General features: G+C 63.1%; 44 protein-coding genes and 2 tRNA genes. 14 read left to right on the forward strand and 32 right to left on the reverse strand.

Going from position 1 to position 57,671, the window contains the following annotated elements:
* From G606_RS0102725 to G606_RS09655, 18 genes are all read right to left on the reverse strand, one after another.
* Positions 1-453, reverse strand: a 453-nt coding sequence (locus tag G606_RS0102725; protein WP_034523221.1) for an IS607 family transposase, incomplete at its 3' end; no start/stop codon positions are given.
* A gap of 365 nt (positions 454-818) precedes the next feature.
* On the reverse strand, positions 819-1,955 hold the full coding sequence (gene proB / locus G606_RS0102730) for a glutamate 5-kinase (protein ID WP_026644675.1): 1,137 nt from the start codon (positions 1,953-1,955) through the stop codon (positions 819-821).
* Between the two features lie 260 nt (positions 1,956-2,215).
* Entirely contained in the window at positions 2,216-3,964 is a 1,749-nt protein-coding gene (gene obgE, locus G606_RS09640) for a GTPase ObgE (protein WP_051198429.1), read from the reverse strand.
* Positions 3,965-4,322: 358 nt separating this feature from the next.
* Positions 4,323-4,472 (reverse strand): hypothetical protein, encoded by a 150-nt coding sequence (locus G606_RS11120; protein ID WP_155802735.1) that lies wholly within the window; start codon positions 4,470-4,472, stop codon positions 4,323-4,325.
* A 267-nt stretch (positions 4,473-4,739) separates the two neighbouring features.
* Entirely contained in the window at positions 4,740-6,077 is a 1,338-nt protein-coding gene (locus G606_RS0102745; RefSeq protein WP_051198431.1) for a type II toxin-antitoxin system HipA family toxin, read from the reverse strand.
* 11 nt (positions 6,078-6,088) lie between these two features.
* A complete protein-coding gene (locus tag G606_RS10660; RefSeq protein ID WP_051198433.1) occupies positions 6,089-6,745 on the reverse strand; it encodes a helix-turn-helix domain-containing protein in 657 nt (218 codons plus the stop codon).
* 418 nt (positions 6,746-7,163) lie between these two features.
* Complete coding sequence (gene rpmA / locus G606_RS0102755; protein ID WP_024541051.1) at positions 7,164-7,415, reverse strand: 50S ribosomal protein L27; 252 nt, start codon at positions 7,413-7,415, stop codon at positions 7,164-7,166.
* A gap of 59 nt (positions 7,416-7,474) precedes the next feature.
* On the reverse strand, positions 7,475-7,783 hold the full coding sequence (gene rplU / locus G606_RS0102760; protein WP_026644677.1) for a 50S ribosomal protein L21: 309 nt from the start codon (positions 7,781-7,783) through the stop codon (positions 7,475-7,477).
* Positions 7,784-8,468: 685 nt separating this feature from the next.
* On the reverse strand, positions 8,469-8,987 hold the full coding sequence (locus tag G606_RS0102765; protein WP_026644678.1) for a GNAT family N-acetyltransferase: 519 nt from the start codon (positions 8,985-8,987) through the stop codon (positions 8,469-8,471).
* Positions 8,984-9,250 carry a type II toxin-antitoxin system TacA family antitoxin gene (locus G606_RS0102770; RefSeq protein ID WP_231371393.1) on the reverse strand — a complete coding sequence of 89 codons (267 nt, stop codon included), beginning with the start codon at positions 9,248-9,250 and terminating at the stop codon, positions 8,984-8,986. The genes G606_RS0102765 and G606_RS0102770 overlap by 4 nt, the downstream gene beginning before the upstream one ends.
* A gap of 296 nt (positions 9,251-9,546) precedes the next feature.
* Positions 9,547-10,593, reverse strand: a complete 1,047-nt coding sequence (locus G606_RS0102775; RefSeq protein ID WP_026644680.1) for a Cna B-type domain-containing protein — start codon at positions 10,591-10,593, stop codon at positions 9,547-9,549.
* 76 nt (positions 10,594-10,669) lie between these two features.
* Complete coding sequence (locus tag G606_RS09650) at positions 10,670-11,557, reverse strand: class C sortase (RefSeq protein WP_051198435.1); 888 nt, start codon at positions 11,555-11,557, stop codon at positions 10,670-10,672.
* A 178-nt stretch (positions 11,558-11,735) separates the two neighbouring features.
* Positions 11,736-13,241, reverse strand: coding sequence for a SpaH/EbpB family LPXTG-anchored major pilin (locus G606_RS0102785; protein ID WP_026644681.1), 1,506 nt, complete (start codon positions 13,239-13,241; stop codon positions 11,736-11,738).
* 172 nt (positions 13,242-13,413) lie between these two features.
* Positions 13,414-17,826: a SpaA isopeptide-forming pilin-related protein gene (locus G606_RS0102790; RefSeq protein WP_026644682.1), complete on the reverse strand. Its 4,413-nt coding sequence runs from the start codon at positions 17,824-17,826 to the stop codon at positions 13,414-13,416.
* 808 nt (positions 17,827-18,634) lie between these two features.
* Complete coding sequence (locus G606_RS0102795; RefSeq protein WP_196799994.1) at positions 18,635-19,801, reverse strand: hypothetical protein; 1,167 nt, start codon at positions 19,799-19,801, stop codon at positions 18,635-18,637.
* A gap of 234 nt (positions 19,802-20,035) precedes the next feature.
* Complete coding sequence (locus G606_RS0102800; RefSeq protein WP_026644684.1) at positions 20,036-21,700, reverse strand: isopeptide-forming domain-containing fimbrial protein; 1,665 nt, start codon at positions 21,698-21,700, stop codon at positions 20,036-20,038.
* Between the two features lie 59 nt (positions 21,701-21,759).
* Positions 21,760-26,064 carry a SpaA isopeptide-forming pilin-related protein gene (locus G606_RS11470; RefSeq protein WP_026644685.1) on the reverse strand — a complete coding sequence of 1,435 codons (4,305 nt, stop codon included), beginning with the start codon at positions 26,062-26,064 and terminating at the stop codon, positions 21,760-21,762.
* Positions 26,065-26,768: 704 nt separating this feature from the next.
* Positions 26,769-29,762, reverse strand: a complete 2,994-nt coding sequence (locus G606_RS09655) for an Rne/Rng family ribonuclease (RefSeq protein ID WP_081663949.1) — start codon at positions 29,760-29,762, stop codon at positions 26,769-26,771.
* Between G606_RS09655 and G606_RS11125 the strand changes: the two genes are divergently transcribed.
* Complete coding sequence (locus G606_RS11125; protein WP_133120917.1) at positions 29,761-29,976, forward strand: hypothetical protein; 216 nt, start codon at positions 29,761-29,763, stop codon at positions 29,974-29,976. The genes G606_RS09655 and G606_RS11125 overlap by 2 nt on opposite strands.
* A gap of 502 nt (positions 29,977-30,478) precedes the next feature.
* Here G606_RS11125 and dapE read toward each other — a convergent pair.
* Positions 30,479-31,711: a succinyl-diaminopimelate desuccinylase gene (gene dapE, locus G606_RS0102815; protein WP_051198538.1), complete on the reverse strand. Its 1,233-nt coding sequence runs from the start codon at positions 31,709-31,711 to the stop codon at positions 30,479-30,481.
* Positions 31,712-32,186: 475 nt separating this feature from the next.
* Here dapE and G606_RS0102820 point away from each other — a divergent pair, with 475 nt between their 5' ends.
* A complete protein-coding gene (locus G606_RS0102820; RefSeq protein WP_026644687.1) occupies positions 32,187-33,131 on the forward strand; it encodes an AEC family transporter in 945 nt (314 codons plus the stop codon).
* A 129-nt stretch (positions 33,132-33,260) separates the two neighbouring features.
* Here G606_RS0102820 and G606_RS0102825 read toward each other — a convergent pair whose 3' ends face one another.
* The 7 genes from G606_RS0102825 to G606_RS0102855 form a co-directional block, all read right to left on the reverse strand.
* Positions 33,261-34,679, reverse strand: a complete 1,419-nt coding sequence (locus tag G606_RS0102825) for an FtsX-like permease family protein (protein WP_081664024.1) — start codon at positions 34,677-34,679, stop codon at positions 33,261-33,263.
* A gap of 311 nt (positions 34,680-34,990) precedes the next feature.
* On the reverse strand, positions 34,991-35,929 hold the full coding sequence (locus tag G606_RS09660) for an ABC transporter ATP-binding protein (RefSeq protein ID WP_081663951.1): 939 nt from the start codon (positions 35,927-35,929) through the stop codon (positions 34,991-34,993).
* 163 nt (positions 35,930-36,092) lie between these two features.
* Positions 36,093-36,794 carry a ribonuclease HII gene (locus G606_RS0102835; protein WP_026644689.1) on the reverse strand — a complete coding sequence of 234 codons (702 nt, stop codon included), beginning with the start codon at positions 36,792-36,794 and terminating at the stop codon, positions 36,093-36,095.
* 224 nt (positions 36,795-37,018) lie between these two features.
* Positions 37,019-37,759, reverse strand: coding sequence for a signal peptidase I (gene lepB, locus G606_RS09665; protein ID WP_231371394.1), 741 nt, complete (start codon positions 37,757-37,759; stop codon positions 37,019-37,021).
* Between the two features lie 278 nt (positions 37,760-38,037).
* Positions 38,038-38,403 (reverse strand): 50S ribosomal protein L19, encoded by a 366-nt coding sequence (gene rplS / locus G606_RS0102845; protein ID WP_026644690.1) that lies wholly within the window; start codon positions 38,401-38,403, stop codon positions 38,038-38,040.
* Between the two features lie 415 nt (positions 38,404-38,818).
* Entirely contained in the window at positions 38,819-40,516 is a 1,698-nt protein-coding gene (gene pgi / locus G606_RS0102850; protein ID WP_026644691.1) for a glucose-6-phosphate isomerase, read from the reverse strand.
* Between the two features lie 231 nt (positions 40,517-40,747).
* On the reverse strand, positions 40,748-41,959 hold the full coding sequence (locus G606_RS0102855) for a mannose-1-phosphate guanylyltransferase (RefSeq protein ID WP_026644692.1): 1,212 nt from the start codon (positions 41,957-41,959) through the stop codon (positions 40,748-40,750).
* Positions 41,960-42,109: 150 nt separating this feature from the next.
* Between G606_RS0102855 and G606_RS0102860 the strand changes: the two genes are divergently transcribed.
* The 3 genes from G606_RS0102860 (at position 42,110) to G606_RS0102870 (ending at position 43,413) form a co-directional block, all read left to right on the forward strand.
* Positions 42,110-42,185 (forward strand) — tRNA-Thr (locus G606_RS0102860).
* A 79-nt stretch (positions 42,186-42,264) separates the two neighbouring features.
* A tRNA-Leu gene (locus tag G606_RS0102865) sits at positions 42,265-42,344 on the forward strand.
* Between the two features lie 58 nt (positions 42,345-42,402).
* Positions 42,403-43,413: an AEC family transporter gene (locus G606_RS0102870; RefSeq protein ID WP_026644693.1), complete on the forward strand. Its 1,011-nt coding sequence runs from the start codon at positions 42,403-42,405 to the stop codon at positions 43,411-43,413.
* On the opposite strand, the gene G606_RS0102875 is transcribed toward G606_RS0102870, so the two are convergent.
* The 5 genes from G606_RS0102875 to G606_RS0102895 form a co-directional block, all read right to left on the reverse strand.
* Entirely contained in the window at positions 43,410-44,714 is a 1,305-nt protein-coding gene (locus tag G606_RS0102875; protein WP_081663954.1) for a peptidoglycan bridge formation glycyltransferase FemA/FemB family protein, read from the reverse strand. The genes G606_RS0102870 and G606_RS0102875 overlap by 4 nt on opposite strands.
* A 42-nt stretch (positions 44,715-44,756) precedes the next feature.
* Positions 44,757-46,022: an aminoacyltransferase gene (locus G606_RS0102880; RefSeq protein WP_026644695.1), complete on the reverse strand. Its 1,266-nt coding sequence runs from the start codon at positions 46,020-46,022 to the stop codon at positions 44,757-44,759.
* 162 nt (positions 46,023-46,184) lie between these two features.
* Entirely contained in the window at positions 46,185-46,892 is a 708-nt protein-coding gene (locus G606_RS0102885; RefSeq protein WP_026644696.1) for a non-canonical purine NTP pyrophosphatase, read from the reverse strand.
* Positions 46,893-46,972: 80 nt separating this feature from the next.
* Complete coding sequence (gene rph / locus G606_RS0102890) at positions 46,973-47,743, reverse strand: ribonuclease PH (protein ID WP_026644697.1); 771 nt, start codon at positions 47,741-47,743, stop codon at positions 46,973-46,975.
* Between the two features lie 94 nt (positions 47,744-47,837).
* A complete protein-coding gene (locus tag G606_RS0102895) occupies positions 47,838-48,476 on the reverse strand; it encodes a Pr6Pr family membrane protein (RefSeq protein WP_026644698.1) in 639 nt (212 codons plus the stop codon).
* 154 nt (positions 48,477-48,630) lie between these two features.
* Between G606_RS0102895 and G606_RS0102900 the strand changes: the two genes are divergently transcribed.
* Together G606_RS0102900 and G606_RS0102905 are read left to right on the forward strand one after the other, a co-directional pair.
* Positions 48,631-49,959 (forward strand): nicotinate phosphoribosyltransferase, encoded by a 1,329-nt coding sequence (locus G606_RS0102900; RefSeq protein ID WP_026644699.1) that lies wholly within the window; start codon positions 48,631-48,633, stop codon positions 49,957-49,959.
* A gap of 85 nt (positions 49,960-50,044) precedes the next feature.
* On the forward strand, positions 50,045-51,052 hold the full coding sequence (locus tag G606_RS0102905; RefSeq protein WP_026644700.1) for an aldo/keto reductase: 1,008 nt from the start codon (positions 50,045-50,047) through the stop codon (positions 51,050-51,052).
* 78 nt (positions 51,053-51,130) lie between these two features.
* On the opposite strand, the gene G606_RS09670 is transcribed toward G606_RS0102905, so the two are convergent.
* The gene (locus tag G606_RS09670; protein ID WP_081663955.1) at positions 51,131-51,487 is read right to left on the reverse strand and encodes a DUF3039 domain-containing protein; all 357 of its coding nucleotides are present in this window, start codon (positions 51,485-51,487) and stop codon (positions 51,131-51,133) included.
* Between the two features lie 192 nt (positions 51,488-51,679).
* Here G606_RS09670 and coaD point away from each other — a divergent pair, with 192 nt between their 5' ends.
* The 7 genes from coaD to ilvN all read left to right on the forward strand — a co-directional run bounded on the left by coaD (position 51,680) and on the right by ilvN (position 57,638).
* Positions 51,680-52,168 (forward strand): pantetheine-phosphate adenylyltransferase, encoded by a 489-nt coding sequence (coaD, locus tag G606_RS0102915; RefSeq protein ID WP_026644701.1) that lies wholly within the window; start codon positions 51,680-51,682, stop codon positions 52,166-52,168.
* 24 nt (positions 52,169-52,192) lie between these two features.
* Positions 52,193-52,873, forward strand: coding sequence for a cell division protein (locus G606_RS0102920; protein WP_026644702.1), 681 nt, complete (start codon positions 52,193-52,195; stop codon positions 52,871-52,873).
* A 128-nt stretch (positions 52,874-53,001) separates the two neighbouring features.
* Complete coding sequence (locus G606_RS0102925) at positions 53,002-53,634, forward strand: YceD family protein (RefSeq protein WP_026644703.1); 633 nt, start codon at positions 53,002-53,004, stop codon at positions 53,632-53,634.
* A 105-nt stretch (positions 53,635-53,739) separates the two neighbouring features.
* Positions 53,740-53,934, forward strand: coding sequence for a 50S ribosomal protein L32 (rpmF, locus tag G606_RS0102930; protein WP_026644704.1), 195 nt, complete (start codon positions 53,740-53,742; stop codon positions 53,932-53,934).
* Positions 53,935-54,063: 129 nt separating this feature from the next.
* Complete coding sequence (gene rnc / locus G606_RS09675) at positions 54,064-54,825, forward strand: ribonuclease III (protein ID WP_051198437.1); 762 nt, start codon at positions 54,064-54,066, stop codon at positions 54,823-54,825.
* Between the two features lie 319 nt (positions 54,826-55,144).
* On the forward strand, positions 55,145-57,070 hold the full coding sequence (locus G606_RS09680; protein ID WP_081663957.1) for an acetolactate synthase large subunit: 1,926 nt from the start codon (positions 55,145-55,147) through the stop codon (positions 57,068-57,070).
* Between the two features lie 13 nt (positions 57,071-57,083).
* A complete protein-coding gene (gene ilvN / locus G606_RS0102945; protein ID WP_026644705.1) occupies positions 57,084-57,638 on the forward strand; it encodes an acetolactate synthase small subunit in 555 nt (184 codons plus the stop codon).
* The last annotated feature ends 33 nt before the right edge of the window (positions 57,639-57,671 follow it).

Below are 57,671 nucleotides of genomic sequence, written 5' to 3' on the forward strand. Positions count from 1 at the left end.
CACGACGATGAGCCTGCGCCCCTGTGCCTTCAACGCGCTTTTGATCAATCCCGCGTTCATACGGGCAAGGCGATCACGGTGCTCCACGATGATCATGCCCACACCCGGGTCGGCCAGCAAACGGTTGAGCTTGCGCCGCTTGTCGTTCATGCCTGACCCCACTTCCGCGACGACCTCGGGCTGTTCGACGCCCATGTTGAGCGCGAATGCCTTGAGCCTGTCCGCCTGACGTTGCAGGTCGTTCTTCTGGTCCGAACCGGACACGCGCGCATAGCACACCGTGCGGCCGCCGGCAGGGGCTTGCGCCTGTCGGGCCTCGTATTTGGGGTCATGGATGAGCCACATGCCGGTCGGCGTATGCTCCACAGGCACGGGCATCGTGCCCTCACGGCACCACTTCCACACCGTCTGCGGATGCAATCCCTCACGGGCCGCCCATTCCTTCACCAACATGAAACTAAGTATAACATATTCAAACCACGCAAAACAAGCTTATACACCAACAGATAACGACCCCACCCGATTTCCCCCGTCACCCCGCCAACCTCGTCGACGACTCACCCCGCAAACCCGTCCCGTTTCGTCAACATCTTCGACGACTCGACCCGTAAACCAGCCTGATTGCATCCCGCTCCATCGACCCCGCCGACCATCCGACCCGCTCCGTCCCACTCCATCGCGCCCGTCGACGACTCGACCCACAAATCACCGCAGTTGCGTCCCGTTCCGTCGACCCCGCCGACGAACCGACCCGCAAAAAGACCGCTGCAGGTAGGACCCACAGCGGCCGTCGCAAACATACCCGTGCCCCGTGCACCCTACACGAGCACGAGGTTGTCGCGGTGCACAAGCGGATGCGCGTATTCCTCTCCGAGCAGACGCCGCAGTTGCGCCGTGTTGCGCCCGAGCATGTCCGGTACCTCCTCGGAATCGTAGGCGACGAGTCCGCGCGCCAGATGGTTGCCGGCTTCGTCGTCGATCCACACCGCATCACCGGCGGCGAAATCCCCGCGCGTTTCGAGTACGCCCGCGGCGAGCAGACTCGCCCGTCCCGCACGCACGGCCGCGGCCGCGCCGGCATCCGCGACAAGCGTGCCCTGCGGATGCGACGCGAACTTGATCCATAACCGTTTCGCCGAACCGCGCTGCTTGACCGGAGCGAACGCCGTGCCCACCTGATCGCCCATCAGCGCCGGCCCCGCGTTCGACGCGCATGTCATGACGGCCGGAATGCCCGAAACCGCCGCCATGCGTGCGGCCTCGAGTTTCGTGACCATGCCGCCGGTGCCAACTCCCGACCCGGTGCCGCCGACGCGGATCTCGTCGATCATCGCCGTCACGTTCGGCACGAACGAAATCCTGCGCGATCCCGGTTCCTTCGGTGGTGCCGTGTAGAGCGCGTCGACGTCGGTGAGCAATACGAGCGCGTCGGCGCGCACCATGTTCGCGATGAGCGCGCTCAGGCGATCGTTGTCACCGAAACGGATCTCGTTGCTTGCGAGCGCATCATTTTCGTTGACGATTGGTACGACGCCGAGTTCGAGCATCGTCGCCATCGTGCGCCGCGCGCTGCGGTACTGCTGCGGCTGCATCGTGTCACCTGCAGTGATGAGCAGCTGCCCAACGCGCACGCCGTACCGCCCGAACGCCATCTCGTACTGTGCCATCAGCAACCCCTGGCCGACCGACGCGCACGCCTGCTGCGTCGCCACGTCGGTGGGTCGCGATGCGAATCCGAGCGGACCAAAACCCGCCGCGATCGCGCCCGACGAGACGAGGACAACGTTGGCACCGGAGAGGCGTACGTTCGCCAACGCACCGGCCAGCGCGTTGAGCTTCTCCACGTCCAAGTGCCCGGACGGCTGTGTCAGCGAGCTCGATCCGACCTTGACGACGATCGTCTTCGCCGCCGCGATCGCGCGCCGCGTCTCCTGCGCCGTCCACGCGCCGATCATGGAGCGCGCGCCGCCGCGCACCTCGCTGACCGGGGAGACCGAGTCGACCACCTTCACGCCTGCCGCCGAAGCCGCCGAGCCCACCGCTGTTTCGCCCACAGCGGCCCCGGCCTCCGTTCCGTCCGTTACACCTGCCGCCGAATCAACACCAGCCGAATCAACACCGGCCAGATGCGCGCCGACAGCCGACTCCACGCCATCAGCTAAACCGTCTTCCGCCCGCAGCCGACCTTCGGCTCCGGGCTGACCGTCGCCGCCCGTCACGCTTCGTCTCCCTGCGATCCCGCATGACCAGACCCTGCGCGATCCGAACCCGCGTCCGACACACCGTCGTCCTCATACTCCTCTGGTTCGCCGCGGCCGAACAGCGACGTCTCATCGTGCCGGTCGTCGTCGATTGAGGGATCCGCCCAATGCCCGGCTTCGCGTTCGGCCTGCATCGCGGCGCGCACGGCGGCGCGCGCGTCCATCATCTCGTGGTACTGCCGACGGCGTTCCGAATTCGTCCGCCGCCGCGCACGCGTGTCTTCCTCTTCAAGGCGAAGATCGTGGCCGCGTGTGCCGAGCTGCGCGCCGTCGAGCATTTCCGCACCGGCCGCGATTGTTGGATCCCAATCGAAGGCGACGGCGCGCGCGCCACGTCCGATGCGCACTTCGTCACCCGGCTTAGCGCCGTTCTTCCTGAGCGCATCCTCGACGCCGAGTTTCGCGAGGCGGTCGGCGAGGTAGCCGACGGCTTCGTCGTTGTCGAAGTTCGTCTGCACGACCCACCGTTCCGGCTTCGTTCCGGTGACCGTGTACCAGTAGTCGCCGTTGCCGTCCTGCTCGCGTTCGATCGTGAATTCCTGCACGTCGCCGTTGCGTCCGTTGCGCCGACGCGTTCCCGCTTCCTCGAGCGGCTTGATGATGACGCGTTCTTCTTCGGCGCTCGCTTCGCGCTCGGCGACGTCCTTGCGCATTTCGGCGACGAGGTTCGCAAGCGCGAAGTTGAGCTCTTTGAGGCCTTCGTGCGACGCCGTCGACACGATGTACACCGGCAGATCCATCTTTTCGAACTCCGGCTTGACGAATTCCGCGAGTTCCTTCGCTTCCGGCATATCCACCTTGTTGAGGATGATGACGCGCGGTCGTTCGGGGATCGGGATCGCTCCGAGCGGAAGTTCGAGTTCGTCGGCGTATTCGGCGAGTTCCTTCTCGAGCGCGCGGTAGTCGGCGACCGGGTCGCGGTTCGGCTCGAGCGTCGCGCAATCGATGACATGCGCGATGATCTCGGTGCGTTCAATGTGCCTCAGGAACTGCAATCCGAGTCCTTTGCCCTGCGACGCGCCCGGAATGAGGCCCGGAACGTCGGCGATCGTGTATCGCATGTCGCCGGCCTGCACGACGCCGAGGTTCGGCACGAGCGTCGTGAACGGATAGTCGGCGATCTTCGGTTTCGCCGCGGACATAGCCGCGATGAGCGACGATTTGCCCGCCGATGGGAAGCCGACGAGCGCGACATCGGCGATCGATTTGAGCTCGAGGATGACGTCGCGCTCTTCGCCGGGTTCGCCAAGCAGTGCGAATCCCGGGGCGCGGCGCGTCTTGTTGGCGAGCGCCGCGTTGCCGAGGCCGCCCGCGCCGCCTGCGGCCGCGACGAATTCGTCGCCGGCGTGCCGCAGATCCGCAAGCACTTCGCCTGGCTTCTTTGGCTGGCCTTCCGCTCCGCGCGCGGTGAACACGACGGTGCCGACGGGCACCGGCAACCGCAGATCCGCGCCTTGCGAGCCGTCTTTTGTGTCGCCGAGTCCCATCGTTCCGCTCTCGGCTGTGCGATGCGGCATGAACCGATAGTCCAGCAGCGAATTCGCGTTCGGATCGGCCACGAAGATGACCGATCCACCACGTCCGCCGTTGCCGCCGTTCGGTCCGGCCAGCGGCTTGTATTTCTCCCTGCGGATGCCCGCCGACCCGTTGCCGCCGTCTCCGCCCTTCACATGCACTGTCACTCGATCTACAAAGTCACTCATAACCGACCATTCTATCCAACCGCCTCTATCCCTTCCGCTTCTCCCACCAACAGCAGTCCATGCGTCCCCACACCTTCAAACTGCCATCCCAACCGTCCCCCACGGCAGTATCAAGGTGAGCACACCCAAATACTGCCACCACAGCCGCTCCTAACGGCAGTCCGTGCGTGACCGCACCTAAATACCGCCCCCGCCACCGCCCCCGCCCGCAGTCTGCGCGTAACTTCACCCCGAAACTGCCACCGCAGCCACCGACGACAGCAGTATTGAGGTGCCCGCACGCACAGACCGCCACCCGCACTGACTACCGACGAAGAAGAAACGCCACCCCCGGCGCAACCGCCGAGGACGGCATCCGTCACCGCCTCAACCAGCGGACGAGAATCACCGCGACCACCAGCACACAGCCGGCGAACGCGTACGGCGCATCGATCCTCGAAGCGAGAACCGCTAACACCGCGATCAACATCACACCGGAATCATCCGGCGTCGGATTCTTGATGGACATGATGCCACTCCATTGTCAAAATGCGCCACCGGCAAGGGCGGCGCATAGCGTCACCCCGACAGATGCCGAAGCGTCCGCATGGACAGCGAGCAAAACCATCCACGCGGCTATCACATGCTAGCTGGTATCATGGAATCATGGTGGACATCTGAGCAACCGTTTCATACGGAGATGTCACCCATTGTCAAGCGCAAGGCCGATCCGCAAGGACCGGCCTTCACTCTTCCACTCGCCATCACCATCGCCGCCGCCGCAACAGCTTTCGCATCAATTTGCGTCGAACCAGCTTCGCACTTCTGCACACTTCGCTGCCAAGCCGGTTTGTATCGCCTGAATCACCTGCATTCGTTCAATCGCAGCGGGATCATCGGGACCGTAGGCAAGAAACACTTTAAGCACTTCTTCCCTGGCCACTTCGGCAAAGGCCTGCGGCAGTCTCTGCGCATAGTCACGGAGACCGTCGAGGATCCGATCTTCATCACCACTGTCTCCGCAGAGTTGAGCGAGTTTCCGCCATGACCTCAACTCAGCAAAGCGCCAACGATACTCATCCCCAATCTTCATCGCCACCTTCAGTTTTCTAGCGCCATGAATATAGCCCTCATACGGATACATCGACGCTATGTCATAGAGCGGAGCCAGCGCGGGGCGCCGGTCTTCCCGTTCGAGTACCGCATAGTTCTTGGCATGCGCATCAGTCCCGCACAACAGGTAATTCACAATCAGTGCCGAATAGAACAAATCCACACTCGACTCCGCGAATCCGTTGTCGCGCATGAACTTCACTATGCTCACCGCGCCGGGACCACCATCGCTTTGGTATTTGTCAGCGCTCATGACCCCCGTCGCCTGACATAGATCCTCTTGATGAATTCTATGCACCTTCAGTGGTTGATTACTCTCCGTGGGTTCTTCCTCGACATCGCGATCCCAACGTCGACTGACGATGGCACTCACGCCACCGAAGTCCACGTATGACGAGACCGATGCCGGCAAACCCAACCGATCGACCGCACGCATGCAGAGATACTCATTGAAAGCCTGACCCTGCAGTCGCGAGACGCCCGGCTTGATTATGTGCGTAGTCGCGGCAGCTTCTCGCGCCTCGTACCATTGATTTCGACCATCGGCATATGCGAGCGCAATCTTCTCCTGTGAGCCATTCAACGACCATCGTTCCCTATTCGTCTGCCACGCATGGGCTACCGCTCCTCCTGCCCCGCTCAATCGTTCGCCGATTTCCTGTACATCGACGGGCTCCCACACCTCCGGCAGCGGCAGCGCCGCAAGCTGCTCCTCCGTGATGAACTGCACCGCCCCGCCACAATCCATGCCGATCGCGGACAACAGCGCGAATGGATTACGCGGGCTCACTCCATACAAGTTTCCGATTCGAGTACGCACGTCCATGGAATCCGGCAACAACCCATCGATATACGCCTCCACAGGTCGACCTGACCATGCCTCGCCACGCACCGGCATCGAGAGCGAAAGCGCCATGCCAGACCCCATATCAGCATCATATTGAAATATGTGCCGGCCATGGTCGTCCTCCGCGAGCACTCCGATATGCTGCCCATCGAGCAGAACATGAAGTTCCTTCATATCTCCCTTCCTCATTGTTGACTGCGGCTTTGGCTGTCGTTGGATTCACGCTGGGCCTCAGAAGTCTTCGCCGTCGCCGGAATCGTCACTTGTGTGATTTGCCTTACCGCCTCGGACAGGCTTTCATCATGACGAGCGATGTCAAGCTTCAGACTCTCCGCAAGGCGTTCCATCGAAACACCCAACGCGTTATCAGCGAGCTGCGTCTGCATCCATTGATCTACACGCTTACGCATTTTCTCCAACTGAGCATCGTCAAACCCCGGGATCTTCTTCAACGACACTGCCTCCTTCAACGACCCCACCCCCGCAGAAGAAAAGCCTCCAGAACCCGCAAAGCGACCCAATCCGACACCGTCCGCCCTCCGCGCGCCATCAGCGCTGCGCGCGTCATCCGCCGACACCGAATCGCCGTCATTCTGGGTCCGAGATGCAGATTGGTTCGTCTCATATGAAACCTCCATCCGCATATCCAGCACTTCGAATAGCTTCATGATGCGCTCGAACCCAGCGTTCTCTACATGCCCACTTTCGAATCGGCTGATCCACGGCCTGGAAACGCCGACCCGCTGAGCCAGTTCAGCCTGCGTCAAACCACGCGCGATGCGCGCATCGCGGACCGCTACAGCAAGCTGTCTCCTGGACCAGATCGTGCTTGTATATGCCACCGCACACACCTCCTCTTAGCCATCCATGATGTTAGATGTATATAACATCACGAAGAGTGTTAGTCGTATCTAACAAAACATAGTATGTTAGTTCATCCTAACACGCAGACCACGCGGCGACAGTACCATTGCGTCCCCGCGTCGCCACGATCCACCTTCCGTGTGCGCATCCCCTGCCACAACCGACTTTCCCCACCCCCGCACAACGGCAGTACGCGATTGACTTCAACCACCGACTGCCATCAGGGCGCCCACTCCGAGCAAAACGGCAGTACGTAGTTGACCTCAATCCCCACCAACCACCCAACCACCCCAAAACACAGAAGACCCCCGCCAAAAGGCGGGGGTCTCCCAAAAACTATGTAACGCAGCTAACGCCGCTCCCGCAGCGCCTATGCCGCTTACGCGATCAGTGCACTCACTCGGCGACGACGTCGACGACCTTGCGGTCGCGGCGAACGCCGAAGCGCACCTGGCCGTCGGTCAGAGCGAACAGCGTGTGGTCCTTGCCAACGCCGACGTTCTTGCCCGGGTGGAACTTGGTGCCGCGCTGGCGAACGAGGATGTTGCCGGCGACGACGGCTTCACCGCCGAAACGCTTCACGCCGAGGTACTGAGGATTTGAATCGCGACCGTTACGCGAGCTGGACGCGCCCTTCTTATGTGCCATTTCTAGTTCCTTTCAGTGTCTGACTGTAGTCTTCCGATGCCGTTTCCGTCTGAGCGAACTCAGGCGATCTCGGTGATCTTGACAGCGGTCAGCTTCTGGCGATGGCCCTTGCGACGAGCAACGCCGGTCTTGTTCTTGAACTTCTGGATGCGGATCTTCGGGCCCTTGGCCTCGTCGTCCACAACCTCCGCCTTGACGGTGATCTTCGCGAGATCCGCCGCCGCAACGGTGACCTTGGAGCCGTCCACGACGAGCGCAACCGGGAATTCCACGGTTTCGCCGTTCTTGACTGCAAGACGATTCACGAGGATCGTATCGCCGACCTCGACCTTTTCCTGATGGCCGCCGGCCTTCACAATCGCGTACATATTCGTTCCTTTATTCACTTGGGAAGCTTACTGTCCGGCGCGTGCGAGCCTCGCGGCCAGACACCAGCAATCTAATATACACAGTCCCATGAACATCCGTCGCGCATTCGCGACACGCCGATGAAGCTGCCCGATGACGACGACCGCCGCCACCACCCGACGCCGCGCTGCCCGACGTCTGCATCTCCCCAACCTACTCCCGCCAGCTGACCAGCGTATAGCCACCACGTCCATCGCGCAGTCACCGCACAGCCGCCGCGCATCCACTCCCGCTCCAAATACACCGCCACCCCGCCGATTTCCCGTTACCCCCTGATTATGTGATTGTCACCCACATCTTACGGGGGGGTAAAATGTGGTTGTCACTCACATAACAGGGGGGATAACGATTTCACCGACCATTCGGGTCCCTTCTGCCCCCGGTGCTCCCACCATAGATTCAGGCGGCCTCCCGCCCACTTTCCCAGCCGAAAACGTAAAAGCGGGACGCACCGTCGTGGCGCGTCCCGTTGGGGGGAAGAATCAGCTCCATGATAGGTAGCGGAAGTTAACTCTGCGTATCATTCATGAAACACATGCTCTAGCATACCCGCAAACATCCGTCAACATGCCGTGTCGTCCCATTTTCGCACACTCTCCACATCCCGCCGTCACGGATCGTCGAGCCGGGCGCGCCGTCCCGGTTTCAGCCCTCCTGTGAGCATCCCTGTGGATAGTTCGGCATACGGAAATACAGCCGCGTCTCTCCCGCAAATCCTTCAAAGCCGAGCGGCCCGTAGAACTCCGTCAACGCGACGTTCAGCGGATCCACGACGAGCGCACGAACGCCCACATTCAGAGCAAGCTGCAGCGTCCTGTCCACTGCGTCGCGGATAAGCGCCTTCGCAAGGCCCTGATGCTGATATTGCCGGGCGACCGCAAGCTGCCCGAGGAGGACAGCAGGAACCAGCATCGGAGTATTGCTCTGCATCCATGGCGCATTGGTCTCGCTACGCACCACCGCCGTGGAACTGAGCGTATATGCTCCCGCAAGCTCGCCCGTGTCCTTGTGATACGACAGATATAGCGCGGCACTGCCATTCTTGTTGGATGCATTTCCGTGACGATTCAGCCAGCCGTTGACCACCGGCTCCCCGCAATCGAATCCAGCGAAATCCACACGCGTTTTGGCGCGTTCCGGCCGCGTGAACGCCATCGCCGTCATGCCCACTCCGGCTGATAAGTGAGGAACTGCTTCTGCTTCTCGGTCAGTGGCTCGTCCAGATGCTCGACGAACTGGTTGAAGGCCTCGTCGGACAGCCGAATGATGTCGGTGATGTACAAGTCACGTTTGGCATCCTTGACGAGGTTCTCGACGCACCATGCGGTAAGCCGAGAGCCGGTGGCGGCACTCGCCTGTTCGATGAGCTGTTTCTCGTGTTCGGTGAGCCGCATATCGATGCGGGCTGTTCGCATAGTCGTTGCCATACCACTATTGTACGGAGGTTCTCCGTACAATGCAATGCAAGTCCACATCAGGGTCCACAGCAGCCCCAGATCGCCCCCCCCATATCCCTGCTATCTGGGCTGAGAACGCCTCAACGGGCCACCAATCCGCCCGAATCATGCCACATCGGGCCCCATCAGCCACCGAACACGCCCAACCCACCAACCGCAGAGCAACCCCCGAGCAACACCCCAAATATCAGAAAAGAGGGAAGGCCACCCTCCCGGATGGCCTTCCCTACCGATCAGCGTCAGCCGCTGCTATCACTTCGCGCGACTCACGCTTCCTTCTTGCGGCTCTTCACGATGAGCAGCACGCCAAGCACGAGCGCCGCACTCGCCACGACCACGACGAGCGCGATGTCGGCACCGGTCTGCGCCGGCGGCTTCGGCGTCACCGGCGGCGCCGGCTTCGTGTTCGTGATCGTCACGCTGGCCTCGTCCTCCGCCGTCATGTCGTAGTCGGAGATCGTCGTATATCCGGCCGGCACGTCCTTCTCCACGACCTTCCAGTCGTTGCCGGATTCGAGCTCCGCCCACGTGTGCTGCCAGTTGTTCGCGTCGGACAGTTCGACGGTTTCCTGGCTTTCGCCGTTCTTGAGCAGTTCCACGGTGATGGACTTCGGCCGGTCGTTGTTGCCGGCATCCTTCCACACCTTCTTGACGTTGAGCGTCTCGGTCTTGACTTCCGGCACGACGCAGTCGCTCTTCGGCTCGATGTTGACGACGCGCTGGTTCGCGCCGTCTTCGACGTGCACGTTCGGCAGCGCAACGAGCATCGACGAGCTCGCGCATTCGAGCGTCTTCTCGACGAGGCGGTCCGCGGTGACGAGGAACATGCCGTCGCCGACGCTGGTGAACGTAACATTACCGTCCGCGTCGGTCATTGCGCTGGCGGCCGGCTCGGTGCCGTTGACTTCGATGTATCCGGCGAGCGTGTTCGCCATGTCGCGGAAGGTTTGCGGATCGGCGTTGAGCACATCCCAGTTCACCGGGTACTTCTCGGTGTCAGCGAAGTCGCCGATCGGCTCGTAGCCGCCTTCGTTTGCCCACTTCGCCACGTTGTAGACGTGGAATACGACGCCTTCGAGGCCGGCTTCGTCGTGCGCGTAGTGGACGTTGATGGTGCCCTCACCGTCTCCGGCGACGACGGTGGATGCGAGATCGGTGCGATCCTCGGTCGTCGTGATGGAGTCGTTGACCTCCGTGTCCGTGGCCGTGTCGTCCGCGTAGACGTTCGGCAGGCCGATGGCGAAGCTTGCGATCAACGCGCCCGCGCACAGCGTTGCCGTGGCGATGCGCTTGCCGATGGTAAGCCGTTCCATATTGTCCCCCCTTGGGTTGGTGAGGTGTTCTTTCTTCTCTGTTTATTGATTATAAGCGTTGTGGCTGCGGCCCGTGTCAGCGGCCCGCGTGTTTGGCCGGGGTGCCCGACACGGCGTCTCGTCCGCGTTTGCGTCCGCGGTGCACGATGAGCCAGATGATCCAGAGGATGAACAGCACGATGGCGAGTGCGATGCCCGCGATGATGAGTGTCCGCTGGTTGTCTGCCTTGTCGTATGGTGTTTCGTCCGCGTTCGCCGGCGTGGGGATGCGGTGGCCGCGTACGAGGAGCCGGTGCGAGTTGACTCCGTATGGGGTGCAGGTGATCAGGGTCGCGTAGTCCTGATTGGGGTCGAAGTCGAGGTCTCGCATTTCGTTCGGCAGCACGGTGCGTATCTGGTCGATCTGATACGTGTACGTGTCGTCGAGCACGTGGAATGCGAAGGTGTCGCCTTCTTTGAGACTGTCGAGTCCGGTGAAGAGTTTCGCCGACGGCAGTCCCGTGTGTCCGGAGATCGCCGTGTGCGTGTCTTTGCCGCCGACGGGCAGTGACGATCCGGCGAGGTGTCCGCCGGCGATCTGCAGCACGGTGTCTTCGGTACCGTGGTAGATAGGCAGTCGCACTTCGAGTTTCGGGATCGTGATGTATCCCATGATTCCGGTGCCTGTGACGTCGAGCGTCTTGTTGTACTGGTCCATCTGTTCGTCGGTGAGGTGCCAACGGTCCGGCAGCGTGTTGAGTTGTTCGTTGTAGGCGTGGGCTTGGGCGAGGAGTTCTTTCTTCTTGTCCGCGCTCATGTCTTTAACTTGTTCGACGTATCCGGCGACGGCGCGTGATGCGTGCTGCGTGTTCCACCAGTTGGCGAATGTCGGATAGACGAGAAGCCCGATGCCGGCAAGCAGCACGAGTGCGAAGAGCGCGATCATCAGGTTGATGCCGATGTTGCTCTTCTTTTTTGTCTTCATTGTGGGTTGATTGCTTGTGGCGTTGATGGTCTGTTCCTCCATAAGGCTGCCGCCCGTCGATTCCTGTGCGGAGCCGGCGGGCGGCGTAAGGGATGAGGAATCGATACTACCGTCAGTCTGGGATTCCAGATTGGCCGAGTGCCGATTCCTCATATCACCTTTCCTTGTGGGGTGTCACTCAGGCCTGACGGCGACGGAGTGCAACCGCGAGACCGATGCCGGCGATCAGGACGATCGCAGCGCCAGCGACGTACAGCACCGTCGTGCCCATGCCACCGGTCGCCGGGAGGTTGGAGCCCTTGTGGTTCTCGACAATGTTGTTCAGATTCGAGGTTCCAAGATCCACGTGATCATTCTTGTGAGTAGCGGAAATCGTCACCATCTTATCAGCCATCGTATTGTAGCCGGCAGGAGTGGTGGTTTCCTTGATGATATAGGTGCCGTGATCAAGACCCTTGATGTTGAACAGACCATCTGCACCGGTGATCATTTCTACGCCAGTGCCGTTAGCCTGATCCGCAATCGGGGAATAGGTGCCATCAGCGTTCTTGGCCATCTTAATCTCAGTGGTGCCATTAGAGGCATAGAGACGGAAGCCTGCGCCCTGAAGCGGCTTGTTGTCCTTATCCGCGTCGACCTTCGTGTTGTTCATCAGGAAGGTCGCGACGTAGACTTCGTCTTCCGGCGTATGACCCGTACCATCAGCATACGGATTGTTGGAGTAATCGAGCTTCACCTTGTTGGTGTTGCCAATCGTTCCGGTTTCGTTATTCGCAACTGCATTGGTATTGAGGTGAGCATTGTAGATGACCTCAATCGTGATCTCGCCATTCAGGGACGACAGGCTGGCAGCCGTCTTGAGATCAGCGATCGTCAGAGTCCAAGAGCCACCTGCCTGATTCGCAGTAGCAGTAGAGTCGTAGGCGTCAATATTAGTCCCATTCACCTTGACGCTAGCAATGCTCTCGAAAGTCACACCATCCGACATGGTATCAGTGAAGACGACCTTATACGGGTTCACGTAGTTGTCACGGTAAGCATCTGCGGGAAGAGTCGCCGTGAGCTTGAACTTGAAGCTTTCGTTGATGTCATGATCAGCAGAGTCACCCCAGCCGTCAGTCGCACCTTCCTCAGCATCAGTAGTTTCGTCCTGGACCTTCTTCTCCACAGTCGGGACTTCGGTCTTCGGATCCACAGTTACATTACCGACCACCTGCATGATGTAGGAGGTGTAGGTGAAGTCATTCGGGTCGCCAGTAGGAGCCTTATCCTTCACAAGATAATAGCCGGCGACAAGATTGCTGATGGTATAGCCACCGGTCGGAGTACCGAACGCGCCGGATTCCGTCGGAGTACCGGCAAGATAGTCATCGACTTCCTTTGCGAATGTTTCGGCCGCGGCAGAATTTCCGCCCTCGAGCGTCTTTGCCTTCGCTGCAGCGTCACCCATTGCGGCCTGACCGTCAGCAGAAACATTGCTGCCCCACTTGATGTTGCTCAGCGTGCCGTTGGAAAGATCGCCTGCAAAGATCTGATATGCCTGATAGACATGTCCCTCAGGGGCATTGGTAATCTGGATGCTATAGGTGTCCGCTGCGTTAGCAGAGGTGGCACCAATGAAACCGGTGGCGGCGATCGCAGCGGCGGAGACCGCGGCGGCGAAGCCCTTCCAAACCTTCTTCATGTTATCTCCTTCGATTGATTGTCAATTTTATAAATCAGATGATTCATAAAATCTTTTTTTTACTTCCCCCCGGCAAAGAATCGGATGATTCAAGCAAGGGAGGGACCGCCTCTTGGCGATAACCGATGTTGACGGCCCCAAATCTTTAATTGTTCATCGTTGACTATGTTGCTTAGACGCGTTTACGCATCGCTACCGCATAGCCTAGCATCGATATCGCTGTGAGCGCAACCCCGAACATCACAATCAGTGTGTTGCCTTCGCCACCAGTCTCAGGCAGCTCGAAGCCAGGCTCGTTGGCGATGTTGTTGCCACTGCCTTCCGCGCCCTGAATGGTGATGTTCTTGTCTACATTGGCCTTGGAAACGGTGAATGTATAGGTTTTCTCCGACAGGTTAAATCCATCGGGGGCCTTCGTCTCAACAAGCTCATAGTCGCCCCATTCCAAGTTCTGCAGCTGGAACGCGCCGATGCTCGGGTGATGGTCATAGGTCCAAACCGGCTGATTATCCGGTTTCCCGGGGACGGAACAAGCGGTAGGGGTAGTCGTGCAGTCGATGACTTTATACCACTCAGAGTAATTAACCGTACCTTCAGCCTTAAACCTGACCTTCCATTCAGAGCCAGCAAGCAGTTCACTAGTGTCCTCGGAATTAACCTTGTTCCAGTCTACATTGCCGGTCTTGCGATAGTTCGGCGCGGCGTTAGTATTCACAGAAGCTTCACTAGCGCCGGTGAAGGAACCGGTCGTGTCGTAGCTCGTCGCAGTGCCCTTGTTCCAGATCACGCCCGAGGTGTCGTCAGGGGCCTGCGTGCTGAGCTCGAAGTAGTAGTAGACGTTCTCCGGAAGGTTGTAACCCTCAGGAGCCTTCGTTTCGGACAAACGATACTTGCCGACCGAAAGACCCTTCAGCGTGAACTTACCTGCCTCATAGTGCTTGTCGAAGCCGCTGCAGCCAGTTGCCGCAACAAGCTGGCAGTCCTCGATCCTTTCGATCTCGGACGTATAGTCGCCATCCTTGAACTTTTCAAGCTTCCACTCGGAACCCGCAATCGGACCATTTTTCACATTGTCGCTCTCGGAGTACCCAGCGTCGATCTTGTCCCAGCTGAACTCGGTCGGCACATCGGAGATCCAATGCTCATTGTCATGGACATCCGGCTCTTTGCCTGCAGTCCACGTCAACTCACCGTTCTTGACGGTGAAGCCGTACTCCGTCGTATTGAGCCAGTACCCGGTAGGAGCCTTGAACTCCTTCAACGTGTATGTGCCGTTCGGCAGGTTCTCGATCTTAAAGCGGCCTACACGCGGATCGACATCATGCGGAGCACTCGGATCGGTCGCTTCTTCGGCCTGCGGAGCCGCATCGTTGGAAACATCCATCACCGGTTCCACGGAAGGGACCGCCTGCGCACGAGCCGGAGCCGCAGAGCGAACAGAGCAACCAGAAGGCGGCGTTCCTTCAGTCACAGGGGCATACCAGCCGTCGATGTAATAGCTGGCAGCCGTGCCGGGAATTGGAATATCCGTCGTACCGGGTTTACCGTTAGCCGGGTATCTATCATCATTGTTGTTGCCGGTGACGATCACCTCAAAGGTGCCAGTGAGCGGCACGGAGAGCTTCCACCACGAATCGGATCCGCACTGGACCTTCTGCATTGCTGTACCGGGGAACGGCTTGTTGTTCGTGGTGTCGTTCCAATAGTACAGTCTGGCCTGGCTACGATCAGTCCACTTCACATACACGTCCGTGGAGGTACGTACGGGCTTCGCCTTAACCGTGACGGTAACGGTATCGTTCTTATCGCCCGCATTCGCCATGATGGTAGCGGAACCTGCCTTCTTTGCAGTCAGCTGGCCATTCGCATCCACTTCAACGACATTAGAGTCGCTGGAACTCCATTCCACACCCACACCGGCGGGATCGGTCTTGGCAGTGAGCTGCTTCGTCTCCCCCTCCTGCAGGGAAACCTGTTCAACATCCGAACCATTCATCTGAATGGTCACAGATTGCACGGCGACCCGCTTACATACGATGGTGATCTGCGCCTGCTTGGTAGGATCCGAAACGGATTGTGCAGTAATAGTCACGTTCGGATCTTCATTATCGGCAGTGTTGCGCAATACAACGACCTCGCCAGTGGCGCTCACCGAGACCAAACCAGGATTACTGGAAGACCATCTCACATCCTGAATGACTTCGCCAACCGGCAGAACGTTGGCAGACAGTTGTGCATGAGAACCGGTTGTGAGCTCCAGCGACTGCGTCACTGTGCCGTCATGCAAAATCTCCACACCGGTGACCTGTGCCGTGTAATCACGGATGGTCCACTCCTGCTTGGGCTCGGCGTCAGTACGTGTGAGGGTCCACTCCGAGCCCGAGAGACCAGCGTAGGATGTATCATCCTCCGCATACTTGCCCCACTCGACGTCGGCGCCTCCCGACTTGTTCACAATGCCGGACGTACCGGAGAGGTCCTTGTCGTCTGCATTGGTGATTTCAATACCCTGAGCGGTATACACCTTGTCGATTGTGCTGTAGGTCTCGGAATCGCTATTGCCCGTAACAATCCGGTAGATGTTCGTACTCTGCACATATCCGGTCGGTGCTGTGATCTCCTTGATGTAATAGGTCGCATTCTTCCCAAGGCTCTGAATCTGGAACTTGCCCTGTGCCTGATCCTGATCCACGAGGGGCTGATTATCGGTGACAGTCACCAAGACGTTGCGGTTGTTGACCGCATCGTCCTTGGAGCCGAAGACCTGGAAGGAAGCCAAGGTGGAGCCATCGGGCAGACCGGAGATGACGTTGCCGTCGCCATCCACCTTCTCCCAGCTGATGGTCGGACAGTTGGTCTTGACAGTGGCGTTCCATCCCTTGTTGTGGCGTTCCTGATCCATGTCGATAATGGAGGCGGAATCGCCTTCACCCACATTGGCACCGAAGTGGTATGCCTTGGTGGGGTTGTTCATATAGAAGTTGCCGTTGACCCACACGCGGCCGTTTGTGGTCACATGGTCATCAAAGGCGCCATTGGTGTTGGGCATCATGATGGAGCCGAGCATGGCGGCCGCGGGATCGTCGGATACGCTTGCTGTACCGCTGTAGTTACCTGTTGGGAAGTTGTCGTTAGCGCCGTCATACCATACACCGGTCGGCCACTTGTATTCCTTCTTTGCCGTGATGCTAGCGTTCGACGCCTGCCCACCCTTGATGGTCAACGATGCAGTCTTGTTGAAGTTCCACATGATGGCGCTCATGGCGGCGACATACGCCTTCTGCTTGGCCTCGCTCGTATTATCATACAGCGAATAGCCATTGCCGATTTCATACTGGTCCCAGTTGTTACCGATTTCCTTGTCGCCAGCCCACCAGAACCGCCAACCGTTATTGAATTCGATGTTCTCTTCGCCAGTGACGTTGATGACGATGGATGCGCCGGTGGGAATCTTTTCGAATGCGAAAGACACACCGCCCTTGCCATTGTTGCGCAGTTCTGTAGCGGGAAGGTTGAACACCTGCAGCTTGCTCGTACCGTCGCCTGTGAACTTGATGACTCGTTCATCCACATTGAAGGTGGCCTCGATGATGGTTCGTGTTTTAATATCCCGATTGCTATCGTAGATGGATACCCCACCCGAATTGTACTTGGTGCGCTTGTAATTGCTCTGGCTGCTGGTTGTAGTGGTATATGTGCCGGTCTCAGGCAAGCCAGCCAACTGATCCGACTGCGTGGCAATCGTTGTGCCGAAACCACTACGGTCTTTCGTCTCGCCACTAATGTTAACGCTCTTCAGAGGATTTGTTTGGCCCCACTGAACATTGCTTTCAACATTGTTGTTGTACACGGACGTCCAGCTCCAATCCGGACCAGGATAATTGGTACCGGGCGTAAGACCGTGCAGACCCATCGCTTCGCTTGCTCCACCGGCGATCTTCGCAGTGTAGTTAGGCTCGCTGGCGCTGTTGGACCCCAACCATCCACGGCCGCGACCAGGAATGTTCTGGTTGTCATTCCAACCGAGAGCGTTGGTGTCGATATTTCGCGCGTCCTTCATGCCACTCATCTGAGAGTTGCTGCCGGCAATCACCAGTGCGTCACCCTCGGTGGGACGGAACTGACCACCGAAGCCGACAATGCCGAAGCGGAAACCGCGGCCACTGTAGTTTACGCCGTTGGGGCCATAGTTTGCGCCCCAAGAGTTCTTGACACTGTGGATGGCCAAGCGACCACCGACCAGCGTGGCACCTTCGGCTTCCACGGCATAGGACTGCCCCGGGGTGTTGCCGCCGTTCCCGTAATTCGCCTTCACGCCGGCTGAGGGGTAACCGATATACATATCCTTGCCAACCCATGTGGCGATGCCATTGTCCTGTTCGGCATTGCTGGTGTCGTCACCGAGAGGCTTGTCCTCAGGCACGCAGATGCTACCATTGGCCAATCCGTCATCGGCATTCGCCGCCTTCGGCATCAACGCGGGAACGGCGGCGGCGAACATCATCGCTACCGCCGTGAATGCAGCGAGCAGGCGGGGCTTTGCCGATGTGGCCTCCCCGCGGCCGCTCCCGTGCTTCATCCTCATAGGTTCTTCCCCTTTTGCTCTTTCCCGGGCCGAGGTGGACCGGGACGTTTCCTCCAAGTGCTTTCTGGCATTGCCGACCAGCTGGATGCTGCGGTGAATCCGTCTGCAATCCTTCGCAGTCGCATCCCTCCTCTGCCGGTGGCAACGCCTTCGTTTCACATATGTACTGCATTTTACCCGAAGCTGAAAGGTAATGCGTACATCCAACAAAACTGAACCGCTTAAGATGCACTCCTCAAACGTTTGCATCGGCGTTTCGCCGTGGGAATGAGTCGGGCATCAACAGCAGCCACTGTCTGTGGATGATTCATTCAACCACGAAAGCCCTTCTACGACAATCGATTCGGCGCCTTTCCCACACACTTTTCACAATCTATCTCACTTATCCGTTTCACGATGCGAGTCCATCAGCGTGTATCCGCGCGAGTTCTGGCCCGTTTGCAGCATCCCGCATCATCCATCGGAAGCCCGTGCCTGCGGGTTATCCCCGTAATAAGGCCGTCGCCGACCCATCCCGTCCCCACTCCTGACAACGTACGCATTCTCCAATCAATTCGCCCCCTCCATTGCCAATCCCCGCTCTCCTCTCCCCTAAACCGCCCCAGTGAACGTCTCCGCCCCAATCCGCACCCATCTCGTTCACAACGGACCACCCCAGTGAACGCATCTGCGTCAATCCGCACCCCGAACGATCGCAAACAGGTCTCTCAGCGAACGTTTCCGCCCCAACCCGCACCCACCGCAATCGCAACCGCCCATGTTTTGACCGTGCCGCATGCAAAGCCACACCGGCACGGTCGCGACCCCACTACCGCCGCACTGGCACTCCGGCGTTCAACAGCTTCCGCTGCAGCATCGCCGTATTGTTCAGGTCCTCCATCCGGATGCGCACCACGGTATGGACACCGGCACGCTTCAAGCCCTCGACCCGCTCGCGTTCGTCGTCGATGATACCGCCCAAAGTCCGCCCCTTCGTCATCTGCGGATCGGTGTACTTGACGAGCCCGTCGAGCTCGACGACGATGATCCTGCCGTCATTCGTCAGCCACAGGAAATCCACGCGGTAGGTGCGCCCGGTCTGCGGATCGACGAACACCACCTGCATCTGCGGCACCGCGAACCCGCATTGGACGAATCGCGCCAGCGCCTTCGCCTCGCCGCCGTTCTCGACGAGCGGCGACGCATACTTGAACACGGCCCGCTCCATCTTGCCGATCTCGCCGGTATGCGCCGCGCATCCGATGATCGACGCCAGTTCCACGCCGTTGTGCAGCACACAGCACACGACCTGCATCGCGGCGTCGAACGGCAGCATCCGCGCGCAGTCGGCCGCCGTCTGCTCCGGCGTCGTCACCTTCACGCCGTCCACGCGCATGCACGATCCGGCATCCGAACGGATGCGATGCACATGGCGGCTGTCTCCCTTACCGTTGCGCATCGTGCACATCACATCGACCTTGCCGCTTCGCAGCGCCTCGTTCACAGTGCGGTAGTCGATCCACAGACCGAGTATGCATGCGGCGGCGACGCCTGCGAAAACCCAATCAGGGTGGATCTGCGCGAGCCCGCGAACCAGATGGCACATCTGCTCGATCGGCGTCAGCTTCTCCCAGGTCGTGCGTCGTATGAACAATCCGGGCATCGGCGACACGATCTCGCCCTCCCTGCGCCGACGCCTCAACGCCTGCTGCACCGTATCATCGGTGGTGTGCAGGCATCTGCGGGCCGCCTCCGCCTCATCCAGCTGCCGCTCCGTTACCGCATGTCTGCGCATGATGGCTCCTTTCCGCACCCCACTCAGTCGGCAGGATGTGAGCCCATACGTTAACCGCTCATCCCACCGCGCCGCCACCTGCGCCGACCCCTGTGTACGGACGCCACCGTTATCCACATTCCCTCCCCAGCGAACGCCGCCGCCGCAGTCCGCACCCAACCCGTTCGCAACCGCGCCCCTTCGCGAACGCCGCCGCCGCACAACGCACCCAACCCGTTCACAACTACGCATCCCAGCGAACGCGACCACCGCACAACGCACCCAGTCCGTTCACAACCGCGCGCCCCCGTGAACGTTTCCGCCGCACAACGCACCCAACCCGTTCTCAACCGGCTGCAACCAACCGCCCCGACCGCCCCAAACACAGAAGCGGGATGGCCGCAACCCGTAGGCTGCGGTCATCCCGCCAGAGAGGAACGGTCTAGGCTGACAGGCTCAGCGTCCATTCACCTTGCGACGGCGCATAAGCGCCACCACGAGCCCAGCGCCCGCGATGAGCACAATCGCCGCGCCCACCGTGTAGAACATGCGCAGGCCCTGGCCGCCGGTCGACGGCAGCTCGGCGCCGGTCGTGTTCACATAGTTGACGTTCAGCGAACCCGGCTCGTTGTTCACGGTCGCGGTCAGCGCGGTCACGTTGCCTTCCAGATGCGTCGCGGAGATGACGATCGTCACCGGATCCATCGTGTTGTATCCGGCCGGCGTCACGACTTCCTTGACCACATAGGTGCCGGCGTCCAGACCCTTGATGTTGAACTGACCCTTATCGTCCGAGGTCATGTTCACCGGAGCGTTTTCCGTATTGGAGACCGGATAGTAGAAGTCACCGCTCTTGTAGACCGGGATCTGCGTCGTGCCGTCGGCTTCGAACAGCTGGAACTGTGCGCCTGCGAGCGCCGGTCCGGTTTCGGATCCCGCGTGCTTTGTGCCGTTGAGCTGGAAGCTTGCGACGTACACGGTCTTGTCCGGCGTCTTGCCGAGCGAGCCCTGCACGTACGGGTTGTTGGAGAACTGCAGGTTCACGGTGTTCGTGTTCGTGATGGCGCCCGGCTGCTGCAGCACCTGCGCGTTCTCATTGAGGTGCGCGTTGTAGATGACGGTGATCGTGAAGGCACCGGCGATGCTCGCCGTGGAGTCCAGTCCCGCGGCCGCGCGCAGGCTCGGGATGTTGATCGTCAGCGTCGTCGGCATGCCGGCGGTGACCGTGGAGGTGTTCACCGTGTAGGCCGCCTTCGGCACATCATTCGTGACGGTCTTGCCATCGGCGCCCGCATAGGAGATCTGCACCGAGGAGATGCTGCCGTAGGTGATGCCGGCGGTCATCGTGTCGTTGAACTGCACGCGATACGGATGCTGGTACATGTCACGCGTCGGATCGGCCGGAATATTGGCCGTGACCTTGAACTGGAAGTTCTCGTTGATCGCATGATCGGCGGAGTCTCCCCAGCCGTCCGCGTCGGAGCCGGCTTCGGCGTCGTTCTTTTCGTCCTGCACCTTCTTGTCGACCGACGGCACGCTGCTCTTCGGCGTCACCGTCGCGTCGCCGAGCACCTGGATGATGTAGCCGGTGTATGCCTTGTTCTCATCGGTCAGCGTGCTCGACTGGTCGTTGACGAGGTAGTAGCCCGCCGGCAGTCCGCTGATCACATATCCGGACGTGCCCAGCGTGGACGCCGTGCCCGCCACGGTCGTCGAGAGGTTCTCTCCTGCGATCTTGCTGAATTCGTTGAGCTGTGCGTCGGTGAAGCTCTTCGACGCCATCAGCTCGGCCAGAGCGGCCGGCGTTGTCACATTGAACTGCTTGAGCAGCGCCTGCTGGCCGGCGGCGGTGAGGCCGTCTCCCCACGTCACGTTGCTCAGGACGCGCGCGCCGTTGACGAGCGCGTAGTCGCCGGCGAAGATCTGGTACGCGTTGTACGTGTGCCCGGCCTCCTTCGAGTTGATCGTGATCGTGTACGTCGCCGCCGTCGGCGTCGTCGACGTCGACGTTCCGGTCGATCCGGTATCTTCCGCGAATGCGCTGCTGGTTCCCGCGAACCCAATCGCGCACATTGCCACCGTGGCCACGCCGGCCGCGATCTTCTTCCATGCCGAATGCATGATGTTTCCTTTCCCTGTGGAGCCGGTCCGCGGCATGCGCACCGGATTCCGTTGCCGTATCATCCCTGCGACTGGGCGTTGCCTTCCGCAGCGTCCTTCGCGGTGCGCATGCGCATCGCGAGCGCGCAGCCCAGCAGTGCGAACACCGTGAGTGCGCAGCCGATCAGGATCATGTGCCGAGCATCGCCTGTGCCGCCTGTGGCGGGAAGCACAACACCCGGCTCGTCTTGAATCGCCTTGAGGTCCCAGTCCAGAGCCACCGTGCCGTCCTCGCCCGGCCCGACCACGAAGCTGTGGGTTCCTGGGGCGAGGTCGTATCCGGCCGGGGCCTTGGTTTCGCGGAGCGTGTATGTGCCCCACTCAAGGCCTGTCAGCTTAAAGGCTCCGGGCGCGTCGTCCACGTCCTTCGCCCATGCGGGATTGCCGGCGACGGCGCAGTCGCCGTCATCCGTGCAGTCCGTGATCGTGTACGTGTGTGATGTGGTACTTCCTTTCGGCGTGTATGTAAGCGCCCATTCAGCGCCGGCGAGCTGTTTCGTCGGTGCCGTCGCATCCGTCTTCGTCCAGATGACGCTGCCGGTCGCGCGGCGGTTCGCAATCGCGCCCACCTGCACGGTGGCCTGCGTCGCATCGTCGATCGTGAACTCGTACGGGCCGCCGACGCTCTCGTATCCGTTGGGGACGACGCTTTCGACGATCCGGTAGGTGCCGAGCGGCAGTTTGTTGAGGCGGAACGATCCCGGCGTCGCATCGACGTCCGGATACGTGACCTTGGACGCGTCGCACGGCGCGTGCTCGCAGTCGGTCACGACGTTCACCGTCTGCCACGAGCCGTCCGCGCCCTTGCGCTCCAACGTCCACGCCGAACCGGCGAGCGGCGTCGAGCCAGCGTTCGCCGTGCCGTCGTAGCCGCCGTCGACCTTCGCCCACACGACGCTCGACGGCACATCCGAGATCCACGCGTTCGTGCCGACGATCGACGGCCGCTGATCGCCCGTCCACGTGACGACGCCGTTCGCGTCGATCGTGAACTTGTAGACGGTCGGATTGAGCAGATAGCCGCTCGGCGGCGTCTTCTCTTCGAGCGTGTACGTGCCGGTGGGCAGATTCTTGAGTGTGAAGAGGCCGATGCCGGTGTTGACGTCGACGTACGGGTCGCTTTTGCCACCATCGGTGAGCGTGGAGAGCACCTTGCGTTTCGCGGCGTTTTCGGCGTACACGTCGTCATCGGTGACGTCGGCGGCGACGGTGCCCACATGTGTCGCCTGCCGCGACGAATCGACCGCCGTCGCACATTCCGGCGTGACGCCCGGCTGCACGTTGTCGTATTTATATACGGCGATGCTGCGCGCGCCCGCGCCGGCCGCGAACGGCGTCTTGCCGCCGGTCGCCATGTAGGTCGCGCCGTTGGCGGAACGGAAGTAGAACTGCACTCCCGCGTTCTTCGACGGCACGACCGCGCGGTACCAGCCGTCGCAGTACTGCGACATCAGCGCGTACGTGTAGTTCGTCTGCGACGTCGTCTTCCATGCGAGGAACGGCATGTAGTTGATGTTCGCCGTCTGCGTGTTGAAATAGACGACGAGTGAATCGTCGGTGACGTTCAGCGTGACCGATTTCTTCAGGTCGCCCGATTGCACGGTGATCGTCGTCGTGCCGGCCGCGTTGAGCGTGACGAGGCCGTCGGCGTCGACGGAGGCGACGTTCGGGTTGCTCGACGTCCATGTGACGGCGCTGCCGGTCGGCGTCGTCGTCGACGTGAGCCGCAGCGTGCCGTACGCGACGTCCGTGTTGATCGACGCGGGCGCGGCGGTGCCGTTGTAGTTCAGCGACAATGCGGTGACGGCGGCGGGATTGACGGTGATCGTGACGGATGCGGACAGATGTTTGCCGTCCTGCGTCGTGTCGACGGTCGTCGCGGTGACGGTCACTTTCCTCGGCGCGGTCAGCTGACCGTACGATGTGACGACGCCGTTCTGCACGCCGACGACGTCGCTCGGGCTCACGCTCCACGTGACCTGCTGCGGCGAGCCGTCCGGCAGCGCCTTCGCCGTGAGCTTGACGGTGCCGCCGGCGGTCATCGTCAACACGTTGCCCGGTATCGCGGCGCCGTTTGCGTCGAGGATGTGCACGCTTTGCACGGCGGTCGTGTTGTCGTCGATCGTGTACGACTTCACATCGTTCGGGTTCGTGACGTTCTTCAGCGTCCAGCTTGAACCGGGCAGCCCTGCGCGCGACGCGTCGCCGTCGGCGTATTTGCCCCAGTTGACGGTGCCGCCGAGCGGGCGGTCGCCGATCGCCGGCGACGTCGCGCCCGATGCGGTCGTATCGACGAGCAGACTGTTGCCGCCGGACACCGGCATGCCGTTGTTGTTGTAGACGTTGACAATCTTCGTGTACGGCGTGAAGGACGCGTCGCCCGTGTTGATCTGGTAGATGTTGTCGTTGAGGCGATAGCCGTCCGGCGGCGTCAGCTCGCGCAGATAGTAGGTGGCGTTCGGCGTGAGCAGTCCGAGTTCGAAGGCGCCATCGGCCTTGTTCACATCGAGCGGATCGTTGTCCTTGACGGTCAGGATCGCGCCGGAGCCGCTCAACGCGCTCTTCAGGTCGCCGTACACCTCCCAGCTGGAGCCGGCGAGCGGCTGGCCGGTGCCGGCGTTCACCTTGCTCCAGCTGATGAGCGACGCCGGTTGCATACCGCGCCACGGATAATTATGGCGTTCCTGGTCCATGCCGATGATCGACGCGGAGTCAGCGTTGTTGTAGGTGCCGACGTAGATGGGGCTGTTGAGCATGTAGTCGCCGCCGACGTAGACGCGGCCGTTCGTGATGACATGGTCGTCGAAGGAGCCGCGCGGCACGATGATGCTGCCGAGCATCGCGGCGGCCGGATCGTCGCCGGGCGCGAGCTGCGTGCCGGTCTTCGCCGTATCCGTGGCCTCGCTCAGCGCCGTAGAACCGTAGGCGCCGCCGAGCACGGTCAGCTCGGTGGTGTTCGCGAAGTTCCACATAATCGCCTGCGCGGCGGTGTTGTAGTCGCTCTTCTGCGCGGCCGTGGCGTTCGACGCGTATCCGTTGCCGATTTCAGTGCCGTTCCACCAGAAACGCCAGCCGCTTTGGAACGTGACGGGTGCAGCTCCGGTGATGTTGACGGCGACGGCCGCATCGTCCGGAATGTTCGTGAACGCGAAGTCGAGGCCGCCGAACCCGGTCGAGTTCATCTGGCTCGCATCGATCGTGAAGACCTGCATCAGGCTTGAGCCGTCGCCGTTAAAAGTGATGAGCCGTTCTCGGTTCGCGCCGGAGAAATGCCAAGTGTGGGAGACGGACGGATTGGAATAGTGGTTACGCGTGTAGGCGCCATCGGGTGCGACGCCGACGTAGACACCGGGCTTCGCGTCCGCCAGGGCGGCAGTGAAGGCGTCGCCGGACCGCTGCACGTAGCCGTTGAAGGAGACGAGTTTGTCGGACAGCGGGATGACGGTCTGGTCGCCGTAGTTCGTGTAGTCGACGTCGTTCGCCGTCAGCGGGTTCGTCGCGTTGAAGGTGACGCCCGGGGTCGGACTGTAGGAACCGGCCGTCTGCACGACGGACGAGCGCGGATTGGTGGCGTAGCTCTCGCTCCAATTCGTCTGGTTGCCGCTGAGGGCCGCCGTGAACTGCACGGTGCCGCTCGCCTGGCCTTTGCCGACGAAGGCGCCATGCTCCCACGCGCCGACGTCGCCGTAGGTCGTACGGTTCGGGCCGGTCGTCATCGAAAGGATATGCGTATTGATACCGCCGACGCCGAGCGCCTGCGCGCCGTTTGCGGGGCGGAACATCGTGCCGAAGCCGACGGCGCCCATGCGCAGACCGTTGCCGCCCCACGAATTGCCGAGCTTGTGGTTGGCGAACTTGCCTTTGACGATCGTCAGGCCTTCGACCTCGGCCGTGTAGGAGCCCGACGGGCCGTTCGTGTTCGTGTAGGTGTACGGCGCCGACTGGTTTGCCGGCGGCGCGCCGACGTACAGGTCGCGGCCCACCCAGGTGGCGACGCCGGTGTCGGGACCCGCCGGAGAGGTCTGGTTGATGTTCGAGCCGAGTGAAATGTTCAACGGAGTGGTGACCGAACCGGCCGCGAGGCGTGCGGCCACCGCGGTTGCCGTGGGCACGGCGAGCGCGGTGCGCGTGACGAAGGACGGCACAAGGGACGGCACGATGAATGCGATGATGCTCACGACGGTCACGACAATCGCGGCGATAGCATGGCGCGAGGTTCGGGAGGATGCGGCGGCCGTGTCTGTCTCGGCGGACGCGGCGACGGCATGGTTGTCGATGACGTCGGAGGCGTCGCGATCATGGATGGACGAGCGTGTACCGTTCATCGTTTGCTTCCCCCCCTGTCTTGCTCCCTCACTGGCGCCGGAGGGCGCCTCGTGCTGAGATTCTTTCGTTAGTGCTGTTATTAGTCACGCATTGCGCATATCGCAGGCATGTGATCATACAGGCATTGCGATTGCATGTTCTCTCGATTCACGTCTGCGCTATTTCTGTTGTCGCCTTCTTTGTATCGCACAACGCAGCATGCCGTGCAATCTCCCGGCAGTAAAAGGGAATAGCGAATAGACGCATGAGCAACAATTGCGAAAAGCAAATATCGATCTGCGTGAAAAAGTGATACTGCTAGCGAACGTTAATCATGCACTTCAGTGAAAAATACGTGAATCTACGCCCGTGGTCGAAGCCCGGATACGCGGCGATCGCCATGATGGTATGGCATTGCGATCAGCCATGTGCCCCGATTCCGGCCATATGGCGCCCCGTCGGCATACCAACCCGCCGCGGCCGCCGACGAATCCACCCGCAAACCAGCCTCCCCGCGGCACGACCCGTCGACCCCGCCGACGAGCCGGGACGCAGCGGCCCAACCCGCCAACCAGGTCGACAAGCCGGGACGCAAACCAACCCCTCAGCGACCCAACCCGTCGACTCCGCCGACGAATCCACCCGCACATGGCGGCCGCGGAAATACGAAACGGCCGCGGAGGAAGGCATCAGCCTCCACCCACGGCCGTTCATGCACGTAGAATCAGTCCTCGTTCTCCTCGATGTGTTCGATCTGCACCTCGAGGTTTTCGGCGTCGTTCAACGCATCGTGAATCTCCTCTTCGGCGTTCGTCGCCGCCACGGCCGCCGCCGCGATCTGCGCGAGCTTCTGCTTGACGGCGTCGGACGACCCCTGTGGCACCGAAGCGGCACGCGCGGACGACGTTCCGTGACCGGCGCCATGCGCACCATGCGCACCATGCGAGCCGGAGCCGCCGCGCGCTTCGCTGCCATGGCCGTGCTTGTTCGTCTTGACGAACGGGTCGCCGCCCTTAAGCGCATACGGATCGTCGTAGTCCCCGGAGATTGTCGGCTCATCATGCACGATGAATCCACGTCCCTTGCACGTCGGGCACTCCTCGGAGAACGCCTCGACGAGTCCCTGACCGATGCGCTTGCGCGTCATCTGCACAAGACCCAGCGACGTGACCTCGGCCACCTGATGCTTCGTGCGGTCGCGCGCCAAGCATTCGACGAGTCGTCGCAGCACGAGGTCGCGGTTCGCCGGCATCACCATGTCGACGTAATCGATCATGACCATGCCGCCGATGTCGCGCAGACGCAACTGTCGCGCGATCTCCTCGCTCGCTTCGAGGTTGCAGCGCGTCACCGTCTCCTCGAGCGACTTGCCGCGGCCGATGAAGCGCCCGGTGTTCACATCGATCGTCGTCATCGCCTCGGTGCGGTCGATGACGATCGAGCCGCCGGACGGCAGATACACCTGACGTTCCATGCCCTTGCGCAGCTGCGAGTCGATCTGCCACTTGTCGAACACGTCCTTGCCTTCATGCTCGGCCGGGTCCCACTTCTCCAGCTTCGCGCTCAGGTCGGGCGCCATCGTGTCGAGATACTGCTCGATGCGTTCGTAGACGCTGTCGCCTTCGACGATCATCTTGCGGAAGTCGTCGTTGAAGATGTCGCGCACGACGCGGATCGCCATGTCCGGCTCGCCCTGCAACAGCTTCGGACGCTTGCCATGGCGGAACTCCTCGAACTTCTTCTGGATCTGCTCCCACTGATGCACGAGCTGTTCCATATCCTTGACGATCGCCTCTTCGGTGGCGCCCTCGGCGGCCGTGCGGATGATGACGCCCATATCCTTCGGCGCGACCTTCGACACGATCGACTTCAGACGGCTGCGCTCACGGCTGCTCAGCTTGCGGCTGACGCCGGTCATGCCTCCCGACGGCACGAGCACGAGGAAACGACCCGCAAGCGTCACCTGACTCGTCAGACGCGCGCCCTTGTGTCCGATCGGATCCTTCGTCACCTGCACGAGCACCGGGTCGCCGGAGCGGAACGCGAGCTCGATGCGCCGCGGCTGTCCCTCGAGACGCGTCGTGTCCCAGTTGACCTCGCCCGCGTACAGCACGCCGTTGCGCGCCTGACCGATGTCGACGAAGGCCGCCTCCATGCTCGGCAGCACGTTCTGCACGCGGCCGAGGTAGATGTTGCCGACCGTCGCGACCTCCTGGATGTCGGAGACGTAATGTTCGACGAGCACATCGTCCTCGAGCACCGAGATCTGCGTGTGGCGTTCGCGCTGACGCACGACCATCAGACGGTCGACGTTTTCGCGGCGCGCGAGGAAGTCCTGCTCGAGCAGCTGGTTCTGTCGGCTGCGCTCGCGGCGGTTGTCGCGGCGGCGCTGCTTCTTCGCTTCGAGTCGCGTGGAGCCTTCGACGTCGGTGATTTCGTCGATGTACTGCTGCTTGCGCGAGCGGCGCGTCGTCGTTTCCTCTTCGACGTTCTTGCCGCCGCGGCGGCGACGCCGTCGACGCGTGACCGTCGTCTCCTCGTCGTCCTCGCCGCCCTCTTCGGTTTCCTTGTCGTCGTTCTTGTCGTTCGACTTGTTCGTTTCGGCGTCGGCGTCCTGCGAGCGGCGCGAACGGCGACGGCGACGCGTGCGCATCGACGTCTCCTCGTCCTCGTCATCCTCGTCATCCGCCTTCTTCTTCGCGTTGCGCGCGATCGCATCGTCGATCGGCGCATAGGTGATGTCGTCGAGCACGAGGTCCTCTTCGATCTGCTCGACTTCGGCCGCGGCACGGCGTTCCTGCGCGTTGAGGCGGCGGTTCGACCTGCGCGAACGGCGACGCGTCGATGTCGTTTCCTCTTCGCCGTCGGGGTAGTCGAGGACGGCCGTCTCCTCGCTCGCCTCGGTGGCCTCAGCCGCATCGTCGTCATGCGCGTCGCTCGCACGGCGGGAACGACGGCGGCTACGCGGCGACGACGGTTCCTCGTCATCGTCCGGGGACTTCGCCCTGCGCGAGCGACGCGACGGCGTCGACGGCTCGTCATCATCGTCCTCATTGGCGGACGATGCGCGGCGCGAACGGCGACGCGGCGCCGATTCGTCGTCCTCGGTCGCGGATGCACGGCGGGAACGACGGCGCGGCGTCGGTTCGTCCTCGTCGTCATCGGCGGCATTGCGGCGGGAACGGCGATCGGCATCGTCGTCGCCCGGCTGCGGGATGACAGGCTCCTGGAACAGCAGCGACGTCATCGGCCGCGACGCGCGGCGGTGCGACGTGCGGTCGGGCTCACGGTCGGATTCACGGTCGGCGGTGTCGCTGAGAAAGTCGTCGAGCGAATCGGCGGTTGCGGTCGAGGAACGGCCGCGTGACGACGTCGAAGTCGCGCGCGTGCGGCGGCGACGCTGCTTCGGTTCGCCGTCAGCGGAATCCTTGTCGTCCTTCGACGAGGTGATCGACGGTGCAGACTTCGACGCGGGCAGCGCGGGCACGGTCGGCTCACGGAACAGCGGCGTATGCTCCTCGACCTTAAGCTCAACGGACGCGTTCGCAGCGCCGGCGTCACGCACAACACGGCGGCCACGGCGGCGCGGCGCCGGCTGGGCGACGGTGTTTTCGGGGGTCTTCTGCGCAGAATTGCTCTCTGCGGAGGTTTCGTTCGTGACGAAATCATCAGTCAAATCGGGCACAATGCTCCTAGCGGCGCGCCATGCTGCAATCATGACGCAGACGTTCTGGCCCCATGCGTTCTCACGCCATACTCTCACTATGGCCGCGCGGGTCGCGCACGCTGGTGGCAATCCAAAAGTCAATTCAAGCGATGGCGGACACCGGCGCTCGCGGTTTGCGATCCCGTTCTTCCGGGTTCAACGCGAGGGGATCAACGCCAACGGTTGCTGGGCGATTTTTGCAGAAAACCGCCATGTCTCAGTATGACACAACTCATGGTCCAACGGGCGAGGGCGGGTGCGGGTTGGTGTGGGTGCGGGGACGTTCGCGGGACGAACCATCGCCGCGGTCGGCGAACCCGCCCGGAAACCGGCCCCGTTGCGTGCCGATCCATCGATTCAGCCGACGAGCCGACCCGAAGACCCGCCCCGCAGCGGGCCAAACCGTCGACACCGACGACGAACCGGGACGTTCCGGGGCGAACCATCGGCACGGCCGGCGAACCAACCCGCGAACCGGCTCTGCTGCGGGGCGATCCATCGAACCAGACGACAACCCCACCCGCAGCGGGTCGAGCCGTCGACGCGACCGGCGAAACCACCCGCAGACCAGCTCCTCAGCGGACCATCACATCGACGCGGGCGACGAAATCACCCGCAATCTGACTTCTCCGCGACCCGTTCCGTCGACGGGGACGACGGAACGGGTCGGAAACAGGCGGCTTTGCGTCCCGGAACGTCGACGGGGTCGACGGAATGGGACGCGCGGTTCAGCTCAGCCAGTCGGTGAGGATGCCGGCCATGAGCGTCAGGTCGGTTTCGGGCAGCTGCTCGTCGTGCTTGTGCGCCAGAAGCGGACTGCCGGCGCCCAGATTCACAGCGGGGATGCCCAGCTGCGAGAAACGCGCCACATCGGTCCAGCCGAGCTTCGCCAACGGCTCACGGCCCGTGCGCTCACGCACCAGATCGACAAGCGACTGCACGAGCGGATCGTCCATGCCGGGACGCGCGGACGGCGACTCGTCCTTCATCTCGATGCCGAATCCCTCGAACACGCCGCCGGTCGCGACATGTTCGCCGTTGCCCAGCTCGGCGCCGCAATCGGCGCCCATCATCAGCGCCTTCGCCTCCGGCAGCGTCTTGTCCGGTGCGAAACGGTAGTTCACGTGCACACGGCACTCGTCGGGGATGACGTTCGTGCCGTTGCCGCCCGAGATCAACGTCGCGTTGAGGCCCTCCCGGTACGTCAGGCCGTCAACGTCGACCGCTTCGTCCTCATGCACGTTGAGTCGGTTGAGGATCTCAGCGGCCTTGTGGATCGCGTTGTCGCCCATCCACGCGCGCGCCGAATGCGCGGCCACGCCATGCGCGACGACGTCGAAACGCATCGTGCCGTTGCAGCCGCCCTCGATGCCGCAGTCGGTCGGTTCGCCGATGATCGCGAAATCGCCGACGATCCAGTCGGGGTGCGCCTCGACGACCTTGCGCAGGCCGTTCTTCTCGGCGGCGACCTCCTCATGGTCGTAGAAGACGAAGGTCAGGTCGTACTTCGGGTCGGTCAGCGTGGCAGCGAGGAACAGCAGCACCGCATCCGAACCCTTCATGTCGGTCGCGCCGCGCCCCCAGATTACGCGCTCGGACGGATGGGCGGCGGCGACGTCCTCGCGGATCAGCGGATCGCCCGGCTCAAGCCACATCGGCGGGAAATTGTCGATGACCGGCACCGTATCCAAGTGGCCGGCGAGCACGACCCGGTGCGCCTTGCCGAAATCCGTGGACGCGACGAGCGTGTCGCCGTGACGACGCACCGTCAGATGCGGCTGCGCGCGCAGGAACGCCTCGACCATGTCCGTCAGCGGCCCCTCGTCGTCGCTCACCGAATACACGCCCATCAGCTGCGCCATCAGATCGTTGAGATTCTGCTGATAGCTCGCCGACGGGTCGATTGCAAGCGCGGTGGTGGGAGGGATCGGCGTGGCAGTGGAGGAAGCGGAGGCCGCCATCGGCACGGCCGAAGCGGAGGGGGTCGGTTCGTTGACGGCGGAAGCGGAGTTGGAAGTCATCAAAATCTCCAGATACAAGGCACATGGTGTGGGCTATATTGTTATCGTTCGCACATATCGTAACAGCTGAGTCAAGCCCGCAATTCAGGCGACCGCACTGCGGGCATATGGGCGGATGGGTTGTGTGCGGGTCGGAACGTCGATGAGGTTGGCGGAACGGGACGCACCAGCCGCTTCGCGGGTCGAACCGTCGACGAAGCCGACAGAACGGGACGCGGATGGGCAGTCCCGCGGGGCGAATCGTCGAGCAAGTCGACAGAACGAGACGCACACGGGTACCCATTTTGGGACGGATGGCGCGCAATGTGCGCGGGAGGTGACACACTGAGTTGGGCGAAACACGTCGGCGTCGGCACGACCGCACGGCAGCACGACGTCCAACCGCACACCCACCCGAACCAGCAGAAGGAGCGTCATGACGGGCTTGATCAGCGCGATGGAAGGATTCTGCGTCATCGGCATCGTGATCGCGGTCGGCTACGTCGCCGCGCGCATGCAGATCGGCGGCCCGCAGGCGCAGTACGTGCTCAACCGTCTGAGCTTCTTCGTCGCGAGCCCATGCCTGATGTTCGACATCCTCGCCGACGAGAAACTGGGAGAGATCTTCCACCCGTCGATCTTCGTTGCATTCTTCTCGGCATTGGCTGTGGGCGTCATCTTCCTGATCCTCAACGCATGCTTCTTCCATCTGAAGGCGCCCGACGCGACGATCGGCGTCCTCAACTCCCTGTATCTGAACTCGAACAACATCGGCCTGCCGATCGCCACCTACATTCTCGGCAACCCCGCACTCGTCGCGCCGATCCTCGTCATGCAGCAGGCGGTGTTCACGCCGATCGGCCTGACGGTGCTCGACGCGACGACGAAAGGCCAGGTCTCGGCGAAGACGATCCTCAAGCAGCCGCTGCATCAGCCGCTGCTCATCGGCACGATGCTCGGCATCCTCGTCTCGCTGCTCAACGCGAAATTCGGTTTCGCGATCGTGCCCGACTACATTCGCAACCCGATCAGCATGATCGGCGCGTCGGCGGTTCCGATGATCCTGATGGCTTTCGGCATGTCGCTGCACGGCACGAAACCGATGCAGAACAAGAGCAACCGTCCGGCGATCGTCACCGTCGCCATCCTGAAGAACGTCGTGATGCCGATCATCGCCTTCCTGCTCGCCTACTTCGTGATGAGCTTCCGCGGCCCGGTGCTGTACGCGTGCGTCGTGCTCGCCGCGCTGCCGACCGGCCAGAACGTCTACAATTACGCGGCGCGCTACAACGTGGGTCTCACCTTCGCGCGTGACGGCATCCTCGTCTCGACGGTGACGAGCCCGATCTTCATCGCGATCATCGCGGCGATTCTGAGCTGACGCGTCGCGCGAGCGTCGCTAACGGCGGATGAAGGAGCCGCCGACTCCGGCCATCCGCAACCGACCCGAGCGCAAGCGAACGTCGACCTCCATCGCGACAGCCTCCCGCGCCCCGTCGCCTCGACGCCCTCAGTCGTCGCGCCGCCGACTGACCGTGTCGAGCCGCGCCGCCGTCCGGTTCGCGCACAGCGCACCGACGCTGACGAGCGCATAGCACAGCGCAATGCCGAGCGCGAACCGCAGCAGCACCGCCGGCGCAGTAAGCGCGGAGCCGAGCAGCGGCAGCATCAGGAACATCGAGCATCCGGCCGCGACGATGATGACTGTGTTGAGCGGTGTGAGCACCTCGCTGAATCGCGCGCGGCGCAAGGTGCGCGCATCGGTGCCTTCGAGGATGAGCATGTGGTATTCGGCCGCTTGGTCGTACACGTTCGCCGACTGCATGATGCCCGAACTGACCGCGGCGAGCACTGCCGCGAACACGAGTGTCAACGTGCCGCCGAGCGCGATGTCATGCATCATCATCAACGATTCCGGGTCGGCGTTGTCACCGGTGGCGAGGATGCCGCACACCGACGTGATGCCGGCGACAAATACGGCGAGCGCGATGCCGGAGACGTTGCGCCATGCGCGTTTTGGATTGTCAAGGATTCTGCGCATCGCGATCATGACGGCCGCGTTCTTCGGGTGGCGGACGCGTGTTTTCGCAACGGCCGTCACTATCCACGAACCGATGAGGTTGAGCAGCATGAAGCAGCCGCCGATGATGCCGAATACGATCGCATAGACGACGACCGCACCCGCCTGCGCGAACAGCTGCAGACTGTTGAGCACGACGAATCCGCCGATGATTGCGACAACGAAGATGACGGCCCGCCATCCGCTCGGCAGCGTCGAGCCTTGGCGTGCGGTGACGCCGAGCGGCGTGATCGCGACGCGGCGCAATGTGACCAATGCGGAGACGAGTGCGAGCAGCGCGACGCCGACGACAGTGCCAACGAGTGCAATGGGGCCGACCCACAATTGTTCGAAGTTGAAGTGGCGATTTTCGAAGGTGAGCGTCATGATGAGCGGCATGATCGCGAAGTAGCCGCCGACGCCGATGATCGCGCCCGTCACCGCCTGACTGACCGCTTCGAAGGCCGTCAATCGTGTGACCTGCGATGTCGTCGCACCGACGAGCCTGAGCGTCGCGAGGCGTTCGTCGCGCCGGGTCGCCGCCAATCGGGCCGCCGATCCGGCGAGCGTCGTGAACGGGACGATGAGCAACACGCACGCGAAGATCGCGAGCATGACGTAGAACTCGCCGTCGGCGCTCACGTTGTCATGCGATGTGCAGCGCGACGTGTCGAACATGCAGGCCGTCGTATGGTCCGGCGACGCACGCCAGATGAAGCCGTGCAGACCGCCGAGGACGGTGAGGAAGATCGCCGTCGCCGCGGCGAACGCGATGGTGGCGAGCAACCCCGTGAAGTCGCCGCCGCCACGCCGTTCTGCGCGCACGGGTTGTGCGATGCTGTCCGACGCGGTTTGTGCGAACGCTTGCATCCCCGATGCGTCGGTTACGTCAGCCGCCGGCGTAGTGGCGTCCGATATCACCGTCTCTGTGGCAATCGTGTCCGCCGCCAACTCGTTCGTCACCGACATGTTCATCGACTGCATATCCGATGACGCAGCCGGCCCCTCGTCAGCCGTCAGCTGTCCGCTCACCGCCAACTGTGCGTTCGACTGTGCGGCCAACTGATCATCTGCCGTCGCCGTCGTATCCACCACCGACTGCGTATCCGCTTGCACCGCGCGAAGCGACCGGGCGACGGCGGCGGGGCTGCGGTGGAAAAGCCTCCAGAGGGCAAACGTGTTCATCGTAGGGCTCCTTGCGAAGGATTGCGTGGATCCCCAGCCATCATCGGCGCACCACCCATGGGGCCACTCGTCATGGCACCGTTGCGAGCACCATCGACGCGCGCACCATCCCCCGTCGGCCAATTCGCCGCACTGCCCATCCGCTGATTCGCCGCGTCGAGCACGATGCCATCGCGCATATGGACGGTGCGGCCGCAGAAGGCGGCGATGTTCGGGTCGTGCGTGACGAGCACGACGGCGGCGTTGTTCGCGGCGGCGGCCGCCATCAGCAGCTGCATGACGTCGCGGCCGGTGTTCTGGTCGAGCGCGCCTGTCGGCTCGTCGGCGAAGATGATCGCCGGGTTCACGCACAGCGCCCTTGCGATCGCCACGCGCTGCATCTGTCCGCCGCTCATCTCGCCGGGGCGGCTGAACATCAGGTGGCGCAACCCGATGCGGTCCAGCCAGCTGAGGGCGCGGTCAGTGGCCTCGCGGTACGCCATGCCGGACAGCATAAGCGGCAGCGCGACGTTCTCGACGGCCGGCAGTTCGGGCAGCAGCTGTCCCGATTGGAAGACGAATCCGAAGGCCTGACGACGCAAACGTGTGCGCTCGGCTTCGCTGATGCGATCGATGTCGGCACCGCGGAACATCACGCGACCGGTCGTTGGCTTCGTGATGCCGGCGAGCACATGCAGCAGTGTCGACTTGCCCGACCCCGACGGCCCCATGATCGCCACACGTTCGCCTTCGCCGACGAGGAAATTCGCATGGTTGAGCGCCGGCGGCTGCCCAGGTTGGATGGTGCTGCGCGATGTGGCGTTGTAATCCATAACAAGGTCGATGCCGTGCAGCACCGGCGTCGGGGCGCCTTGCTGTGTGCGCACGGCGCGCGGCTGGTGCGGTGCCGGCGGATCGCTGATGCTGAATTGCTGTGACGGGTTCTGTACGTTCATGGTTGCCACGCTACGATTGCGCCGCCCGCGCAACCATCATGCATCGGGATGACTTTGCCCCGCCTTCCACGCATCTCTCAACCTTAAGGATGACGCACACGATTGCATATCCGCACAGGGGGCCACCCTTGCATTTACAGCTATGGAGCGTCGGCGACGCCACTCACGTCAGCTTCCAGCTGACGCGATGCAGATCGCTCGGACCGTATTGAACAATCGCCTCGCGATGCGCCTGCGAACCGTAGCCTTTGTTGTGCGCCCACCCGTAGCGCGCATAGTCGGGGTTCTCCTCGGCGAGCGCAACCATGAGCCGGTCGCGCTTCACCTTCGCGAGCACGGCGGCGGCTGCGACTGAACAGCATCGCTGATCACCCTTGACCTGGGTGACGACGTATGGCAATACCGGCACGAGCGGCGCTTCGAAAGACATGAACGCTTTCGAGATGTAGTCGCTCGGCCCATCGAGAATCGCGCCAACGCGCACGCCACCTTCTTGTTCGATGCCGAGCGCGCGTTCGACCTCATCGAGCGCCCGCAGCGCGGCGATGCCGAGCGCATAGGTGATGCCCCATTCATCGATTTCCTGATTCGTCGCCGAGCCGATGGCGTACGCGTCCACCCACTCCTGCAGCGGCTCGTACAGCGCTTCGCGACGATGCTCGGTGAGCATCTTCGAATCCGCCAGATACTGCGGAATCGACTGCTGCGCGCGGTCGAGATCGGCAGCGCGGAACGCTGCGGCGCCGACCATCACCGGCCCCGCGAGCGACCCGCGTCCCACTTCGTCGAAGCCGACGATGACATCGTATCCATCCGCCGCGATGCGCCGCTCGAGCTCAAACGTTGGCACTGCGGAAATGCTCATCCCATCCTCTTTCCTGATCGTCTGATCGTTCGACGTTCCGCCCACTACACTGCGCGATCACCCTCACCGCCGCTCCACGCGAATCACTTTCACGCTACGCGACCGCCCATTCGCTGCACATCGTCACTGCGCGCAGCCGCCGTGCACAAGCAGTTCCAGCAGCCGGCCACCACGCCGGCCACGCCGCGGCAGTCGTCACCACCTACCGTGCTTCACGTGAAACGTCACTCACTCGTTTCGCGCGAAGGCACATCGGCGAAGACGTCGTGATGCGCGCTCAGCCAACCGATACGGTTAAGTGGCCAGTAGCGCGCGAAGGCGACGCCGACAATGTCGCTGATCGGCACGAGCCCGTTGTCACCATCGTTCTGATGGTATCGGGAATCCGCGGAATTCGAACGATTGTCACCCATCACAAACACATGTCCCGGCTTAACGGTCACCTTGAATGGGAACGCGCTCGGCTCCGCGCCCGGCTTGATATACGACGTCTCGTCGATGGCGACGCCGTTGATGACGACCGGCGCACCGTTGCCGTCGCACTCGACGATGTCGCCCGGCAGCCCGATGAGTCGTTTGATCAGGTATTCGCTCGCGAACGTTGTCTGCTCATCGGCAAGCCAATTCGCAGGGTCTTTGAAGACAACGATGTCACCCCGCTTGAGCTTCGTGACGCGCGGCGTGAGCTTCGTCGTCACAACGCGGTCGCCGGGGACGATCGTGTCCTCCATCGACTTCGACGGAATGACGTACATGCCGAACAGGAACACGCGCATCAGCACGACGATGGCGATCGGCAACGCGCACCACAACAGGAAATCGCGCACCGTGAACTTCGCGTCCGGCTTAGCTTGGTTGGCATGCCGCGCGTTGGTCGCGTCGTCGCGGCCGGCACCGCCCGGTGACGGCATAGGCGCGTCTTCGCCGCCCATACGGGTGCCCTCGGCTGACGAATCGTTGCGCATGAATCTCCTGACTGTTGGCTGCAGTGCTCATCGTCGCATTCGCACCCCCGAAGGCGCGACTGCGCTGTACGTCATTGTATGACATCGCTGGCATAACGGCCGCGCGCACGCACAACCCCATCACATTGCGCCGCGAACTGAATCGTCGCCGCCGACAGCAAAACCAACGAACAATCAACAAACATCAACAAAAAACGAAAGAGGACCCGCAGTTGCGGATCCTCTGACGATCATGCACGCGCACTGCCGACGCCGAAGGTCGACGCGCGCGGCCGCACTCACTTGGCGGAGTTGTCGCGACGCTCGACGATGCGAGCGGCCTTGCCGCGCAGGTTGCGCAGGTAGTAGAGCTTCGCGCGACGCACGCGGCCACGACGAACGACCTTGATCGAGTCGATCGACGGGGAGTGCAGCGGGAAGCGACGCTCAACGCCGGTGCCGAAGCTGATCTTGCGCACGACGAAAGTCTCGCGAACGCCCGCGCCCTGACGCGCGATCACCACGCCGGTGAAGGTCTGGATACGGGAGTTGTTGCCTTCCTTGATCTTCACGTTCACGTCAACGGTGTCGCCCGGACGGAACGCCGGGATCTCGTCGGCCGGCTTCATGTGCTTGGCGTCGAATGCCTCAATAGCGTTAACCATGGTGTTCCTCGCTCGCTGCCGCATATCAGCGCAGTGGTTGGGGCAGCCGTCGCGCGGACGCCGCCTGATTTTCGCGGACCGCTGCGGCCCGCGTTGCCGATCCGCCGAAAGTCACGTTCGACTGGACCTGAAGATGCGCGGGGTTATGCGGCACCCCATGCATCGGCACAACGTTCAGTAGTATACACACGGCCATGAACAGTCTCGGACGTCATCGGTCAGGCATCCGCCACCGCGGCGGCACCCTATAGGTGGCATCACCCACAAACGGCCATTGGCGGCCGATCGGCTCATCGAAGCAGCCAGAGAACGCATAAGGTGCACAGCCCATACTGGGCCATGCACCTTATGCCTCGTTCAGCAGCCGCTTCAGCTACTCAGCCACCGCAGCAAACCGCAGCCGCCACCGCGGAGATCAGAACTCGCGGACCTTGCGGTAGAAGTTGATCAGGCTGCGCGTGGACGCGTCCTGGGCGGCGAGAGCCTCGTCGTTCTGCGAAATCGCCGGCGTGATTTCCTTCGCGAGCTGCTTGCCGAGCTCGACGCCCCACTGGTCGTAGGAGTCGAGGCCCCACACGGTGCCTTCGACGAAGGTGATGTGCTCGTAGAGCGCGATCAGCTCGCCGAGCGCGAACGGGTCAAGACGCACGCCCATGATGGACGTCGTCGGACGGTTGCCGGTGAACACGCGGGCCGGGACGATGTCCTCGGGCGTGCCTTCGGCGCGCACTTCGTCGGCGGTCTTGCCGAAGGCGAGCGCCTTCGTCTGCGCGAAGTAGTTGCCGAGCAGCAGCTCGTGCATGTCCTGGTCGCCGTCCTTGAGCGGGTTCGGCGTGTTCGCGAAGGCGATGAAGTCGGCCGGGATGAGCTGCGTGCCCTGGTGGATCAGCTGGAAGAACGCGTGCTGGCCGTTCGTGCCCGGCTCGCCCCAGAAGATCTCGCCGGTCTCGGTCGTCACCGGGGTGCCGTCCCAGCGCACGGACTTGCCGTTGGATTCCATCGTCAGCTGCTGCAGGTACGCCGGGAAGCGGTGCAGGTACTGGTCGTACGGGAGCACGGCGTGCGAGGCGACCTTGTAGAAGTTGCGGTACCAGACGTTGAGCATGCCCATGAGCACGACGACGTTCTTCTCGAACGGCGTGTTCTTGAAGTATTCGTCGATCTGGTGGAAGCCGTTGAGGAACTCCTCGAAGCGCGCCGGTCCGAAGACGATGGCGAGCGTCAGGCCAACGGCGGAATCGACGGAGTAGCGGCCGCCAACCCAATCCCAGAAGCCGAACGCGTTCTTCGGGTCGATGCCGAAGTCCTTGACGCGCTCGAGATTCGTCGAGACGGCGACGAAGTGCTTCTCCACGGCCTCGGCCTTGGACTCGCCGTCGCCGGAAATCGCGCCGGAGGCCTGCAGCTCCTCGAGGAGCCAAGCGCGCGCCTCACGAGCGTTCGTCAGCGTCTCGAGCGTGCCGAAGGTCTTGGAAACGACGACGAAGAGCGTCGTCTCCGGGTCGAGGTCGCGCGTCTTCTCGGCGATGTCGTTCGGGTCGATGTTGGAGACGTAGCGCGCCTTGATGCCGGCGTCCGCGAACGGCTTGAGCGCTTCGTACGCCATGACGGGGCCCAGATCGGAGCCACCGATGCCGATGTTGACGACGGTCTCGATTTCCTTGCCGGTGACGCCCTTCCATTCGCCGCTGCGAACCTTGTCGGCGAACGCGTACATGCGATCGAGGGTCTCACGGACGTCCTTGACGGTGTCCTGGCCGTCGACGATGTACTTGCCTTCGTCTTCGGCCGGGCGGCGCAGCGCGGTGTGCAGCACGGCGCGGTCCTCGGTGTTGTTGATGTGCACACCGGTGTACATCTGCTCGGTGCGCTCGGCGAGCTTGACCTCATCGGCGAGCTCGGCGAACAGCTTCAGCGTCTCCGGCTTGATCAGGTTCTTGGAAAGATCGAAATGCAGCGTGCCCGCGTCGAAGGACAGCGCATCCACACGGTTCTCGTCCTCGGCGAACCACTTCTTGAGGTCGACGCCTTCGGTCTGCATGTCGTCGTAATGACGCTGCAGCTTGGCCCACGCCTCGGTCTGGGTGGCGTCGACTGGAGGATTGATTGCCATTGTTGGTCCTTTCATCATCATCTTCTGCAAAGCGCGCGTGCTGCGATGGCGCCATGCGCGCCGCCGTCAGTCGGCATACGTTTGCAACGCTTCACAGAACACACACACTACTCACGAAATAAGACAGTGCCTCCCGTCGGCTGTGCGCGATGTGACATCGCTCATTGCTTAACGACGTTAACCGAAAAATGGCGCAACGCCGCCGCTGACGTGCCCCGCATGCACGGGTGCCTACAGCAGTTCGTCGTCTCCCGATTCCGCCAGATGCTTGACGATCGCCTTGACCTCCTGACTGCGTGCGCGCGGCGCGACGAGCAGCGCATCGGGGGTGTCGACGACGACCATGTCGTTCACGCCGAGCAGCGCGATCGTGCGGTCGCCGCCGGCAACGATGACGTCACCAGCCGAGTCGAGCGTCGTGACGTCGTCAAGTGAACCGAGCACTTTGTTGTTGCGTTCGTCGACGCTCGGCAGCAGAGCGGCGACCGAATTGAAATCGCCGACGTCGTCCCACCCGAAATCACCCGGAATCATCGCGACGCCGCCTTCGACAGACAGCGGCTCGGCGACCGCGTAATCGAAGGCGATCTTCTCGATCGACGGCCAGTGGCGCGCCATCGCCGCGTCGCGATGCGCGTGGAAATCCTCGCGTTGCACGGTTTCGCGCGGGTTCTCGCCGTGCATGCGCGCCGTTTCGACGGCCGTCTCGTACGCGTGGTCGTCGGCGACGATTGCGTCGGCGATCGCGTCGATCGCGCGCGCCAGCCGCGGCTTTTCCTTGTGCAGATGGTCCATCAGCACGCTCGCGCGCATGACGAACATGCCGGCGTTCCAACGATATTCGCCGGTCGACAGGTACGCCTGCGCGGTGACGGCGTTCGGTTTCTCGACGAATCGTTCGACGAGCGTCGCATCGGGCGCGTCCGGGATCTGCGCGGCGAGCGAACCGCCTTCGTGGATGTAGCCGAAGGCCGTCGACGGGCGCGACGCGGCGATGCCGATCGTCGTCACATAACCGGCACGCGCGGTCTGCACCGCCTGACGCACGGCCTCGATGAACGCGAGCTTGCCGCGGATGACGTGGTCGGCGGCGAAGGATCCGACGATGATGTCGTCGCCGTGGCGGCGCATCAGCACGGCCGTCGCGAGCGCGATCGCCGCCGTTGAATCGCGCGGCGACGGTTCGGCGAAGATATGCTCGGCGCTGAGTTCCGGCAGCTGTTCGCGCACGGCGGCGACGTGGCGTTCGCCGGTGCTCACGCACACATGGTCGATGCCGCAGATCGCGGCGAGCCGGTCGAAGGTCGTCTGGATGAGCGTGCGTCCCTGGCCGAGCAGGTCGAAGAGGAACTTCGGTTTGCTTTCGCGGCTCAGCGGCCACAACCTTGTGCCGGTGCCGCCTGCGGGGATGATGGCGTAGAAATCGTCGAATCCGTTACTCATGCCGTTCATCTTACACAAGCCGCGCAGCGGCTTTCCCTTGCGCCGCCTCGCGTTGCGCGGCGTGCGGGCGGCGTTCGCGACACGCCCGACACACGCGAATTGCGCAATCCGCCGGCTTCGACTACACTCACCATCTTGTGCACTAAGCACGCCACTTTAGCTCAGTCGGTAGAGCGGCTCACTCGTAATGAGCAGGTCGACAGTTCGATTCTGTCAAGTGGCTCCACTGCCCTAGGCCCACAAGCCTAGGGTTTTTGTTTTCCGGACGCCGACGCGGCGACGGAATGCCGAAACCTTGCAGTGACGCGCGAGTGGCGTAATGGTAGCCGCGCAGGATTTAGGTTCCTGTGTCTTTGACGTGCGGGTTCGAGTCCCGTCTCGCGCACGCGAACCACCCATCGTCCTTTTCGCGGAGTCATCCGCACGTCCCCGACCGAGGCACCATGCTCACGCTGCTTCAACCCATCGCCTTGCTGGGCATCATCGTCATCGGCTATCTGTTCAAACGCGGCGGTCTGTTCGACCAACGCGACTACCGCATCATCCAGGTCGTGCTGTTCGACCTCGTCCTTCCCGGCGCGATCGTCTACTCCTTCGCGAAGAACCCGCACGACCTGTCGCTGCTATGGCTGTCCGCCTACGGTTTCATCGTCGTGCTCATTCCGGTCGTCGTCATCTATCTGGCGACGTCGCGTCGGCCGATCGCGAGCCGCGCGTTCCTGATGCTCAACGCCTCGGGCCTGAACATCGGCTGTTTCTGTTTCCCCGTCGTGCAGGCCTTCCTCGGTTCGGCAGCCGTCATGCCGGCCGCGATGTTCGACATCGGCAACTGCATCATGGTCGCCGCCGGCACGAACGTGATGACGCAGACGCTGCTGCACATCCGCCCGGGGCGCACGCTCGCCGAGCAGGGCGCCAGCGACGCGCCGACGTTGCCATACGAGAAGCCGAACGACCCGGACGCAAAGCGCCTTGCGCGCCGCGCGCTGCGCCGCACGGTCCTCAAGGGCTTCTTCGCTTCGGTTCCCTTCGACGTCTACGTCGTCATGATCGTGCTGACGGCCGCCGGCGTCTCGCTGCCCGTCTGGTTCGCGAACCTGTTCGCGCCGCTGGCGAACGCGAACGCCTTCGTCGCGATGCTGATGGTCGGCATGCTGATGGACGTGCCCTCCGACCGGCGCGACGTCCTCGCCGTGCTGCGCGTCATCGCCTGGCGCCTGCCCTTCGGAATCCTGTTCGCGCTCGCCGCCTGGCATTGGCTGCCCTTCGACCCGATGATCCGCGAAGCGACGATGATGTGCTGTCTGGCGCCAATCGCCGTCTTCTCCACGTTGTTCACCGATGAGGTGCTCGGCAACGCAAAACTAGCCGGATTCTCCCTCGCGGTGACCGCCGCCCTCAGCATCCTGCTGATGACCGGAGCGCATATGCTCATCGCCGCCGGGCTGATCTAGCCGAGGACCTTTTTCAGCGTGTTCCGAAGCGCAATCCGCGTGCGGCTCACCGGCAGCGTGAATTCGCCGACGAGCTCCTCGACCTGCCCGTTGAATCCCTGCTTGAACTCGAGCACGCCGTGGCCCTCGTCGTCCGGATCGTCGAAGACACCGTCGATGCCATAGAAGTTGTAGCGCGTGATGCCCTTGTCGAGGCACAGCCGGACCATCGCCTCGTGCTGGATCAGCGCGCTCGCGTAGAACGGCTTGTATTCCTCGACGCTGCCCGAATACAGGTAGACGGTCTCCCGCGGATGCGTCACGAATAGCGAGCACGCGGCCGGCAGCATCGCGCCGCGCGCCGTGAGCTCGCGTGCAGCGTCGAGGCGTTTGCGCGCGGCCTTGAGGTTGCTCGATTCCTCGTTGTGGCGCCGGCGCAGTTTCGTCGTCTCGCGCTGCGCGATCTTCTCCTCGAGCTCCGAGACGACCTCCTCGAGCCGCCGCACCTTCTCCTGCATCGACGCCTCATATGCGGCCGTGTCGATATAGGCGATCAGGAAATGCGCGCGATTGCCGAACGCAGCCGCGAAGTCATGGAAGTACTGTTCACCGCGGTAGGCGAAATGCCGGCGCTGCGCCGTCTGCCGCTCGATGTCGGCGAAGACGCCCAGTTCGTCGGCGCCGACCTCCTTGACGACGACGCCCATCGACCGCGCCCGCCCGATGCTCCACTGCGTGCGTTTCTCATACGAGCCGAGCAGTTCATCGGCCGTCGTGTACGCGCTGAGATCCTTGACATACACCCAGCGGTTGATGACGCTGTCGTAGCCGCGGGTGAAGGGCTGATGTCTCCAGCCGAGTGCCTCGAACGCGCGCAGATACCCGTCGTGCGGCGCCTCGCTCGGCGTGCCGTCCGAGGCGCGCAGCCGGTAGACGAGGTTCGGCCATGCCGCCACTTCGATCGCATGATGCCGTTTCGCGTCTGCATGAATCGCATCGCTCACAGCGGACAGCATCGGCGTGTCATCCGGGTCGCAGAGCGGGCCGAGCCAGATTGATCCGCTCATACCGAAGCGGCTTGGCGTGTAGGCGATCATCGCGCCGGCGACGACATGCCCGTCGCCGTCCTCAAGCCCGACGTTGGAGCATGTCACACCGTGCTTCGCCGCGAGTGTCGCCATTCGTGAACTCTGCTGGAAATTGCCGCGCGGGTCGCGAGCGCTGAGCGCGTCGAGTTGTTCGGCGGTCAGCTGCGCCGCCGTCCACCGCCGCGCGCCCTGACCAGTACGCTGACCGGCGTCATGAGTATCGTTCGCAGTCATAAGGCCATCAGTGTATCCGCGCCATATGGCGCGCCCGAGGCCTCATCCGCGCAATTTATGGACAAACTGTTCGAATCTGTATATATTCGGCCGCAGCACGCGCATGAACTCGCCGGGCAGTTCCTCGACGTAGCCGTCGAAGCCCTGCTTGAATTCGAGCACGCCGCGTCCCTCGCTGTCCGGATCGTCGAAGATGCCGTCGATGCCGTAGAAGTTGTACCGCGTCACGCCGCGTTCGACGCACAGGTGCAACATCGCCTCGTACTGGATCAGCGCGCTCGCGTAGAACGGCTTGTACTCTTCGACGCTGCCGGAGAACAGGTACACCGTTTCCTGCGGCACCGTCACGAACATCGACGCGGCGACCGGGATGTACGGCCCGCGTTCGAGCAATGTGGCCGCCTCTTCGTAGCGTTTTTCCGCGGCTTTGAGATTGCTTGATTCCTCGTTGTGCCGACGGCGCAGTTTCGTCGTTTCGCGCTGCGCGAGTTTGTCGTCGAGTTCGTCGACGAGCCGCTGGAGGTCGTCGCGTTTGCGCTGCATCGCGTCATGGTATGCCTGCGTGTCGATGCGCGCGACGAGGAAGTGCACGTCGTCGCCGAAAGCTGCCGCGAATTTGCGGAAGTACTGTTCGCCGCGGTATTCGAAGTGACGTCGTTCTGCCGTCTGCTGTTCGATTGCGGCGAAGACGTCGAGTTCGTCGATGCCGACGCGGCGCACTTCGACACCCATCGACTGCGCGCGCTTGACGCTCCACTGCGTGCGTTTGCTGAAGGTGGCGAGCAGTGTCTTGCTGTCGGTGACGCCATCGAGGTCCTTGAGGAATCGCCAGCGCGGCACCGCCGTGTAGCCGCGCGTGAAACCGCCGTGCGTCATGCCGGCAGCCTTGAGGTTCTCCAGTATTGCCGTGTCGGGTGCGCCCTGCAGCCCGGGCAGCGGCTCGCCCTGCGCGTCGCGCAGCTGGTACGGCTGTTCGGGCGTGATGTCGAGGTGCACGGCGTGGCGGCGGCGTTTCGCCATCATGGCGATGTGCTCGAGGAAGAAGACGGTGAGTTCGCGGTCGTCGAGGTCGCACAGCGGACCGTCGGCGATCGTGCTGAAGGCGGTGGGGCCGGAGCCGTGCGTGGCGACGAGCGCGGCCGCGACTACCTCGCCGTCCTCGCGCACGCCGACGTAGTCGATGACCTGACCTTGGCTCACCCTCAGGTCGGCCATCATCACGGTCTGCTGGAAATTGCCGTGCCGGGCGCGCACCGCGAACCCGGCGAACTCGTCACGGGTCAGATCGGTGAACACGAACTGCCGCATCACAAAAACCTCCACTCATCGGCGCTTGCGGGCGCGGCGCATGCCGCGCCCACGAACGAACAATGAACAATGAACAAAAAGAACGGACGGGGCCGGCGGGCAATCCGTCCGCCGTGTATACCCGGCGGCCCATGCGCGCGAACCGCGAGCCCCGTGTGGCGATCAGAGCAGCGCTTCGATCGCCGGCACGAGCGCGCGCAGCGCCTTGCCGCGGTGCGAAATCGCGTTCTTCTGCTCCGGCGTCATCTGCGCGCTCGTGAGCAGTTCGCCGCTCGCGACCGCGTCGGCCGGCTGCTCGTCTGGCATGAAGATCGGATCGTAGCCGAAGCCGTTCGCACCATGCGGGTGGCGCACGATCGTTCCCGCCATCTCGCCAAGCACGACGGTCTCGCGCGCGTCCACGAGGCCGTCGCCGTCGCCGTCGTCGATGTCATCGCCGGCGACCACGTCGCAGGTGTCCTCCTCGTCGGCCACCGGCGCGACAAGCGCGGCCGCGCAACGGAAACGCGCTGTGCGGTCGTCGTCTGGGATGTCCTCGATCTGCGCGAGCAGCAGACGGTTGTTGGCTTCGTCGTTGCCGTGCTCGCCGCTCCAGCGCGCCGAGAGGATGCCCGGCGCGTTGCCCATGACGTCGACGATCAGGCCGGAGTCGTCGGCGATCGCCGGCAGTCCGGTGCGCAGCGCCACGAACCGTGCCTTGAGCAGCGCGTTCGCCTCGAAGGTGACGCCGGTCTCGACCGGGTCCGGCAGTCCGAGGCTGCCGGCGGACACGAGTTCGATATCGCCCGCACGCTCGCCGAGCTGTTCGGCGAGGATTGCGCGGATCTCCACGAGTTTGCCTTCGTTATGCGTCGCCACGACGATCTTCATGGCGCTCCTTTCCTACGATTCCTGCGATGTCTGCGTTATCTACAACGACTGTTATCTGCAACGGCTGCGTGAGAAGCCGCTCACTCGGCGTCGAGTTCCTCGAGCGCGGCGCGCTGCGCGGCCTGCAGCTCGCGGTTGCCCTTCGTCGCCAGATCGAGCAGCACGTTGAGTTCGTCACGGGAGAACGGACGATGCTCGGCCGTGCCCTGGATCTCGATGAACTCGCCCGAGCCGGTCATCGCGACGTTCATGTCGGTCATCGCGCGGCTGTCCTCGAGATACGGCAGATCGAGCATCGGACGACCGTCGATGATGCCGACCGACACGGCGGAGACGCTGTCCTTGATGACGCGCTTCGCGCTGCGGATGCGGCGGTTCTTCTGCGCCCAGCGCAACGCGTCGACCATCGCCACGTAGGCGCCGGTGATCGACGCCGTGCGCGTGCCGCCGTCGGCCTGCAACACGTCGCAGTCAAGCTGGATCTGGTTCTCGCCGAGCGCCTTCATGTCGACGACGCCGCGCAGGCAGCGGCCAATCAGACGGCTGATCTCATGCGTGCGTCCGCCAACCTTGCCGCGCACCGATTCGCGGTCGGTGCGTTCAGTGGTCGCGCGCGGCAGCATCGCGTATTCGGCCGTCACCCAGCCCAGGCCGCTGTCCTTGCGCCAGCGCGGCACGCCCTGCGTGAACGTGGCCGTGCACATGACGCGCGTGTTGCCGCATTCGATGAGCACCGAGCCTTCCGGGACGTCGGTGAACGCGCGCGTGATCCGCACGGGCCGCAGCTCGTCGCTCTGCCGCCCGTCGGGGCGGATGACGGTGGTCGAACTGATCATGTCCTTGATTTCCATGCTGTGGCTTCCTTCGGATTACCGGATGCTGCCATCGGCGCGCGGCTGGCGCGCGAGACGTGTCCTCGTGTACTTCGTTACCGATGATAGCCGCTCACGCGCCGCCGCCGGCGAGCGCGCGCGCCGGCATCGCGCGGTCGATGATGCACACGAGCGCGCCGACGACGAGGAACGCGGCGACGATCTTGAGACACGAGACACCGAAATTCGCCCAGCCGATCGACGGCAGGTCGAGGAACGTGTACGGGTACGGGCTGCCGCCGACGCCGGGGCCGACGCCATGCGGCCACCACCATGCGCGCGCGAGCACGAAGATCAGATACAGCGGCGGGTAGATGAGCCACAGCAGCGGATAGGTCGGCTTGTAGCGGCGATGGACGTCGAAGACGAGAAAATCGATGACGACCATGATCGGCACGATGCGGTGCAGCATCGTGTTCGTCATGATGCCGAGGATCTGCGGCACGTAGCGCGGGTCGTCGGGCGGCATCATGAAGAACGCGACGAGCGCGACGACGACGGCGTAGGTCGTCGCCATCCCCTTGAGCCACGCCGGCGGCTGCTCGCCGTGCACGAGCGACGCGGCGCCCGCCCACAGCATGACGAAGGCGATGAGCGCGCCGGTCTGGAACGTGAAATACACCCAACGGTTCGGTATCCGCCACGCCTCGGAGGTGCCCATGATGCACAGCGCGGCGATCGCCAGCCGCCAGATTCCCGCAATGAAACGCATGTCCCCAGCATACCGGCACGCCTGCGCCGCCCCCGCACCGCCTCACGATATGGTCGCGCGCTGCCCGTTGCCGCGCCGAGGGACTACTGTGGTGCGCATCACGCGCCCGTCCGCGCCCAGACGCGGGGCATCCGGCAGCTTCCAAGGAGTTCCCATGGTCGACTACAACCCGGTCCTGATGACCGACATGTACGAGTACACGATGCTCGACGCGACGCTGCGCGACGGCACAGCGTCGCGCGACTGCGTGTTCGAGGTCTTCACACGCCACCTTCCCGAAGGGCGCCGCTACGGCGTCGTCGCCGGCACCGGACGCCTGCTCGACGCGCTCGCCGACTTCCATTTCGCCGACGACGACCTTAAGTTCCTGCGCGACCGTCGCATCGTCAACAAGGAGACCATCGACTGGCTCGAGCGTTTCGAATTCCACGGCTCGATCCGCGGCTACCGCGAAGGCGAAATGTACTTCCCGAACTCGCCGATCCTGCAGGTCGAGGGTTCGTTCGGCGAATGCACGCTGCTCGAAACGCTGATCCTGTCGATCCTCAACTACGATTCCGCGGTCGCGGCGGCCGCTTCGCGCATGACGTCGGCCGCGAAGAACCGCCCGTGCATGGACATGGGCGGCCGACGCACGAACGAATGGGCGGCCGTCGCCGCCGCGCGCGCATCGATCGTCGGCGGCTTCCAGGGCACCGCGAATCTGCTCGCCGCGAAACTCTACGATCTGACGGCGATCGGTACGGCCGCGCATTGCTTCACACTCGTGCACGACAGCGAACGCGCTGCCTTCGAATCGCAGATCGACGCGCTCGGCAAGAACACGACGCTGCTCGTCGACACCTACAACATCGAGGAGGCCGTGAAGACCGCGGTCGAGGTCGCCGGCCCCGAACTCGGCGGCGTGCGCATCGACTCGGGCGACCTCGCGTCGCTCGCGCAGCGCGTACGCAACCAGCTCGACGCGCTCGGCGCCGTCAACACGAAGATCACGGTGACGAACGACCTCGACGAATACGCGATCGCGTCGCTGCAGACGGCGCCGGTCGACTCGTACGGCGTCGGCACGCAGCTCGTTACCGGCTCCGGCGCGCCGACCTGCGCGATGGTGTACAAGCTCACTGAACGCTCCGGCGACGACGGCACGATGGTGCCGGTCGCGAAGAAATCGACGGACAAGGCGACGGTGCCCGGCCGCAAGCTCGCGTTCCGCTCCTACGAATACTCGCTTGCCGACTGCGAACACGTCATCGCCGGCCGCAAGGACGAGCTCGACGCGTTCACGCCCGGCGAAGGCTGGCAAGATCTGCTCGTCGATTTCGTCGACCACGGGCAGATCGACGACCGTTGGCGCGGGCACGACGCGATCATCGACGCGCGCACGCACCACGAGGAGGCGCTCAAGGCGCTGCCGATCACCGCGCAGTCGCTGATGCGCGGCGACCCGGTGATCCCGACGCAGACGATCGTGCTGCCGCAGTAAGGGTTCTGCGGACGGTTGGCTGAGCGGGCGCATGCCGCTAGAATGGGGGCAGCCCATCCCCAACCAGCAAGGCAGCGAGGTCACGATGCTCGAACCGACTTCCCACTACACACCCGATCCGACGCGCTACGCGTCGATGGAATACCGCCGCTGCGGCGTCAGCGGCCTCAAACTGCCGCGCATCGCGCTCGGCCTGTGGCACAACTTCGGCGATGACACGCCGCTGGCGAACATGCGCGCGACGATCCATACGGCCTTCGACAACGGCATCACCTACTTCGACCTCGCCAACAACTACGGGCCCGAACCCGGAGCCGCCGAGCGCAACTTCGGCCATATCCTGCGCGCCGACCTGTCCGCGCACCGCGACGAACTCGTCATCGCGACGAAAGCCGGCTTCGAGATGTGGGACGGCCCATACGGACAGGGCGGCAGCCGCAAATACCTGCTGGGCAGCCTCGATGCGTCGCTCGCACGCCTCGGCCTCGACTACGTCGACGTCTTCTACCACCACTGCATGGACCCGGACACGCCGCTCGAGGAATCGATGGGCGCGCTTGCGACGGCCGTGCACAGCGGCAAGGCGCTCTACGTGGGCCTGTCGAACTACGACGGCGCGACGATGGAACGCGCGATGGGCATCCTCGCCGACCTGCATGTGCCGTGCATCGTCAACCAGAACCGCTACAACATCTTCGACCGCACGATCGAACACAACGGCCTCAAGGAGGCCGGCGCGCGCCTCGGCAAAGGCCTCGTCACCTTCTCGCCGCTCGATCAGGGGCTGCTCACCGACCGCTATCTCAACGGCATCCCCGCCGACAGTCGCATCGCGCGCGACGGTCGCTTCCTGCAGGCGAGCGCGCTCACCGACGACCGGCTGCGCCGCATCCGTGGCCTCAACGAGCTGGCGACGCAGCGCGGCCAGTCGCTCGCCGAGATGGCGCTCGCGTGGCTGCTGCACGACCCGGCCGTGACGACGGTGCTCGTCGGCGCCTCGCGCCCCGCGCAGCTGATCGACGACCTCGCCGCGCTCAACAACACCGCATTCACCGCCGACGAGCTCGCGCGCATCGACATACTTGCCCGATAGCCGGATGTTGCTCTCCCCCAGCGTCGATTACCGCGGCGACACGCCAAGGTATCTGCGCTGAGGGAGTGCACCCTCCAACTAGAATTGCGCCCCGCCATACTCCGCATAGATGCGCTTGCACTCGGGGCAGATCGGATAATCCGCCGGATTGCGCTTCGGCACCCACACCTTGCCGCACAGCGCGACGACCGGACGCCCCGTCAGCCGCGACTCCTCGATGCGTTCGCGGGAGACGTAGTGCGCGAAGCGGTCGGCGTCGCCGTTGTCGCTGCGCTGTGCCTGCTCCTCCTCGGCTGGCCGTTCGAGCACCGTCGTGCCGGTGTTCGTGTCCGGTTCGGTCTGCGTAAGCGGATCGGCCTCGCCGACGGCCCCCGCATACCCACGAGACTGTTCAAACTGTTCAAGCTGGTCAAGCTGTTCGATTGCTGCTTCCATGATGTTCTCCGTTCCGCGGCGCACCCATCCGCGTCCACCCGCGCGCCGCGCCCGCGGCGCATCCGGTGCGTTTGCAGTGCGTCCATGATAACGCACCCGCATCTGCCCAACCGCGCACTGCCCGTGCACATTCCCGCCGTCTTTTTTGTGAAACGCGGCCCGAAAACCCCACATGTCGCTACTCTTGTACATATGACTATTGCTGTATGCCCCGGATCCTACGATCCGATCACCGACGGCCACCTCGACGTCATCCGGCGCTGCGCGCGCCTGTTCGACGAAGTGCACGTCGTCGTCGCCGTGAACGCCGCGAAGACGCCGCTGTTCACCGAGGAGGAGCGCGTCGACATCATCCGCCACACCCTTGGGACCGACGACACGAACATCGTCGTCAGTTCCACCGAAGGGCTCATCACCGACTACTGCGAGAAGGTCGGCGCGACCGTCATCGTCAAGGGGTTGCGGCAGAACGGCGATTACGAAGCTGAGTTGGGCATGGCGCTCGTCAACCGCAAACTCGCCGGCATCGAAACGATGTTCCTCCCCGCCGATCCGGTGCTCGAGCACATCTCGAGCTCCGTCGTCAAGGACGTCGCACGGCACGGCGGCGATGTGCGCGGCATGGTCCCCGATTACGTCGTCGAAAAACTCAACATCGCGCTCGGGGCGGCGTGCCGCTGATCCACGCATGGAGGAAGGACGAATATGACGGACGAGACACCGGTCGACGACACCGACGAGCACATCCCGGCGAACGCGGGGGGCCGTGCGGTTTTCAACATGGGCGACCTGCCCGACCTGCGCGACCATCCGGGCTCCGAGGCGCCGTCGCGCGAGCAGGAGGAGTTCACGACCGTCTACGACACGATCGACGCGATGGAGCGCACGCTCAACGAGGCGAAGGGCACCATGTTCTCGCCGACGCTCGTGAAGATCGACCGTGAGGACTTCCTCGACCAGCTGCAGTCGCTCAAGGCGATGCTGCCCGTGCAACTCGAACGCGCCTCCGCGCTGATGCGCGAGGCGGAGCGTCGTCTTGAAGGCGCGCAGTCGCAGGCGAACGTCATCATCACGTCGGCGCAGAGCCGCGCCGCCGACATGATCCGCGATGCGAACGACCAGGTGCAGTTCCTGACGAGTCAGGAGAACATCACGCAGCTGGCGCGCGAAAAGGCGACGCAGATGCTCAACAAGGCGCAGCACACCTCCGATCGCCTGACGCAGGGCGCCGACCGCTACTGCATCGGCGTCATGAACGATCTGCAGGAGCAGCTCGACAAGCTCAAGCGGGACGTCGCCGGCGGCCTCAAGGTCCTCGAGGACCGTCAGCAGAAGGCCGCGCAGGACGTGCCGCACGTCTCCGACGACGACTACCCGCAGTCGTGACGCCGGAGGCCAACGCGGAATAATCGTTGCGTATCAACGATTGGTTGAACCGGACGACAACGACGGCAAAGACGACAGAACACAAATCACAGACGAAATCACAGACGACATCAAGAAAAGAGGAACGCATGGCACGTGTGCAGTACACGGATTGGACGGTGCCGGTCGCGCAGGTCGGCTCGCACGCGGGGCAGCAGATGCCGCTCAAGCGCACCTTCCCGGCGCCGTCGGGCATCGGCGACAGCATCGTCGGCGTCACTGAGGGCGCCGACATCCACGTCGATGGACAGTTCGATTCGATCGTAGACGGGCTCATCTTCACCGGCACGTTCACGGCGCCGGTGCACGCCGTGTGCTCGCGCTGCGACACGCCGCTCGACGACGACTGGAGCGAACAGGTGACGGCCTTCTTCCCCTATGAGGAGGCGCAGTCGGAATCCAAAGGCAAGGGCGGCAACGACGAAGACGTCGAGATCATCGCCGGCGAGGACGAAGCCGAGGACGTCTATCCGCTGATGGACAACGGATCCTTCGCCGACCTCGAGGCGCTGATCCGCGACACCTTCGTCGACGCGCTGCCGCTGCAGCCGCTGTGCCGACCCGACTGCAAGGGCCTGTGCCCGCAGTGCGGCGTCGACCTCAACGAGCATCCCGATCACCGTCACGAAACGACCGACATCCGTTTCGCCGGCCTCGAAGCGCTCAAGGCGCAGCTCGAAGCCTCCGCCGGCGAAGACGGCGCGGACGCCGCCGAAAACTAACCTCCGCAGCCCGCGTCACAGCACGCGCGTCGCGTTTGTACGGCCGATGCGTTAGACTTCTGAACGCTTAAGCTCAATTGTTCGATCGAATAGAGGAAACAAACTATGGCACTGCCAAAGTACAAGATGTCGCGCGCCAACACGCGTTCGCGCCGCGCTAACTGGAAGACCAAGGCCGTCCCGACGATCAGCTGCCCGAACTGCGGCGCTCCGACGATGGCTCACGTGGCCTGCCCGACCTGCGGCTCCTACCGCGGTCGCGTCTATCGCGAGGCCATCCGCAGCACCTACGCTCGCTGAGTCGCGGATTTCCATACCCTATAAACGAAAACGCTCTGCCATCGACGGGTGGCAGAGCGTTTTTGTTTGCCCCGGCGGTGTATACACCGTCAGCTGCCGCCGCATACACCGCCGACTACTATGGCAGACATGACCAACCATGTGACCGTAACCATCGACGACCCCAACCCCGCGCACCCACTGTTCGAGGCGCTCGGTACGACGTTGCAGCCGGATCTGCTCGTCGAAGCCCTCACCCACCGTTCGTTCTCCCATGAGCATCCCGACGCGAAGAACTATGAGCGTCTTGAGTTCCTCGGCGACGCCGTCCTCGAACTCGTCGTCACCGAAACGCTGTACAAAGCGCATCCGGACATGACCGAAGGCCAGCTTGCGAAGATCCGTGCGAAGGCCGTCTCCGAGGAGTCACTGTCCGCGATCGCGCGTACGAAGCTCGACGTGAGCCCGTACATCCTGCTCGGCCATGGCGAAATGGAGCAGGGCGGCGCCGAGAAAAGCTCGATCCTGTGCGACATCGTCGAATCGCTGATCGGTGCGACCTTCGTCGAATACGGCATCGACGGCGCGCGCGAAGTCGTCCACCGTCTCGTCGACGACACACTCGCCGAAGTCGCGAGCGAGGGTCCTGCGCTCGATTGGAAGACATCGCTCACCGTGAAGGCGCATCAGCTGGGACTCGGCGAGCCGCGCTACCAGATGTCGGTCGGCGGTCCCGAATACGCGCAGCAGTTCACGGCGCGTGCGATGCTCGGCGACAGCGACGACGTCATCGGCATCGGCCGTGGCACAAGCAAGCGCAAGGCGCAGCTCGCCGCCGCCGAACAGGCCTGGAAGAACCTCGACGCCGCCGCCGCGAACGCCGTCAACGAGGACGCGGCAGACGGCGACTGACCGGCGCGGACGGCCGGACGTCGCATCAGCGAACGGAATCGGCGCGGGCCTCACCCGTCGCGTTCGCGAACAGTGCCGTTTGCGAACGCGACGGGTGAGGCCCGCGCCGATTCCGTTCGCACAGGCACCGCTTTGCGAACGTGACGGCCTCGATCCGCACCCGCAACGGTCGCGGGGCGGTACCACCGCTCTCTGAACTTCCCCAACCTGCCCGAAAAAGGATTCATCATTCGGTCACGTATGCCGACCTCCTGCCGGTTTCCAGTAGGATGACGTGGACAACCAGCAGACACGAACCAAGAAAAGGGAGGGATCAGCAGTGTCACCTACACCCCTGCAGGCGTTCAGCGGCGTGACGAAATCCGCCGCCGCCCATCACAAGCATGCGGTCACCGACGGTGAGAAGATGACGGGTGCGCAGGCGCTCGTCCGCGCTCTTGAGGATCTGGGTGTCAAGGACGTCTTCGGCGTCCCCGGTGGCGCGATTCTGCCCGTCTACGACGCCATCAACGAGAACACGGCCTTCCGTTTCATCCTCGCGCGTCATGAGCAGGCGGCCGGTCACGCCGCCGAAGGCTACGCTGTCGCCACCGGCGAGGTCGGCGTGTGCATCGTCACCTCCGGCCCGGGTGCGACGAACGTCATCACGGCGATCGCCGATGCGAACATGGATTCGATTCCGATGATCGTCATCACCGGCCAGGTCGGCGTCAACTCGATCGGCACCGACGCGTTCCAGGAAGCGGACATCGTCGGCGCGACGTATCCGGTCGCCAAGCATTCATATCTCGTCACGAGCGCGCAGGATGTGCCACGCGTGCTCGCCGAAGCGCACTACATCGCGCGTTCGGGTCGTCCGGGTCCGGTCGTCGTCGACCTGACGAAGACCGCGCAGAACGAGGAGATGTACTACACGTGGCCGCAGCGCATGATTCTGCCCGGCTACAATCCGACGACCGAGGCGCATGGCCGCGTGCTGACGACGGCCGCGGAACTGTTCCAGCGTTCGTTCCGCCCGGTGCTCTACGTCGGCGGCGGCGCTGTGCGTTCGGACGCCGGCGACGAAATCAAGGCGCTCGCCGACCTGACCGGTGCGCCGATCGTCACGACGCTGCCGGCGCGCGGCATCGTCTCCGATGACGATCCGGCCGTCCTCGGCATGCTCGGCATGCATGGCACGATCGCGGCGACCGGCGCCGTGCAGCGCTCCGATCTGCTCGTCGCGATCGGCGCGCGTTTCGACGACCGTGTCACCGGCAAGCTCGACGCGTTTGCGCCCGGCGCGCGCGTCATCCATATCGATATCGACCCGGCGGAGATCGGCAAGAACCGTGACGTCGACGTGCCGATCGTCGGCGACGTCAAGACGGTGCTGCAGGCGCTGATTCCGCAGATCGAGCAGCTGCATGCCGATTACGGCAAGCCTGACCTGAGCACGTGGTGGAAGCTGCTCAACAAGTGGGTCGAGCAGTATCCGGTGCGCTACGAGGAGCCAACGGACGGCACGCTCGCGCCGCAGTGGGTCGTCGAACAGCTGTCCGAGGCCGCCGATCCGAACACGATCTGGGTTTCCGGCGTCGGTCAGCATCAGATGTGGGCAACGCAGCTCATCAAGTTCCGCAAGCCGCATCAGTGGATCTCCTCGGGCGGTCTGGGCACGATGGGCTTCGGCCTGCCGGCGGCGATCGGCGCATCGGTCGGCTCGCAGCGGTACTTCGACGGCAGCAAGCCGGTGTGGCTCGTCGACGGCGACGGCTCGTTCCAGATGACGAGCGAGGAGCTTGCGACCGCCTTCCTTGAGGGCACGCCGGTCAAGATCGCGCTGCTCAACAATTCGGTGTACGGCATGGTGCGCCAGTGGCAGACGCTGTTCTACGGCAAGCACTATTCGGCCACGATCCTCCACGAGGAGGAGAAGACCGGACTCGTCGGCTGCCCCGACTTCGTCAAGCTCGCCGAAGCCTACGGCTGCGTGGGTCTGCGCGCACGCACGAAGGAGGAGGCGCTCGAGTGCATCCGCAAGGCGAACGAGATCAACGACCGTCCGGTGCTCATCGACTTCCATGTGTGGAAGGACGCGATGGTGTGGCCGATGGTCGCCGCCGGTGATTCGAACAACAACGTCACCTACATGCCGGGTATCAAACCGCTGCTCAACCCGACCGGCGACGTGAAGCTGAACGATGAGACCGCCGCAGATACGCCGACCACTGATTGCGCCGCGAACGAAGAGAACGAGAACTGAGAGGAGCACCGTCATGGCATCGTATCCTGCATCCCAGCCGGGAGCCAACCGCCACACGCTGTCCGTGCTCGTGGAGAACCGTCCGGGCGTGCTCGCGCGCATCGCCGGCCTGTTCGCGCGGCGCGCGTTCAACATCAACTCGCTGTCCGTCTCCCCGACTGAACGTCCCGACATCTCCCGCGTCACCGTGACGGCGGAAGTGGACGAAGTGCCGCTCGAGCAGATCATCAAGCAGCTCAACAAGCTGCTGCACGTGCTCAAGATCGTCGATCTCGATCCGGCGACGACGGTCGAGCGTGAACTTGTGCTCATCAAAGTCGCCGCGGACGAGTCCAATCGTTCCGACGTCCTCGAGATCGTGCGTCTCTTCCGTGTGCGCGTCGTCGACGTCAACCCGGAATCGCTGACGATCGAAGCGACCGGCGCCGGCGGCAAGATCGACGCGCTGCTCGGGCTGCTCGACCATTACGGCATCATCGAACTTGTGCGTTCGGGCGCCGTCGCGATGAGCCGCGGTCCGCGTGCGCTGAGCGAGAAAGTCGTCGGCTCGGAGATCACCGGCCGCTGACACTTCACTGACGCCGAGGAGGGGATGTGCGAT

Origin of the sequence: Bifidobacterium sp. AGR2158 (assembly GCF_000424225.1) — a bacterium.
GTDB lineage: Bacteria > Actinomycetota > Actinomycetes > Actinomycetales > Bifidobacteriaceae > Bifidobacterium > Bifidobacterium anseris.

Bases quoted from the DNA above. Each gene is read 5' to 3' on its own strand.
- rpmA (WP_024541051.1), bottom strand. From the start codon at position 7,415: ATGGCACATAAGAAGGGCGCGTCCAGCTCGCGTAACGGTCGCGATTCA.
- G606_RS0102800 (WP_026644684.1), bottom strand. From the start codon at position 21,700: ATGCATTCGGCATGGAAGAAGATCGCGGCCGGCGTGGCCACGGTGGCA.
- G606_RS11470 (WP_026644685.1), bottom strand. From the start codon at position 26,064: ATGAACGGTACACGCTCGTCCATCCATGATCGCGACGCCTCCGACGTC.
- G606_RS0102885 (WP_026644696.1), bottom strand. From the start codon at position 46,892: ATGAAGATCGTCGTGGCGACGCATAACGAAGGCAAACTCGTGGAGATC.
- G606_RS09670 (WP_081663955.1), bottom strand. From the start codon at position 51,487: ATGGAAGCAGCAATCGAACAGCTTGACCAGCTTGAACAGTTTGAACAG.
- G606_RS0102790 (WP_026644682.1), bottom strand. From the start codon at position 17,826: ATGAGGATGAAGCACGGGAGCGGCCGCGGGGAGGCCACATCGGCAAAG.
- obgE (WP_051198429.1), bottom strand. From the start codon at position 3,964: ATGAGTGACTTTGTAGATCGAGTGACAGTGCATGTGAAGGGCGGAGAC.
- G606_RS11120 (WP_155802735.1), bottom strand. From the start codon at position 4,472: ATGTCCATCAAGAATCCGACGCCGGATGATTCCGGTGTGATGTTGATC.
- G606_RS0102785 (WP_026644681.1), bottom strand. From the start codon at position 13,241: ATGAAGAAGGTTTGGAAGGGCTTCGCCGCCGCGGTCTCCGCCGCTGCG.
- G606_RS09660 (WP_081663951.1), bottom strand. From the start codon at position 35,929: ATGAACGTACAGAACCCGTCACAGCAATTCAGCATCAGCGATCCGCCG.
- G606_RS0102895 (WP_026644698.1), bottom strand. From the start codon at position 48,476: ATGCGTTTCATTGCGGGAATCTGGCGGCTGGCGATCGCCGCGCTGTGC.
- rph (WP_026644697.1), bottom strand. From the start codon at position 47,743: ATGGAAATCAAGGACATGATCAGTTCGACCACCGTCATCCGCCCCGAC.
- lepB (WP_231371394.1), bottom strand. From the start codon at position 37,759: ATGCGCAACGATTCGTCAGCCGAGGGCACCCGTATGGGCGGCGAAGAC.
- G606_RS11125 (WP_133120917.1), top strand. From the start codon at position 29,761: ATGACGCAGACGTTCTGGCCCCATGCGTTCTCACGCCATACTCTCACT.
- G606_RS0102900 (WP_026644699.1), top strand. From the start codon at position 48,631: ATGGTCGACTACAACCCGGTCCTGATGACCGACATGTACGAGTACACG.
- ilvN (WP_026644705.1), top strand. From the start codon at position 57,084: ATGGCATCGTATCCTGCATCCCAGCCGGGAGCCAACCGCCACACGCTG.
- G606_RS09650 (WP_051198435.1), bottom strand. From the start codon at position 11,557: ATGAAGACAAAAAAGAAGAGCAACATCGGCATCAACCTGATGATCGCG.
- G606_RS0102770 (WP_231371393.1), bottom strand. From the start codon at position 9,250: ATGGCAACGACTATGCGAACAGCCCGCATCGATATGCGGCTCACCGAA.
- rplS (WP_026644690.1), bottom strand. From the start codon at position 38,403: ATGGTTAACGCTATTGAGGCATTCGACGCCAAGCACATGAAGCCGGCC.
- G606_RS0102920 (WP_026644702.1), top strand. From the start codon at position 52,193: ATGACGGACGAGACACCGGTCGACGACACCGACGAGCACATCCCGGCG.
- G606_RS0102745 (WP_051198431.1), bottom strand. From the start codon at position 6,077: ATGAAGGAACTTCATGTTCTGCTCGATGGGCAGCATATCGGAGTGCTC.
- proB (WP_026644675.1), bottom strand. From the start codon at position 1,955: ATGATCGGCGCGTGGACGGCGCAGGAGACGCGGCGCGCGATCGCGGCG.
- G606_RS0102875 (WP_081663954.1), bottom strand. From the start codon at position 44,714: ATGACTGCGAACGATACTCATGACGCCGGTCAGCGTACTGGTCAGGGC.
- G606_RS09655 (WP_081663949.1), bottom strand. From the start codon at position 29,762: ATGATTGCAGCATGGCGCGCCGCTAGGAGCATTGTGCCCGATTTGACT.
- coaD (WP_026644701.1), top strand. From the start codon at position 51,680: ATGACTATTGCTGTATGCCCCGGATCCTACGATCCGATCACCGACGGC.
- G606_RS0102820 (WP_026644687.1), top strand. From the start codon at position 32,187: ATGACGGGCTTGATCAGCGCGATGGAAGGATTCTGCGTCATCGGCATC.
- G606_RS0102870 (WP_026644693.1), top strand. From the start codon at position 42,403: ATGCTCACGCTGCTTCAACCCATCGCCTTGCTGGGCATCATCGTCATC.
- rnc (WP_051198437.1), top strand. From the start codon at position 54,064: ATGACCAACCATGTGACCGTAACCATCGACGACCCCAACCCCGCGCAC.
- G606_RS0102765 (WP_026644678.1), bottom strand. From the start codon at position 8,987: ATGACGGCGATGGCGTTCACGCGGCCGGAACGCGCCAAAACGCGTGTG.
- dapE (WP_051198538.1), bottom strand. From the start codon at position 31,711: ATGGCGGCCTCCGCTTCCTCCACTGCCACGCCGATCCCTCCCACCACC.
- rplU (WP_026644677.1), bottom strand. From the start codon at position 7,783: ATGTACGCGATTGTGAAGGCCGGCGGCCATCAGGAAAAGGTCGAGGTC.
- G606_RS0102855 (WP_026644692.1), bottom strand. From the start codon at position 41,959: ATGAGTAACGGATTCGACGATTTCTACGCCATCATCCCCGCAGGCGGC.
- G606_RS0102825 (WP_081664024.1), bottom strand. From the start codon at position 34,679: ATGCAAGCGTTCGCACAAACCGCGTCGGACAGCATCGCACAACCCGTG.
- G606_RS0102905 (WP_026644700.1), top strand. From the start codon at position 50,045: ATGCTCGAACCGACTTCCCACTACACACCCGATCCGACGCGCTACGCG.
- G606_RS0102775 (WP_026644680.1), bottom strand. From the start codon at position 10,593: ATGGAACGGCTTACCATCGGCAAGCGCATCGCCACGGCAACGCTGTGC.
- G606_RS0102925 (WP_026644703.1), top strand. From the start codon at position 53,002: ATGGCACGTGTGCAGTACACGGATTGGACGGTGCCGGTCGCGCAGGTC.
- G606_RS0102880 (WP_026644695.1), bottom strand. From the start codon at position 46,022: ATGCGGCAGTTCGTGTTCACCGATCTGACCCGTGACGAGTTCGCCGGG.
- G606_RS0102835 (WP_026644689.1), bottom strand. From the start codon at position 36,794: ATGAGCATTTCCGCAGTGCCAACGTTTGAGCTCGAGCGGCGCATCGCG.
- rpmF (WP_026644704.1), top strand. From the start codon at position 53,740: ATGGCACTGCCAAAGTACAAGATGTCGCGCGCCAACACGCGTTCGCGC.
- pgi (WP_026644691.1), bottom strand. From the start codon at position 40,516: ATGGCAATCAATCCTCCAGTCGACGCCACCCAGACCGAGGCGTGGGCC.